57 protein-coding genes, 5 riboswitches and 1 other annotated feature (2 of these 63 running past the window's edge) are annotated in these 56,184 nt (G+C 46.2%); of the genes, 21 read left to right on the plus strand and 36 right to left on the minus strand.

Annotated features, from left to right (window positions below; all coding sequences use genetic code 11):
* Positions 1 to 373, minus strand: the 5' end (the start) of a protein-coding gene (locus tag SB24_RS02975) for a YkvI family membrane protein (RefSeq protein ID WP_020953988.1). 665 nt of this gene lie to the left of the window's left edge; only the first 373 of its 1,038 coding nucleotides appear in the window; the start codon lies at positions 371 to 373; its stop codon lies off the left edge, out of view.
* Positions 374 to 774: 401 nt separating this feature from the next.
* Here SB24_RS02975 and clpE point away from each other — a divergent pair, with 401 nt between their 5' ends.
* The 3 genes from clpE to motB all read left to right on the plus strand — a co-directional run bounded on the left by clpE (position 775) and on the right by motB (position 4,613).
* Positions 775 to 2,871, plus strand: coding sequence for an ATP-dependent protease ATP-binding subunit ClpE (gene clpE, locus SB24_RS02985; protein WP_039251659.1), 2,097 nt, complete (start codon positions 775 to 777; stop codon positions 2,869 to 2,871).
* 169 nt (positions 2,872 to 3,040) lie between these two features.
* The gene (motA, locus tag SB24_RS02990) at positions 3,041 to 3,856 is read left to right on the plus strand and encodes a flagellar motor stator protein MotA (protein WP_007408461.1); all 816 of its coding nucleotides are present in this window, start codon (positions 3,041 to 3,043) and stop codon (positions 3,854 to 3,856) included.
* Positions 3,828 to 4,613, plus strand: coding sequence for a flagellar motor protein MotB (gene motB / locus SB24_RS02995; RefSeq protein WP_003154685.1), 786 nt, complete (start codon positions 3,828 to 3,830; stop codon positions 4,611 to 4,613). The genes motA and motB overlap by 29 nt, the downstream gene beginning before the upstream one ends.
* Before the next feature lie 36 nt (positions 4,614 to 4,649).
* On the opposite strand, the gene SB24_RS03000 is transcribed toward motB, so the two are convergent.
* A complete protein-coding gene (locus tag SB24_RS03000) occupies positions 4,650 to 5,096 on the minus strand; it encodes a MarR family transcriptional regulator MhqR (RefSeq protein ID WP_015417342.1) in 447 nt (148 codons plus the stop codon).
* Between the two features lie 198 nt (positions 5,097 to 5,294).
* Between SB24_RS03000 and SB24_RS03005 the strand changes: the two genes are divergently transcribed.
* Complete coding sequence (locus SB24_RS03005) at positions 5,295 to 6,812, plus strand: sporulation kinase KinD (RefSeq protein WP_046559543.1); 1,518 nt, start codon at positions 5,295 to 5,297, stop codon at positions 6,810 to 6,812.
* Between the two features lie 209 nt (positions 6,813 to 7,021).
* Here the strand turns inward: SB24_RS03005 and SB24_RS03010 are convergent, their stop codons facing one another.
* The 6 genes from SB24_RS03010 to SB24_RS03035 form a co-directional block, all read right to left on the minus strand.
* Positions 7,022 to 7,282, minus strand: coding sequence for an aspartyl-phosphate phosphatase Spo0E (locus tag SB24_RS03010; protein ID WP_003154690.1), 261 nt, complete (start codon positions 7,280 to 7,282; stop codon positions 7,022 to 7,024).
* Between the two features lie 279 nt (positions 7,283 to 7,561).
* On the minus strand, positions 7,562 to 8,098 hold the full coding sequence (locus SB24_RS03015; RefSeq protein WP_007408465.1) for a 1,2-dihydroxy-3-keto-5-methylthiopentene dioxygenase: 537 nt from the start codon (positions 8,096 to 8,098) through the stop codon (positions 7,562 to 7,564).
* A gap of 15 nt (positions 8,099 to 8,113) precedes the next feature.
* Positions 8,114 to 8,743 carry a methylthioribulose 1-phosphate dehydratase gene (locus SB24_RS03020; RefSeq protein ID WP_031378783.1) on the minus strand — a complete coding sequence of 210 codons (630 nt, stop codon included), beginning with the start codon at positions 8,741 to 8,743 and terminating at the stop codon, positions 8,114 to 8,116.
* Entirely contained in the window at positions 8,701 to 9,405 is a 705-nt protein-coding gene (gene mtnX, locus SB24_RS03025) for a 2-hydroxy-3-keto-5-methylthiopentenyl-1-phosphate phosphatase (RefSeq protein ID WP_015417340.1), read from the minus strand. The genes SB24_RS03020 and mtnX overlap by 43 nt, the downstream gene beginning before the upstream one ends.
* Positions 9,402 to 10,616: a 2,3-diketo-5-methylthiopentyl-1-phosphate enolase gene (mtnW, locus tag SB24_RS03030; RefSeq protein WP_015239734.1), complete on the minus strand. Its 1,215-nt coding sequence runs from the start codon at positions 10,614 to 10,616 to the stop codon at positions 9,402 to 9,404. The genes mtnX and mtnW overlap by 4 nt, the downstream gene beginning before the upstream one ends.
* 81 nt (positions 10,617 to 10,697) lie before the next feature.
* Positions 10,698 to 10,797: riboswitch (SAM riboswitch) on the minus strand.
* A 36-nt stretch (positions 10,798 to 10,833) separates the two neighbouring features.
* Entirely contained in the window at positions 10,834 to 12,030 is a 1,197-nt protein-coding gene (locus tag SB24_RS03035) for a pyridoxal phosphate-dependent aminotransferase (RefSeq protein WP_015417339.1), read from the minus strand.
* A gap of 91 nt (positions 12,031 to 12,121) precedes the next feature.
* On the opposite strand from SB24_RS03035, the gene SB24_RS03040 reads away from it, so the two are divergent.
* The 3 genes from SB24_RS03040 to mtnA all read left to right on the plus strand — a co-directional run bounded on the left by SB24_RS03040 (position 12,122) and on the right by mtnA (position 15,510).
* Positions 12,122 to 12,901: a carbon-nitrogen family hydrolase gene (locus tag SB24_RS03040; protein ID WP_003154702.1), complete on the plus strand. Its 780-nt coding sequence runs from the start codon at positions 12,122 to 12,124 to the stop codon at positions 12,899 to 12,901.
* Between the two features lie 92 nt (positions 12,902 to 12,993).
* A riboswitch (SAM riboswitch) is annotated at positions 12,994 to 13,148 on the plus strand.
* Between the two features lie 109 nt (positions 13,149 to 13,257).
* Positions 13,258 to 14,442 carry an S-methyl-5-thioribose kinase gene (gene mtnK / locus SB24_RS03045; RefSeq protein WP_039251664.1) on the plus strand — a complete coding sequence of 395 codons (1,185 nt, stop codon included), beginning with the start codon at positions 13,258 to 13,260 and terminating at the stop codon, positions 14,440 to 14,442.
* Positions 14,443 to 14,448: 6 nt separating this feature from the next.
* Positions 14,449 to 15,510 (plus strand): S-methyl-5-thioribose-1-phosphate isomerase, encoded by a 1,062-nt coding sequence (gene mtnA / locus SB24_RS03050; protein WP_039251667.1) that lies wholly within the window; start codon positions 14,449 to 14,451, stop codon positions 15,508 to 15,510.
* A gap of 241 nt (positions 15,511 to 15,751) precedes the next feature.
* Here the strand turns inward: mtnA and SB24_RS03055 are convergent, their stop codons facing one another.
* Positions 15,752 to 16,249 carry a methylated-DNA--[protein]-cysteine S-methyltransferase gene (locus SB24_RS03055; RefSeq protein WP_015417335.1) on the minus strand — a complete coding sequence of 166 codons (498 nt, stop codon included), beginning with the start codon at positions 16,247 to 16,249 and terminating at the stop codon, positions 15,752 to 15,754.
* Positions 16,246 to 18,465, minus strand: coding sequence for a PAS domain-containing sensor histidine kinase (locus SB24_RS03060; RefSeq protein WP_015417334.1), 2,220 nt, complete (start codon positions 18,463 to 18,465; stop codon positions 16,246 to 16,248). Before SB24_RS03060 ends, SB24_RS03055 begins: the two co-directional genes overlap by 4 nt.
* Before the next feature lie 255 nt (positions 18,466 to 18,720).
* Here SB24_RS03060 and SB24_RS03065 point away from each other — a divergent pair, with 255 nt between their 5' ends.
* Positions 18,721 to 19,743 carry an acyltransferase family protein gene (locus SB24_RS03065; RefSeq protein WP_020955723.1) on the plus strand — a complete coding sequence of 341 codons (1,023 nt, stop codon included), beginning with the start codon at positions 18,721 to 18,723 and terminating at the stop codon, positions 19,741 to 19,743.
* A 41-nt stretch (positions 19,744 to 19,784) separates the two neighbouring features.
* Here SB24_RS03065 and SB24_RS19890 read toward each other — a convergent pair whose 3' ends face one another.
* From SB24_RS19890 to htpX, 4 genes are all read right to left on the minus strand, one after another.
* Positions 19,785 to 19,955, minus strand: a complete 171-nt coding sequence (locus SB24_RS19890) for a hypothetical protein (protein ID WP_007610936.1) — start codon at positions 19,953 to 19,955, stop codon at positions 19,785 to 19,787.
* A gap of 1 nt (position 19,956) precedes the next feature.
* The gene (locus tag SB24_RS03070; RefSeq protein WP_015417333.1) at positions 19,957 to 20,631 is read right to left on the minus strand and encodes a DUF421 domain-containing protein; all 675 of its coding nucleotides are present in this window, start codon (positions 20,629 to 20,631) and stop codon (positions 19,957 to 19,959) included.
* A 94-nt stretch (positions 20,632 to 20,725) separates the two neighbouring features.
* Positions 20,726 to 22,078, minus strand: a complete 1,353-nt coding sequence (locus SB24_RS03075; protein WP_015417332.1) for a TrkH family potassium uptake protein — start codon at positions 22,076 to 22,078, stop codon at positions 20,726 to 20,728.
* A 158-nt stretch (positions 22,079 to 22,236) separates the two neighbouring features.
* Entirely contained in the window at positions 22,237 to 23,130 is an 894-nt protein-coding gene (gene htpX / locus SB24_RS03080) for a protease HtpX (protein WP_007407207.1), read from the minus strand.
* Between the two features lie 147 nt (positions 23,131 to 23,277).
* On the opposite strand from htpX, the gene SB24_RS03085 reads away from it, so the two are divergent.
* Together SB24_RS03085 and SB24_RS03090 are read left to right on the plus strand one after the other, a co-directional pair.
* Complete coding sequence (locus SB24_RS03085) at positions 23,278 to 23,979, plus strand: DUF1836 domain-containing protein (protein WP_015417331.1); 702 nt, start codon at positions 23,278 to 23,280, stop codon at positions 23,977 to 23,979.
* A gap of 135 nt (positions 23,980 to 24,114) precedes the next feature.
* Positions 24,115 to 24,309: an alpha/beta-type small acid-soluble spore protein gene (locus tag SB24_RS03090; protein WP_039251672.1), complete on the plus strand. Its 195-nt coding sequence runs from the start codon at positions 24,115 to 24,117 to the stop codon at positions 24,307 to 24,309.
* A 6-nt stretch (positions 24,310 to 24,315) separates the two neighbouring features.
* Here the strand turns inward: SB24_RS03090 and SB24_RS03095 are convergent, their stop codons facing one another.
* From SB24_RS03095 to SB24_RS03110, 4 genes are all read right to left on the minus strand, one after another.
* Entirely contained in the window at positions 24,316 to 25,485 is a 1,170-nt protein-coding gene (locus SB24_RS03095) for an anti-sigma factor domain-containing protein (RefSeq protein WP_007407209.1), read from the minus strand.
* Positions 25,482 to 26,237, minus strand: a complete 756-nt coding sequence (sigI, locus tag SB24_RS03100; RefSeq protein WP_003154719.1) for an RNA polymerase sigma factor SigI — start codon at positions 26,235 to 26,237, stop codon at positions 25,482 to 25,484. Before sigI ends, SB24_RS03095 begins: the two co-directional genes overlap by 4 nt.
* Positions 26,238 to 26,513: 276 nt before the next feature.
* Positions 26,514 to 27,296, minus strand: coding sequence for a TerC family protein (locus SB24_RS03105; RefSeq protein WP_039251676.1), 783 nt, complete (start codon positions 27,294 to 27,296; stop codon positions 26,514 to 26,516).
* 245 nt (positions 27,297 to 27,541) lie between these two features.
* The gene (locus SB24_RS03110; protein ID WP_172437942.1) at positions 27,542 to 28,177 is read right to left on the minus strand and encodes a DedA family protein; all 636 of its coding nucleotides are present in this window, start codon (positions 28,175 to 28,177) and stop codon (positions 27,542 to 27,544) included.
* A 533-nt stretch (positions 28,178 to 28,710) separates the two neighbouring features.
* Here SB24_RS03110 and ku point away from each other — a divergent pair.
* Both ku and SB24_RS03120 read left to right on the plus strand, forming a co-directional pair.
* On the plus strand, positions 28,711 to 29,592 hold the full coding sequence (ku, locus tag SB24_RS03115; protein WP_007610913.1) for a non-homologous end joining protein Ku: 882 nt from the start codon (positions 28,711 to 28,713) through the stop codon (positions 29,590 to 29,592).
* Between the two features lie 2 nt (positions 29,593 to 29,594).
* Positions 29,595 to 31,430, plus strand: a complete 1,836-nt coding sequence (locus tag SB24_RS03120) for a DNA ligase D (RefSeq protein WP_039251679.1) — start codon at positions 29,595 to 29,597, stop codon at positions 31,428 to 31,430.
* A gap of 9 nt (positions 31,431 to 31,439) precedes the next feature.
* Here the strand turns inward: SB24_RS03120 and SB24_RS03125 are convergent, their stop codons facing one another.
* From SB24_RS03125 to SB24_RS19895, 4 genes are all read right to left on the minus strand, one after another.
* Entirely contained in the window at positions 31,440 to 31,994 is a 555-nt protein-coding gene (locus SB24_RS03125; RefSeq protein WP_007407215.1) for a YkoP family protein, read from the minus strand.
* A gap of 179 nt (positions 31,995 to 32,173) precedes the next feature.
* The gene (locus SB24_RS03130; RefSeq protein ID WP_007610911.1) at positions 32,174 to 32,638 is read right to left on the minus strand and encodes a MarR family winged helix-turn-helix transcriptional regulator; all 465 of its coding nucleotides are present in this window, start codon (positions 32,636 to 32,638) and stop codon (positions 32,174 to 32,176) included.
* A 142-nt stretch (positions 32,639 to 32,780) separates the two neighbouring features.
* Positions 32,781 to 32,963 (minus strand): Fur-regulated basic protein FbpA, encoded by a 183-nt coding sequence (locus tag SB24_RS03135; RefSeq protein ID WP_003154731.1) that lies wholly within the window; start codon positions 32,961 to 32,963, stop codon positions 32,781 to 32,783.
* Positions 32,964 to 33,051: 88 nt separating this feature from the next.
* Positions 33,052 to 33,207 carry a hypothetical protein gene (locus SB24_RS19895; RefSeq protein ID WP_003154733.1) on the minus strand — a complete coding sequence of 52 codons (156 nt, stop codon included), beginning with the start codon at positions 33,205 to 33,207 and terminating at the stop codon, positions 33,052 to 33,054.
* 193 nt (positions 33,208 to 33,400) lie between these two features.
* On the opposite strand from SB24_RS19895, the gene tnrA reads away from it, so the two are divergent.
* Complete coding sequence (gene tnrA / locus SB24_RS03140) at positions 33,401 to 33,733, plus strand: MerR family transcriptional regulator (RefSeq protein WP_003154734.1); 333 nt, start codon at positions 33,401 to 33,403, stop codon at positions 33,731 to 33,733.
* Positions 33,734 to 33,768: 35 nt separating this feature from the next.
* On the opposite strand, the gene mgtE is transcribed toward tnrA, so the two are convergent.
* From mgtE to SB24_RS03150, 3 genes are all read right to left on the minus strand, one after another.
* Positions 33,769 to 35,124 (minus strand): magnesium transporter, encoded by a 1,356-nt coding sequence (gene mgtE, locus SB24_RS03145; RefSeq protein ID WP_012117400.1) that lies wholly within the window; start codon positions 35,122 to 35,124, stop codon positions 33,769 to 33,771.
* Positions 35,125 to 35,358: 234 nt separating this feature from the next.
* Positions 35,359 to 35,524, minus strand: a riboswitch (M-box (ykoK) riboswitch).
* 114 nt (positions 35,525 to 35,638) lie between these two features.
* Positions 35,639 to 35,776, minus strand: a complete 138-nt coding sequence (locus SB24_RS19900; RefSeq protein WP_003154740.1) for a transcriptional regulator SplA domain-containing protein — start codon at positions 35,774 to 35,776, stop codon at positions 35,639 to 35,641.
* Between the two features lie 88 nt (positions 35,777 to 35,864).
* On the minus strand, positions 35,865 to 37,127 hold the full coding sequence (locus tag SB24_RS03150; RefSeq protein ID WP_039251683.1) for a glycoside hydrolase family 18 protein: 1,263 nt from the start codon (positions 37,125 to 37,127) through the stop codon (positions 35,865 to 35,867).
* A gap of 148 nt (positions 37,128 to 37,275) precedes the next feature.
* Positions 37,276 to 37,389: riboswitch (TPP riboswitch) on the plus strand.
* Positions 37,390 to 37,568: 179 nt separating this feature from the next.
* Here SB24_RS03150 and SB24_RS03160 point away from each other — a divergent pair.
* The 3 genes from SB24_RS03160 to SB24_RS03170 are packed head-to-tail and all read left to right on the plus strand — an operon-like array spanning position 37,569 to position 40,528.
* Positions 37,569 to 38,168 carry an ECF transporter S component gene (locus SB24_RS03160; protein WP_039251684.1) on the plus strand — a complete coding sequence of 200 codons (600 nt, stop codon included), beginning with the start codon at positions 37,569 to 37,571 and terminating at the stop codon, positions 38,166 to 38,168.
* Positions 38,155 to 39,792, plus strand: a complete 1,638-nt coding sequence (locus SB24_RS03165) for an ABC transporter ATP-binding protein (protein WP_039251686.1) — start codon at positions 38,155 to 38,157, stop codon at positions 39,790 to 39,792. The genes SB24_RS03160 and SB24_RS03165 overlap by 14 nt, the downstream gene beginning before the upstream one ends.
* On the plus strand, positions 39,767 to 40,528 hold the full coding sequence (locus SB24_RS03170; RefSeq protein WP_022553447.1) for an energy-coupling factor transporter transmembrane component T family protein: 762 nt from the start codon (positions 39,767 to 39,769) through the stop codon (positions 40,526 to 40,528). The genes SB24_RS03165 and SB24_RS03170 overlap by 26 nt, the downstream gene beginning before the upstream one ends.
* A gap of 45 nt (positions 40,529 to 40,573) precedes the next feature.
* Here SB24_RS03170 and SB24_RS03175 read toward each other — a convergent pair whose 3' ends face one another.
* Positions 40,574 to 41,407: an STAS domain-containing protein gene (locus SB24_RS03175; protein ID WP_039251693.1), complete on the minus strand. Its 834-nt coding sequence runs from the start codon at positions 41,405 to 41,407 to the stop codon at positions 40,574 to 40,576.
* A gap of 219 nt (positions 41,408 to 41,626) precedes the next feature.
* Between SB24_RS03175 and SB24_RS03180 the strand changes: the two genes are divergently transcribed.
* Both SB24_RS03180 and metE read left to right on the plus strand, forming a co-directional pair.
* Positions 41,627 to 42,586, plus strand: coding sequence for a S8 family peptidase (locus SB24_RS03180; protein ID WP_031378790.1), 960 nt, complete (start codon positions 41,627 to 41,629; stop codon positions 42,584 to 42,586).
* A gap of 139 nt (positions 42,587 to 42,725) precedes the next feature.
* A riboswitch (SAM riboswitch) is annotated at positions 42,726 to 42,880 on the plus strand.
* An 83-nt stretch (positions 42,881 to 42,963) separates the two neighbouring features.
* Positions 42,964 to 45,252 (plus strand): 5-methyltetrahydropteroyltriglutamate--homocysteine S-methyltransferase, encoded by a 2,289-nt coding sequence (metE, locus tag SB24_RS03185; protein WP_015417322.1) that lies wholly within the window; start codon positions 42,964 to 42,966, stop codon positions 45,250 to 45,252.
* Positions 45,253 to 45,302: 50 nt separating this feature from the next.
* Here metE and yeiL read toward each other — a convergent pair whose 3' ends face one another.
* Positions 45,303 to 45,974: a transcriptional regulator YeiL gene (gene yeiL / locus SB24_RS03190; RefSeq protein WP_039251696.1), complete on the minus strand. Its 672-nt coding sequence runs from the start codon at positions 45,972 to 45,974 to the stop codon at positions 45,303 to 45,305.
* A gap of 81 nt (positions 45,975 to 46,055) precedes the next feature.
* Between yeiL and SB24_RS03195 the strand changes: the two genes are divergently transcribed.
* Together SB24_RS03195 and SB24_RS03200 are read left to right on the plus strand one after the other, a co-directional pair.
* Complete coding sequence (locus SB24_RS03195) at positions 46,056 to 47,240, plus strand: MFS transporter (protein WP_039251699.1); 1,185 nt, start codon at positions 46,056 to 46,058, stop codon at positions 47,238 to 47,240.
* A gap of 271 nt (positions 47,241 to 47,511) precedes the next feature.
* The gene (locus tag SB24_RS03200; RefSeq protein WP_039251701.1) at positions 47,512 to 48,537 is read left to right on the plus strand and encodes a BclA C-terminal domain-containing protein; all 1,026 of its coding nucleotides are present in this window, start codon (positions 47,512 to 47,514) and stop codon (positions 48,535 to 48,537) included.
* 19 nt (positions 48,538 to 48,556) lie between these two features.
* On the opposite strand, the gene SB24_RS03205 is transcribed toward SB24_RS03200, so the two are convergent.
* The 4 genes from SB24_RS03205 to SB24_RS03220 all read right to left on the minus strand — a co-directional run bounded on the left by SB24_RS03205 (position 48,557) and on the right by SB24_RS03220 (position 51,307).
* The gene (locus SB24_RS03205) at positions 48,557 to 49,684 is read right to left on the minus strand and encodes a glycosyltransferase (protein ID WP_039251705.1); all 1,128 of its coding nucleotides are present in this window, start codon (positions 49,682 to 49,684) and stop codon (positions 48,557 to 48,559) included.
* 4 nt (positions 49,685 to 49,688) lie between these two features.
* Positions 49,689 to 50,150: a hypothetical protein gene (locus tag SB24_RS03210; RefSeq protein WP_039251708.1), complete on the minus strand. Its 462-nt coding sequence runs from the start codon at positions 50,148 to 50,150 to the stop codon at positions 49,689 to 49,691.
* A 21-nt stretch (positions 50,151 to 50,171) separates the two neighbouring features.
* Positions 50,172 to 50,756, minus strand: a complete 585-nt coding sequence (locus SB24_RS20310; RefSeq protein WP_039251710.1) for an alpha-helical endospore appendage domain-containing protein — start codon at positions 50,754 to 50,756, stop codon at positions 50,172 to 50,174.
* Between the two features lie 140 nt (positions 50,757 to 50,896).
* On the minus strand, positions 50,897 to 51,307 hold the full coding sequence (locus tag SB24_RS03220) for an organic hydroperoxide resistance protein OhrB (protein ID WP_015417315.1): 411 nt from the start codon (positions 51,305 to 51,307) through the stop codon (positions 50,897 to 50,899).
* A 75-nt stretch (positions 51,308 to 51,382) separates the two neighbouring features.
* Here SB24_RS03220 and SB24_RS03225 point away from each other — a divergent pair, with 75 nt between their 5' ends.
* Positions 51,383 to 51,892 carry a MarR family winged helix-turn-helix transcriptional regulator gene (locus SB24_RS03225; protein WP_015417314.1) on the plus strand — a complete coding sequence of 170 codons (510 nt, stop codon included), beginning with the start codon at positions 51,383 to 51,385 and terminating at the stop codon, positions 51,890 to 51,892.
* Positions 51,893 to 51,919: 27 nt separating this feature from the next.
* Here the strand turns inward: SB24_RS03225 and SB24_RS03230 are convergent, their stop codons facing one another.
* The 5 genes from SB24_RS03230 to SB24_RS03250 form a co-directional block, all read right to left on the minus strand.
* Positions 51,920 to 52,345, minus strand: coding sequence for an organic hydroperoxide resistance protein (locus SB24_RS03230; protein WP_039251715.1), 426 nt, complete (start codon positions 52,343 to 52,345; stop codon positions 51,920 to 51,922).
* Positions 52,346 to 52,458: 113 nt separating this feature from the next.
* Positions 52,459 to 53,706, minus strand: coding sequence for a glutamate-5-semialdehyde dehydrogenase (gene proA / locus SB24_RS03235; RefSeq protein ID WP_039251718.1), 1,248 nt, complete (start codon positions 53,704 to 53,706; stop codon positions 52,459 to 52,461).
* Entirely contained in the window at positions 53,703 to 54,815 is a 1,113-nt protein-coding gene (proB, locus tag SB24_RS03240; protein WP_015417312.1) for a glutamate 5-kinase, read from the minus strand. The genes proA and proB overlap by 4 nt, the downstream gene beginning before the upstream one ends.
* Positions 54,816 to 54,884: 69 nt before the next feature.
* Positions 54,885 to 55,098: a binding site (T-box leader), on the minus strand.
* 86 nt (positions 55,099 to 55,184) lie between these two features.
* Positions 55,185 to 56,087, minus strand: a complete 903-nt coding sequence (gene purU, locus SB24_RS03245) for a formyltetrahydrofolate deformylase (protein WP_007407234.1) — start codon at positions 56,085 to 56,087, stop codon at positions 55,185 to 55,187.
* 73 nt (positions 56,088 to 56,160) lie between these two features.
* Positions 56,161 to 56,184: the 3' portion of a DMT family transporter gene (locus tag SB24_RS03250; RefSeq protein ID WP_007407235.1), read on the minus strand. Its footprint extends 291 nt past the window's final position; the window shows 24 of its 315 coding nt (coding positions 292-315); its start codon lies beyond the right edge, outside the window — the gene reads right to left on this strand; its stop codon occupies positions 56,161 to 56,163.

Below are 56,184 nucleotides of genomic sequence, written 5' to 3' on the forward strand. Positions count from 1 at the left end.
TCAGAAGGATCCCCGCTTGTGCGGACCAGCCAAGCTGTTCATGAAACAGCGCTCCCGCTCCGGACAGCATGACAGAGGTCACTCCCAGCAATATAAACATCATAAACATGTTCACGGCGCGGCCGATGGACTGGCCGAATAAATATGTGTTCAATTCCTGATAAGATGCTGCATGAATCCGTTTGGAAATGATCATGATTTTGGCGCCTAAATATGTAAACATCAGACCGCTTACCACGATACCGAACAGACCGATCCAGCCAAACTTCAGAAAAAACTCAACGATTTCCCGTCCCGTGGCAAAACCGGCTCCTACAACCGTGCCTACGTATACAAATGCAAGCTGACTTGCAGAACCTTTTGTTTGTCCCATTTCACCCTCCGGCTAAGCGCAGATTTGTCCTGGCCTTTATATATGCTTATGAGACAAGTCGCCCGAAAAGACGAACAAATCGTCCTTCCCCGGAGAAAACAGATTCAGCTCTCTCCTCTAAGCAAAAATATTGAAAGAAAAAAAGGGCCGGCGTATACTCTTCATCAAGAAAGGTCAAAACATTTCATTTCCTTTCTGACTATATTGGTCAAAAATAATCAAACCTCACAAATATCACTTATCATGCTGTAAACATTTATTTTTCAGGGTTTGAAACAAAACACTTGAAAGTCAAAGAAGGTCAGAGTATACTATTAATCAAAGAAGGTCAAAGTTAAGACCTTATTTTCTAATTCATTTGGTCAAAGATGATCAAACATTTTTCGAGGAGGTTTTGGCAAATGCGTTGTCAACATTGTCAGAAAAACGAGGCGACGATTCGCCTGAACATGCAAGTCAATTCCATTCAAAAACAATTCGTTTTATGTGAAACATGTTATACAGAATTAACCCGAAAACCGTCTATGAGCATGGGGCCGCAATCATTCGGATTCCCGTTTGAGCAAGGTTTCGCTCCCAATCAAAATAAACAGCAGGCCTGCTCTGAAAAAGGCCTGCTCGACGAGCTCGCTCAAAACGTCACAAACGGCGCAAAAGCAGGTCTGATTGACCCTGTGATCGGCCGCGATCATGAAGTGGCGCGCGTAATTGAAATTTTGAACCGCCGGAATAAAAACAATCCGGTGCTGATCGGTGAGCCGGGCGTCGGTAAAACGGCTATTGCAGAAGGCCTCGCGCTTAAAATCGCTGAAGGCGATGTGCCGAACAAATTGAAAAACAAAGAGCTTTACCTGCTTGACGTCGCTTCTCTCGTCGCCAATACAGGGATCAGAGGCCAGTTTGAAGAAAGAATGAAACAATTAATGAACGAATTAAAAGAACGGAAAAACGTCATCTTGTTCATTGACGAGATTCACCTTCTTGTAGGCGCCGGCTCTGCCGAGGGATCAATGGATGCCGGGAACATCCTGAAACCGGCGCTTGCCAGAGGCGAGCTGCAGGTCATCGGGGCGACAACGCTGAAAGAGTACCGCCAGATTGAAAAAGATGCGGCGCTTGAAAGACGCTTCCAGCCTGTCATGGTTCACGAGCCTACAATAGAACAAGCCATCAGCATTCTGGAAGGCATTAAAGATAAATACGAGAAATACCACGGCGTCACATTCAGCAATGAAGCGATAAACGCCTGTGTTACGCTTTCATCCCGTTACATTCAGGACCGCCACCTGCCGGATAAAGCGATCGACTTATTAGATGAAGCCGGCTCTAAGGCGAACCTGGAGCTTGATACCGTAAATGAAGAAGATGCGGCTGAGAGACTCAAAGCAATTGACGCGGAGAAAACAAAAGCGCTTCATGAAGAAAATTATGAGCTTGCCGCGAAACTGCGTGATGAAGAAGCGGCGTTGGAAAAGCAGCTGGCGCATGAAACACCGGCCTCTTCACCTGAAATCGGGGCGGAGCATATTCAAGCCATCATTGAACAGAAAACAGGCATTCCGGTCGGAAAACTCCAGGCTGATGAACAAGTCAAAATGAAGGAACTTGAAGAGCATCTTCATCAGCGCGTCATCGGTCAGGAAAAAGCCGTGAAAAAAGTGGCGAAAGCGGTCAGACGAAGCCGCGCCGGCTTAAAATCCAAAAACAGACCTGTCGGCTCCTTCCTCTTTGTCGGACCGACCGGAGTCGGAAAAACCGAGTTATCAAAGACACTCGCAGATGAACTGTTCGGTACAAAAGATTCCATTATCCGTCTCGATATGAGTGAATACATGGAAAAACACGCCGTATCAAAAATCATCGGTTCACCGCCGGGATATGTCGGACACGATGAAGCCGGTCAATTAACGGAAAAAGTGCGCCGCAATCCGTACAGCATCGTGCTGCTCGATGAGATTGAAAAAGCCCACCCTGATGTCCAGCATATGTTTCTGCAGATTATGGAGGACGGCCGTCTGACAGACAGCCAGGGCAGAACGGTCAGCTTCAAAGATACCGTTTTGATTATGACAAGCAACGCTGGAACCGGCGAAAAACAGGTGAAAGTCGGATTCCAATCTGAAGAGAGCGTCCTGGAGGAACAAACGCTGATTGATTCACTGAGCGCGTTCTTCAAACCGGAGTTTTTAAACCGGTTTGACAGCATCATTGAATTCCAATCCCTGAAAAAAGAACATCTCGTGAAAATCGTCAGCCTGCTTCTCACAGAGCTTGAAGACACATTAAAAGAGCGCGGCATCAGCCTGAGCGTAACGGACGAAGCGAAAGAAAAAATCGCTGAAATCGGCTACCACCCAGCTTTCGGAGCACGCCCGCTCAGAAGAACCATCCAAGAATTGATCGAGGACGAAATGACAGATCTCTTATTGGATGACAACGAAATAAAAGCCTTCCATGTCGTAATGGAAGAGGACGGCATCAAAGTCCGGGCACAATAAGAAAAAAGCGGTTCCCTCCTCGCGGGGAGCCGCTTTTTTGTTTCTTTCTCCATGCCGAAAGGGAGAAACTGTGAAGAATTCGGGAACAATTTCTCAATCACCCTAAAGTTCCATGCACTGCCACCGATATTAACCATAGAAAGCTAGTATAAAGGATTTGGTGAAAACTATGGATAAAACATCGATTATCGGTATCATCCTCGCCTTGATTGCTTTAAGCGTGGGCATGGTGCTGAAAGGGGTCAGCTTAAGCGCACTCGCTAACCCGGCAGCTATTCTGATTATTTTGTTCGGTACGATTTCTGCGGTGATCATCGCATTCCCCGGAAAAGAAATCAAAAAAGTGCCTGCCCTTTTTAAAGTGCTGTTTAAAGAAAACAAACAGCTGACAATTGCGCAATTAATTCCTATGTTCTCTCAATGGGCGCAAATCGCCAGACGTGAAGGTCTGCTCGCATTGGAAGCAAGCATTGAAGACGTGGATGACGCATTTTTGAAAAACGGCCTGAGTATGGCGGTTGACGGACAAAGCGCAGAATTTATCAGAGATATTATGACTGAGGAAGTTGAAGCGATGGAAGACAGACACCAGGCCGGCGCAGCCATCTTTACACAAGCCGGCACATATGCGCCGACACTCGGCGTTTTGGGTGCGGTCATCGGCCTTATCGCGGCTCTTTCCAACATGAACAATACCGAGGCGCTCGGACATGCCATCAGTGCGGCTTTTGTCGCCACCCTTCTCGGGATTTTCACAGGATATGTACTATGGCATCCCTTCGCCAACAAACTGAAACGCAAATCAAAGCAGGAAGTCAAACTGCGTGAAATCATGATCGAAGGCGTTCTGTCAGTGCTTGAAGGACAGGCCCCGAAAGTGATCGAACAAAAACTTCTCATGTATCTTCCTGCGAATGAACGCGCAAAAGTCGCTGAACAAGAAGGAGAGGCAAACAATGGCGAGAAAAAAGAAGAAGAAGCATGATGACGAGCATGTGGATGAGTCTTGGCTGATCCCGTACGCGGATTTGCTCACCCTTCTTTTGGCTCTGTTCATTGTATTGTTCGCCATGAGCTCGGTCGATGCGGCGAAATTCCAAATGCTGTCTAAATCATTTAACGCCGTGTTTACCGGAGGCACGGGTGTTCTTGAATATTCAAGCGTCACCCCTCCTGAAAACGAAAAAGACGGCGTTGATCAGTTAAAAAAAGACAAGGAAAAAGATAAAGAACAGAAAAAGAAAGAAAGAGAAGCAGCCGACCGCGAAGAACTTGAAGGCGTGCAAAAGCAAGTCAATCAATTTATAAAAAATAAAAAGCTTGAAACTCAGCTGGAAACAAAGCTGACTAAAGAAGGACTCTTAATTACCATTAAAGACAGTATCTTTTTTGATTCCGGACGGGCGGATATCCGTCAGGAAGATATTCCGCTTGCCAAGGAAATCTCGAATCTCCTTGTGCTGAATCCGCCAAGGAACATTATTATCAGCGGACATACGGACAATGTACCGATTAAAAACTCACAATATCAATCTAACTGGCATTTAAGCGTCATGCGGGCCGTCAACTTCATGGCTATTCTGACAGAAAACCCGAAACTTGACGCAAAAGTATTCAGCGCCAAAGGTTTCGGAGAGTATAAACCGGCCGTGTCGAACAAAACCGCCGAAGGGCGCAGCAAAAACAGGCGCGTCGAGGTATTGATACAGCCTAGAAACGCCGCGACCGACCAAAATCAGTAATATAAAAAAGGAAGCCTTTCAGAATGGCTTCCTTTTTTATTTCTGATGAAAATGTTTAGCGTTTAACCCCACTCTTTTCAGCATTTCCGTACACATTTCTATCTCTTCATCACTCAGCACACTGATCATTTCTTTAATTTCGTCAGCATGATCAGGGAAAATATCGTCCAAAAGACGGATTCCCTTTTCGGAAATCTGTGCGAAAGTCACTCTTCTGTCAGTCGGCGAGGCTTTTCTGATGAGAAGTTCTTTTTTCTCTAATTTGTCAACAACGTATGTAATACTTCCGCTCGCTAATAAAATTTTGTCGCCGATCTGCTGAAGCGGCTGTTTGCCTTTGTGGTACAGCAGCTCAAGCACCGCAAATTCCGTCGGGTTCAGGCCGTGCTTATGAATATGTTTATTCATATGGTCGTTAATAGATCGGTACGCACGTGACAGTACAATAAATAATTTCAATGAGTTTTCTGTTTTATCCGTCATACATTCAATCATCCTTTTACAAAAGAAACCGTTACAGAGAAACATTAATAAACAAAATGAAAAATGTCAACAAAAATGTTTCCAAAATTTCTCTTCTTTTTGTCAGACCTTAATAAAATAATTTGTTTTTCTATCATTTTGGTTATTTTTTCTTATTAAAGAAGTATAAAAATGATATAATACCTCTATTCAAGTGTAATGTTGGAGCGATGCAGAGTGAATACATTTAAAGGTGCCCGGGGAAAGATCAAGCTTTATCTCATATTGGTGATCATCCCGGCACTTATTATCAGCTTTTTCATTTATGAAAAAGAAAAGCAGAAAATAGCCGATAAACACATACAGGAAGCCAGTATGATGCTCAACCTTCACCGCAATAAGCTCAATTATTTAATCGGTGAAACAAAAGCCCGGATGACAACACTTGCGATCGCTGTCGATAAGCCTGTCAATGAAGAAAAGATCATTGACATTCTCGATCAGGCTTTTGAGGATGAACCCAGATTCAGCGGACTGTATATGCTGAATTCCAAAGGTGATGTCATCGCAAGCACGACTGATCTGAAATCAAAGGTGAATTTGGCCGACAGACCGTATTTTACGAAGGCGAAAAAGACGAAAAAAACGGTCATCACAAATGACTACTCCAGCAGAATTACAGGCCAGCGCATCTTCACGATCTGCGTGCCGGTGTTAGACGCAAAACGGGAAGTCACGGATTATTTAGTAGCCGCCATACAAGTCGATTATTTGAGAAATATGATCAATATGCTGAGCCCTGACGTTTATGTCAAGGCAACCAATCAGAATAAAGTGATATTTGCCAGCGGACGGGCTGATCAATCAGAAGGTGTGAAACCGGTCAGCGGCTATCTGGATGATATTAATTGGAATATCAATGTTTATCCGAAACCGGTTGAGCTGAACGAGCTGACCAAAAGCGTGCTGCTGCCGATGTCCAGTATTGCCGTGCTGCTGAATATTCTGTTCATCCTCGTTCAATATTATCTGCTTAAGCGCAAGACCCAGCTGGAGCGCGCTCAAAATGAAGCGCAGAAATTGGAGCTGATCGGAACGCTTGCCGCCAGCACCGCCCATGAAATCCGCAACCCGCTTACAGGGATCAGCGGCTTCATTCAGCTTTTGCAGAAAAAATACAAATCGGAGGAAGATCAGCTGTATTTCTCAATTATTGAGCAGGAGATTAAACGAATCAATCAGATTGTCAGTGAGTTTTTAGTGCTTGGAAAACCCACTGCCGAACGGTTGGAAGTGAACTCGCTGCAGGATATTCTTGATGAGATTATGCCGATTATTTATTCTGAAGGGAATCTATACAATGTGGAAGTGAATGTGGAGATACTCGTCAATCGGCCGCTCAAGGTCAACTGCACGAAAGACCATATTAAACAGGTGATTTTAAATGTCGCGAAAAACGCGCTGGAATCCATGCAGGAAGGCGGCCGGCTGTCCATCTATTTAGAAGCCCGCGATCATAAAGCAGTCATTAAGGTGGCCGACAACGGAATGGGCATTTCTGAAGATATGCTTGAACACATTTTTCTTCCGTTTGTAACGTCAAAGGAAAAAGGCACCGGCCTCGGCCTTGTCGTATGTAAACGAATCATGCTGATGTACGGCGGTTCGATTGACATTCAAAGCGAAGTCGATAAGGGCACAGAGGTCACCATTACCCTTCCTGCCGCTTCTCGATGAAAAAAACACCCTGATCGGGGTGTTTTTTATTTAAAGAAGAGTATGTGTAAGAGGATATACCAGAGGAACGGCATCATAGCCGGCAGATAGTACGAGGCGCTTCGTGAGCCGTGCCAGCGGAAAAATGTGCTGACTGTACGCGGTCATCTTTCGGATGCGGCGCTTGATCAGGAAGCGCATTCAGTCTTCGTTATCTGTTTTATCATCAATCATTTGTTTGCTTCATATGCAGGCATGACGTCACCGCGGGAGAACAAGCCTATTTTCTTCACAAGGCCCTGTATTCCTTGGTGATGTGTACGATCACGGTTTACCAGCTGCTGATACGCGTTCATCAGACAGTCCAGTTCCTGGCTGTGCCTGATCGTGTCATATCCTGTAAACCCTTGCCTGTTAGCCGCATCTATCATCATTTTTCTTTTTTTATCAATAGATACAAGCAATTTTTCTTGTTCAGAATAACTGCCCATTCACTTCACCCCTCACCGCTAAAAGAATAGGAAACAAGTTTGATTGGGTTATTGAGCATTATTACAGATTATACTTTATTTGTAAACATTTTTTTACTAAATAACTTATTTTTTCATTTCATATTGGAATCTTTAGCATGAATACGAGAATAATACCCATTCGGGTAATGATATAAACAGAATGCGGCATATTCAAGATTTAAAAAACAGCCACAGCTGACTTTATATTACAATAAAAAACCTCTCATGCCGGCGGTGCATGAGAGGTTCGGGCGTCTATCAGTTTTGCACACTTTCATTTTCGTAAATCGGCACCCAGCCCTCAGTCGTCACGAAGATTCGGATTGCGACGACCCGGCGGTCTTCCTGAAGCGTAAAGTAGTGGCGGATGTTCTCCGGAACTGAAATCAAATCTCCCGGATTTAAACGGACGTCGAAAAATGTGCCGTCTTTGCCTTGAATGACGAAGATGCCGTGTCCGCTGACGATAAAGCGGACTTCATCATCCGTGTGGTGATGTTCTCTTTGGAAGTTTTTTAATAATTCATCAAGATTCGGCGTGGTGTCTGATAAAGAAATGACATCCTGAGACTGATATCCGCGCCGGGCTGAAATGTCCTGAATCTCCGTGTCAAACGCCGCGAGAATCCGTTCTTTTTCATCTTCGGTTAGGTCGTATTTTTCCGAAAGCTCAGACGGAAGTTTTTCAATGTTCCACTGCTCATAGATCACCTCTTGTTCGTCTAAGAAGCGCGCTACTTCTTCCTGATGTTCAATGAGCGTATTTTTTTCGTCATGAATTCTGATGGTCGCCATTTTCTATTCCTCCTTTTATTTTACCAGCTGCGGCCGAAGTGACAGAAGCTTGAGGTGACAGCTGAATAAAAATTCATAGGCTTCCAGCACCCTTTTCGCTTCAAATGCGGTCCGCCCCCATGCCGTAATGCCGTGATTGCGGATTAACACCGCGCCTGATCCGGCGTCCGCATGGTGCGCGAAGTTTTCGGCCAATGCCGGGATGTGCGCCGGATTGTCAATGATCGGAACGGTCACGGACGCGTTTTCCTCCCATAATCCGAGCGCCTTAATTATCTCCTGCCCCTGAAAAGTGATTTGTTTTTCATCCCCGTAAAGCTCTGAGATGACATTATTATTGACGGTATGGACATGCAGACAGCAGCCCGCGTCTGTCTTTTGGTATAAGTAAGTATGGAGAAGCGTTTCCGCTGAAGGTTTTAAAGAATGGCCGGTCTCAGCGGGCTTCCCGTACTCATCGATTAAGAGAAAATCTTCGTCTGTTTCTTTTCGTTTGTCTTTTCCGCTCGCCGTAACGAGAAAAGTCAGCGGCCCGTCGGATACTTTGATGGAAAGATTCCCGCTCGTTGCCGGGAACCAGTCTCTTTCGGCCAGCTCGCGTTTTACCTCGGCAAGTTCGCGCCAGCGTTCTTCTTTTGCAGCCATGCCTGCACCTCCCCGATGTTTTCAATGCCTGTTTTCACCTCATAAAAATCTTGAAAAGGCAGATGCCGGAGGCCGAGTTCTTTGCATTCAGTCAAAAGATAATCTCTCGCAAAGCACATATCGGACAACTTTGCAGCCTCGACATCCGTGACCGAATCACCGATCATAATGAGAAATTTCTGCTGATCGGATAGCTTACGGATGACTGACGGTTTGCAGCAGCCGCATTGATTGGTACAGTCTCCGTCACAGGCGTGCGGCCAGTCTATATGAATATATTCATTGTCAAAGGATGCATGATTGCAGAAAATCCGCTCCTTTTCTACGATCCCTTCCAAAAGCGGATGCACAAAAAAGTCCATTCCCCCGCTTACGATATAAAACGGGAGGCCGTTTGACCGGACAAACGAGACAAAATCCAAAAAGCCGTCCCGTATTTTCGCATCCTTCAGAATAAAGCCGGTCAGTTCTTCTTTTAAGCTGCTCGGCAGCAGTCCGAACATCCGTCCGACTCCTTCTTGGATTGATATGCTTTTAGACAGAACACCGTCTTTTAATTCAAGCCACTCAGGAGGCGCGAATTGTTTCATCATGCTGACAATGTTGTCGTTCATGGTGACCGTTCCGTCGAAATCACAAATAATCAGCGGTGTGCGGGTCATACGGCTTCCACCCTTCCCCATTTGTCTAATGCGAGCTGAAGATCTTTGCACGACGCGGCTTTTTCTTCAATCGGCTGCGCTTCAAGCACCGCATCAATGATGGCGCGGAACGCTTTTCCCCCGCCCTCGGCTCCTTTCGGATGGCCGTGAATGCCTCCGCCGGCATTGATGATGTGATCGATGCCGAAATCGCGCATCAACAATGGCACCATACCGGGGTGAATGCCTGCTGATGGGACGGCAAACGACGGATGAAAGACATCGTCTTTTACACATTCATCATGGATTGCAAGCGCGGACTCCTTCGGAAGAGCAACGGATCCGTAAGGTGACGGAAATAAACTGAAATCAGCGCCGCAATAGCGGTTCAGCTTGCCGAGCAAAAGCGCATGCGACAAGCCGTAAACGGGAGATGATGTGAACGCGCCGCTGACTGCCGGATGCGCCATGATCGGAAGCGGGATTTCCCTGTCTTCAGCAAGGCTCTGCATCACATCTAAACCGTAAGCGAACACATTCAATAAAAGCGCGTCCGCCCCGAGTTCTGCCGCGCGCCTCGCTTTATCCCGCAATTCAGCGGTCCTTCCCGTAAGGTTTACGGCATACAGCGTTTTATGCCCCGTCTCCTCCCGGGTTTCCTTCAGGACTTGTTTTCCTTCGATAATGCGGGTTTCAAACGGAGCCAGTTCATTTTCAAAGAAAATTTCGTCATCTTTAATAAGATCCACGCCGCCGAGCGCCTGCTGTCTGAGCTGTTCTTTAATGTCGGCGAGATCCCGTCCGATCACGCCTTTAAATATGCTCATCAGAAGCGGTCTTTCAAATTCGCCCAGCAGTTTGCGGATGCCGTATATACCGAATTTCGGCCCGGGAAGGGAGCGTTTAAACCCTTCGGAAAATTCAAGATCAGTCAATTTTATTTTTCCGTCCAGTGACAGCTTTCCGAATACCGTCGTCAGGACGGCCGGAATATCTCTTGAAAAGTTCGCCTCGGGATAGGCGATGGTGATGACGGATTGTGTTTCGTTTTCTGAGGTTCCTTCTTTCTCCTCAACTTTTACGACCCGCCCTTTATGTTTTCTGAGCTGTTCCTGCTTCACCAGGGGCAGGTCAGTCCAGGAGCCTACCGTCAGCCCCGCCGCAATCTGTTCCGCCCGCTTTTCACTGTCCGTTGTGTCTGTCAGAAGATATGTTGCCAATACTTCGCTCATGCGTGAACGCCTCTCTTTCTTTCGCAAAACATAAAAAAACCTCTTCCGTATGAGCAGAAAGAGGCTTCGTGTTATGTCCGAATCTTATCTCTCAGCTCCTGCTGCAAGAATTAGCACCGTGCTTTATCAGTCGGTTGCCGGGCTTCATCGGGCTCGTCCCTCTGCCTGCTCTTGATAAGAATAATGATTTTATAAAGTATTTTGAATTATCGCATTGTTATTCTGATATGTCAATGCTTTTTCGGGTGAAAAGATTCAGTTTCCCGATCCGTTCCGCAGCTTCTTTAAGTCTTTCTTCACTTGTCAGAAGACCGACTCTTATATAGCCTTCCCCCCATTTTCCGAACCCGTTTCCGGCAGCGACCGCGACATCCGCTTTCTCGAGCAGCAGGTCTGAAAACGACTGTGACGTATAACCGTCAGGCACAGGGAGCCATGCAAAAAAAGAGCCCGCCGGAGCCGTTACATCCCAGCCGATATCGCGGCAGGCTTTAATCCATGCATTGCGTCTCGATTCATATCTGTCATTTTGCGCCGCGACGCATGCCTGATCCGCTAAAAGTGCGGCTGCCGCCGCCTGCTGCGCCGCGGGAAACAGGCTGACAAACATATGATCCTGATAAAGGTTGATCGCTTCGATGACAGAAGCGTTTCCGACAGCAAATCCGACCCGCCAGCCCGCCATATTATACGTTTTGGACAAGGTATAGATTTCGATTCCCGTCTCTTTTGCGCCTTCGGTCTGCAAAAAGCTCAGCGGTTTATGCCCGTCAAAGCCGACGGCTCCGTACGCGAAATCATGAACGACACAAATGCCGTTTTGCTCCGCAAAACCGACCGTCTCCTCAAAAAACGCCTCTGTCGCCACAGCGCCGGTCGGATTATTCGGATAATTGAGATACAGCAGCTTCGCCTCGCTCCGCACCTTTTCAGGAATTACGCTGTAATCAGGGAGAAACCCTCTTTCTTCCGTCAGCGGCATCATTTCCATTTTCGCTTTTGCAAGGGCGACGCCTGACCAGTAATCAGGATATCCGGGATCAGGCACCAGAATGGTATCTCCCGGGTTTAAAAGACATTGCGGAAGCTCAACAAGTCCCGCCTTGCCTCCGAACAGCACGGCGACTTCCGTTTCCGGATCAAGCGTGACCCCGTACTCCCTTTCATAAAATGCAGCGGCTGCTTTTTTGAAGCTGTAAGCGCCCCGGAATGATGAGTATTTATGATTTTCCGGCCTTTCGACGGCGCGCTTCATTTCTTCAACGATATGCTGAGGCGTCGGCTGATCAGGGTTTCCCTGCCCTAAATTGATGACGTCTCTGCCTTCTTTCAGCTTTTGATTCACTTTTTGCACCAATGATGCGAAAAATTGTTCCGGCAGCTGTTTGAGTACATCTGAGATTTCAAAGTTCATATTTTCACCTTCTAAAAATGTCTTGAAATGATAGTCCATCATCATATATGGTTAAATAAAAAAAGTAAAGAGAAACTTGAGGTGTTAAAAAATGAAATGGACCGTTTCCTGTTTGCAATTTGATATTTCATACGGAAATCCTTCAGAAAACTTTAAAAAAGCAGAATCTTTGATTGAGCAAGAAAGCCGCCATGCGGATGTAATCGTGCTTCCTGAGCTGTGGACGACCGGCTATGATCTCACACGGCTAGACCAGCTGGCGGATGAAAACGGCAAAGTTTCGGAACAATGGCTTAAAGAAACGGCAAAAACATACAACGTACACCTCGTTGCCGGATCTTTTGCGGTCAAAGAAGGCGAAAATGTCTATAACACCATGTACATCGCCGATAACAGCGGACAGATCGTGAAGCGGTATCAGAAAGCCCATCTGTTTCAGCTGATGGATGAACACCTTTACTTGTCAGCAGGAAACAGCGACGGTTCCTTTGAGCTTGACGGTGTCAAGTGCGCCGGGCTTATCTGCTATGATATCCGTTTCCCCGAATGGATCAGAAAGCATACGTCCCAGGGCGCGAATGTCCTGTTTATCTCTGCGGAATGGCCTCTGCCCCGCCTTGATCATTGGCGAAGCCTGCTTATCGCCAGAGCAATTGAAAACCAATGTTTTGTCGCAGCCTCTAACTGCACGGGGTCCAATCCCGATAATGAATTTGCCGGCCACAGCCTGATTATTGACCCGTGGGGCCGGATTTTAGCCGAAGGAGACCGGACGGAAGGCGCAGTCCGAGCGGAAATCGATGTGTCAGAAAGCGCGGCCGTTCGCGGAACCATTCCGGTTTTCCAAGACTTACGGCGTGATTTATATTAATTTTCAAAAAAACGTTGACAAGAATATCCGGCACCTGCTAATATTTTCATCAACTGATTAATCCGAATTGTGATACAAATCAATATATTTTTCTCTTATCGAGAGTTGGGCGAGGGATTGGCCTTTTGACCCCAACAGCAACCGACCGTAATTCCATTGTGAAATGGGGCGCGTACATTTTGCGCCGAGACGATTGTCTCATAAGGCACGGTGCTAATTCCATCAGATGTTATCTGAGAGATAAGAGGCGGACTGCACTGTTTCAGCCTCCTTCTCTTTCAGAGAAGGAGGCTTTTTTTCGGGCGTATTCTCCGTCACGATCTCTTACTGCCACTACATAATTGGAGGGTAAATCCATGTCAGCAACTAAAACAAGTCTTTATGAACAATTAACAGAAAGCTCCGCCGCCGCGTTAGCCGTCAAGCTCGGCTTATTCCAAAACAAAAGCACTCTGACATGCCGTGAAATCGGCGACGGCAATTTAAATTACGTCTTTCATGTTTACGATAAAGAAAACAAAAAAGGACTGATTATCAAACAGGCGATTCCTTACGCGAAAGTCGTCGGTGAAAGCTGGCCGCTTACCATTGACCGGGCGAGAATCGAAAGCAGCGCCCTCATCCGCCAGGGCGAACACGTGCCGCACCTCGTTCCGGCCGTTTACTATTCCGATACTGAAATGGCCGTCACGGTAATGGAAGACCTCTCCCATTTGCGGATTTCAAGAAAAGGGCTGCTGGAAGGGCAGCATTATCCGAACTTATCGGTTCATATCGGTGAATTTTTAGGGAAAACGCTGTTTTACTCATCTGATTATGCGCTTGATGCGAAAGTAAAGCAGCAGCTCGCAAAGCAGTTTACAAATCCTGAGCTTTGCAATATTACGGAAAGGCTTGTGTTTACAGAACCGTTTCTCGACCATGAGACAAACGATTTTGAAAAGGAGCTGCGCCCATACGCAGAAAAAGTTTGGAACAATTCCCGGCTGAAAGAAGGCGCTGACGAATTGAAAGCCATCTTTCTGAATTCCGCGGAAACATTGGTTCACGGCGATCTGCACACGGGAAGCATTTTCGCCGATGAACATGAAACAAAGGTGATTGATCCCGAGTTTGCTTTCTTCGGACCGATCGGGTTTGACATCGGCCAATTTATCGCCAATCTGCTGTTAAACGCCCTCAGCCGCGACGGTGACGACAGACAGCCGTTATATGATCATACTGCCGCCGTATGGGATACATTTGTGAAAACATTCAGTGAAGCATGGGAGAAAGACTGCTTGCCTTCCCGCAGACACCTGCTGGAAGACACACTGAAAAACGCGTTTGAGGAAGCGGTCGGTTTTGCGGGATGCGAATTGATCCGGCGCACGATCGGACTCGCCCATGTGGCTGACTTAGATGAAATCACTCCGTTTGACAAACGAATCGAACGGAAGAAGCTGGCGCTTGACATCGGCGCCTATTATATCGAAAACAGAAAAAAACTGAAGCATATCACCGAGGTTCTGGACCAATTTAAGCTCCGTGTAAAGGAATGATGCAGCATGACCAATGAATTTGCCATCCCCCGTTCTGTAGAATGGAAAGAAACCTACATCCGCATTTTAAATCAGCAAAAGCTTCCCGACGTCACTGAATATGCGGAACTTGAAACAAAGGAAGATGTATTCGACGCGATTGTCACGCTGAAAGTAAGGGGCGCCCCGGCCATCGGTATAACCGCGGCGTTCGGACTCGCGCTCTCCGCCAAGTCGTTTGAAGCCCGCGACCTTTCAGATTTCCGACGTCAGTTCGCGGATGTCAAAGCGTATTTAAACAGTTCGAGGCCCACTGCCGTCAACCTCGCGTGGGCGCTTGACAGACTGACGGATTCCATCAGGGATGCGATCTCAATCAATGAAGCGAAGACAACGCTCGTTCATGAAGCCATTCAAATTCAGATTGAGGATGAAGAAACATGCCGAATGATCGGCCAGAATGCGCTGCACCTTTTTAAAAAAGGCGACCAGATCATGACCATCTGCAATGCGGGCTCGATTGCCACAAGCCGATACGGTACGGCGCTTGCTCCCTTTTACTTAGCGAAACAAAAAGATCTCGGCCTTCATATCTACGCATGTGAAACAAGACCCGTTCTCCAAGGATCACGGCTGACGGCGTGGGAGCTGATGCAGGGCGGAATTGATGTCACGCTCATTACGGACAGCATGGCCGCCCATACAATGAAGGAAAAACATATTTCTGCGGTCATTGTCGGCGCTGACAGAATTGCAAAAAACGGTGATACGGCCAACAAAATCGGAACGTACGGCCTCGCTATTTTGGCAAACGCCTTTCAAATTCCGTTTTTTGTGGCCGCACCGCTTTCGACATTTGACTTGCAGATTGAAAACGGCGATCAGATTCCGATTGAAGAGAGAGATCCGAATGAAGTCAGACAGATCTCCGGCATACGCACCGCTCCCGAAGATGTGCCGGTCTTCAATCCGGCCTTTGACATCACGCCGGGCAGCCTGATTTCCGGCATTATAACCGAGAAAGGAATTGTGACCGGCTCTTACACGGAAGAAATTGAACAATTATTCGCTGACTGCCAGCTGAGCTGAAAAACCGCTGATGATATTGCCTCAGGCAATGTCAGCGGTTTTTTTGTCTGCACAATGTAATCACTTTATCTTTTTGGACGGCTGTAATGAGATGCATTTTAAAAAACAGCTCTGCATAACCGGCTATCTTTTGCGGACGGCTCATTTTCATCAGGCTTCGTCCTCCTTTTTCATCAGACCAACTTTTTTCACTTAATAAAATGATATGTCGGACGTGAAAAAACGGAACGTGCCATACGCTTTATTTTTCATTATAGGATATTTGTTCGATGTTCAGCAGCACCGCTTTTACATCCGTCTTCGTGCCCGCGTATCCCGTTAAGGCGCTGTTTTTGCCGATTACCCGATGGCAAGGGATCAAAATCGGCAGCCGGTTTCGTTTATTGGCTTGTCCGATGGCGCGCACCGCTTTCGGTTTTCCGATCGCTTCAGCCATATCGCCGTAGCTTCGGGATTCCCCGTAAGGAATCATCGTCAGCGCGTTCCATACCCTTTCCTGAAAGGGTGTGCCTTTTTGTCTCAGAGGCAGAGAGAATTGCTTTCTTTCTCCTGAAAAATATGATGCCAGCTGCTGTTTCGCCTCCGACAGCAAAGCGGTTTCGCACGGCTTTACGCCGGGCGCGTCTTTCCGCCATTCCTCAAAATCTTCCCCGGTGAGAAACAGGCCGGTAATAAAGCTCTCTTCCTCTGTTATGATGACGGTTCCAAACGGCGCTCTCACACTTGTAAAACAGATCATTCCCCGCTCCTTCTTTCTTCGGTATTCTGCCGGATCGGAAGCGTCAAATGAAAAACGGTGCCCTTCCCTTCTTCACTTTCCACATGAATGCGTCCCTGATGCTCTTCGATGATTTTATAGCTGACCATGAGACCGAGACCCGTTCCCCTGTCTTTTGTCGTGTAAAATGGTTCACCCAGACGTTTTAATTTGTCTTCGGAAATGCCTGTTCCTTCATCTTGAATAGAAATCAAAATGTGGTCTTGATCAGAAGACTGAATGGTCACGTAGATATTGCCGCCGCCCGGCATGACTTCAATGGCGTTTTTTAAAATATTGATAAACACCTGTTTTAATTGATTCGGTTCACAGTAAATCGGCGGGATGTTTCCGGTCAGGTTCAGATGGATCTGCACATTGACAAGATTGGCCTGGGCATTCAGAAGATCAGCCGTGTCTTTCATAATCTGCGTCACGTCTTTTTCTTCATATAATATCGCCTGGGGTTTCGCTAAAATTAAAAATTCAGTGATGATAGACTCGATGCGTTTTAATTCTGAGGTAATGACGTTAAAGTACAGAGAATATTCGCCTTCAATGCTTCCTTGAAGAAGCTGAATGAACCCTTTCAGCGCCGTCATCGGGTTTCTGATTTCGTGGGCGATGCCCGCCGCCAGCTCCCCTACAACATGAAGAGTATCGGATTTCCGCAGCCTCTCTTCAAGCTCTTTGGCCTCTGTGACATCTTTAAAGATGGCCAGATTCATATTTTGAATGATATTTCTTTTGAAGGAGAATTCCAGTTTGCGGCTGTCGCTGCTGCTTAACAGGAAGGGGATTTCATTATCCATTCCTTCTAAATCAATCTTTCTGGCGGGAACACCCGCGTTTTCAATATCAAATAAAGAAAGAATATCCGGAACGGTGTACGCTCTCAGCTCCTCATCCGGCATACCGAGTATACGGCTTGCGAGAGGATTCGCGTCAATAATGCGGAATTGGTTGTCAAATAAGACCTTGCCGTCCATTGAGCCGTTGAATACTTTTCTGAATTTCAGCTCGCTTTCCCGCAATTCTTTTTCCATCCGCTTACGATCGCTGACATTTCTTAAAATGGTTAAATGCTGACCTTCAAGTATGGTTCGTTTTGATGTGAATTCCAGCTCTTTAAATTGGCCGTTTGCCATCTGAAACAGCATTTCTTCACGGATTTCCCCGTATTTTTCATATTTTTTCTTAATCTGCTTATATTTTTTCTGCGGATCAACGATAAACGTACATAAATTCGTCTCCACCAGCTTATCCATCGGCAGTTCGAAAATGCGGCACGCCGATTCGTTTGCTTTGGCAATCTTTCCGTCATCAGACCAAATGACAATCGCGTCCATGGCGTTTTCAAAAATTTCGCGGAATCGCTCTTCGCTTTTAAAAAGTTTCAATTCCATCAACCGTTTCTCTGTTATGTCCCTCATAATGGACATGTAGAACCCGCTGATTAAGTTGGACGTAATCGTAAATTCAAACAGCTTCTCTTCGCCCGACCGAAGCTTGACGGGCAGTTCTCCTTTGGCGTTTCCTTTTCTGCGGAGGGTTTCCCAGATTTCTTTCAGATGCTTTTTGTTTTCTCCGTCGGTAAAATGGCGGAGCGACAGATGGGACAATTCATTCTGGCCGATCTCAAAGCTTTTGCAAAAAGAGAGGTTCGCATCAATAAACCCGCCGTCCTTATCAAACAGCACGATGCCGTCGACAGCCCTGTCAAACAAATCTTTAAACAGCTGCTCGTTCATGGAGAATTCGCGCTCTAATATTTTTTTAGAGGAGATATCCCTCATCACCACAAAAAAATAATCCTCCCCAATTCCGTCTCTGGCGAGGAATTCAATGTATTTCGTCGCGCCGCTGTCAAGCTTAATCGGCACCTCTTTCCACAGATGGCCTTTTTTTAAAAACTTTTTCACGGCCTTATTCAGTTCTTCCTGAGGCACGGAATATAAAAAATCCAGGACGGAGCGGTTAATGAGGTTCTCTGCCTCAATCTGCATCATCCGGGCCGCAGCCTCGTTCGCCTGGACGATTTTCATTTCCTTACGGCATATAAAAATGGCATCAAGCGTGTTATTCATAATCACGTGATACCGGTTCAAATCACTCTTCAGGCGGTCATTTTCCTCTTTCATCCGCTTCAGCTGCTCTTTCAGCGACTCTTTTGTTTGCAAATCCAGAGTTTCAGCCATTCAGTACACTCCTTCTTCAAAAACCTATCCTTCAATATTTCTACAAAATACCTCATCTTCCTTCATTCGCCCTATACATTTCAGAAAATTTCAATGATATGACAAGTTAAAGTCTTTTTCTACGATCCTTACCTCCCCATTACATCATCCTAACAATCACTTTTGTCCTCCTTCAATTTTTTGTTTTTTATTTTAAAATGAACACCAACAGGAAATAATCATGCAGTGGATGATTTTTGAAGAGAAGGTGATGCTATGACAAAATCGCGAGACAGTTACTTTGACAACGCCAAGTTTATCTTGATTTTTCTGGTGGTGTTCGGCCATATCCTCCGGTCATTTATTAACGGAAATGAGTTTATGCTCCATCTCTACAAATTCATTTATACTTTTCATATGCCGGCCTTTATCCTGGTTTCCGGCTATTTCGCAAAAAACTTTAAGCGGAAAGGTTATGTGAAGAAGCTGGCTGTGAAGCTGATTATTCCGTACTTGATTTTTCAGGGCATTTACTCAGTTTTTTACTATTTGATTCAGGATGAAAGCATGGCAAGCGTCAATCCGATTGATCCGCAGTGGTCTCTCTGGTTTTTAGTCAGCTTATTCTTTTGGAATCTGCTGCTTTACCCCTTTACGAAGCTGCCGAAAATGTGGGCGCTTGGGGCGAGCTGCGGGCTTGCCGTCATGATCGGGTATCTTGATTTTATCAGCAGCACGCTGAGTCTTTCACGGACGTTTGTTTTTCTACCGATGTTTCTTGTCGGGTTTTATTTAAAGAAACAGCACTTTGATTTGCTTCGGGCTAAAAGAGGCAGGCAGATTGCCGCGGGCGTACTGGGGATTGTTTTCCTCTTATGCTGGTGTATTGATTTTGATTACTCGTGGCTGTTCGGTTCGGAGCCTTATTCTACATTCGGCACAGTGTCGCTGTTGAGCGGTCTGTCGCGCATCGGCTGGTATGTTTTGGCCTTTGCCGCCACTTTCAGCTTTTTGGCGCTCGTTCCGCAAAAGCGTTATTTCTTTACGAAATGGGGTACGAGAACGTTTTACGTGTATCTGCTGCATGGATTCATTATAAAAACGCTGCGGCAGATCGGGCTTGAAGATCACTTGTCTGATTATCAGAATTTAGTCATGCTCTTAATGTTAACGGCCGCTCTTACGTCCATTCTCTCCAGCAATGCGGTGAAAACGGCCGCACAGCCGTTTATTGAGCTGCGGATCACCGGCTGGCTTGAAGCGGTGAAAGGAACAAGAAACGGTGCTTATTCGAAATAATGCAAAATACCTCTTAAGCGTTATCGCCTAAGAGGTATTTTTTATTGTTTGCCGTCTTCTTTTTTCTTTGGCTTCGTCTGTTCAAGCGTTTCAATCCATTTTCCGGCGTTATAATCACCGAGCTCGCTTGCAAACTCTTCTTCAAGCAATTTAGGGTCCATCGGCTTTTTATGGTTTTGCATGTCTTTGCTGTGGCGGTTTTTTTTCGTCATGTTACTCGCCTCCTTGTTTGCCGTGTTTTGATTTGCGGTTTGCGCCTCTCAGTCCGGGATCACCGTCATATTGTGTTTTGTATGCATCTTTGTCCATGCTCTCAGTCGGTGTGTTGTTGTTGGTCAAAGCTTCATTCTTTGCTGCTTTGCGTTTCATTTGATTTCCTCCTTCTGTCAGCAAATCTGTTTTGAATTCATCAAGCATTTTTTTCAAGTCGCGCACTGTCACGTTTTTGGCCTCATCAATGAGTTCATAGCCGATCTGTCCGTTCGGCTCAAGCAGCACATATTTAAAATCTTGAATGTTTCCGAGGCCTTCCTGCCTGATCCTCATTGACAGCTGAGCTTCGGTAAAACGCATTTTTTTTAAGTTTTCCGGGATGATTTTTCCGTTTCTGACAACGGCGACGGTTTTTCCTGAAAATAAAAACTCAAAAAAGCTTGATTTGATTTCTAAATATTCCATCAGGATTAATACCGCAATAAAAATCGCCGCCGCGAAAATAGTTTCCCATAAATTATGTTCAATAAACGGCTGAATAATAATCGAGCCGATCGAAATCATGATGACTGTCTGGGTCACCGACAGCTGGCTGATTGATTTCCGTCCGGCAATCCGCAATAAAAAGGTACCGACCGCTATCATAACTACCGACTTCCAAAATACGGCAAACAATGACGTCACCTCTTTACAAGTAGAATCTCCAAAGAAACTGTTTCCACTCATCCATTTTACGGCAATAAAAAACACCGCTTTCTGAAAAGCGGTGTCAGCCGATAATTATTCTTTCCTTCGGATAGTGATAATTTGCTTCGATTTCTTTTCGGCCGATCAGATAAAGGAACGTCAAAATGCCGATCCGGCCGATAAACATGACAATCATGATGACGCATTTTCCGATGTCGCTTAAATGCGGAGTAATCCCAAGCGACAGGCCGGTCGTTCCGAATGCGGAACACACTTCAAACAGCAGTCCGAGCAGCGTCTGATTTGTCTCCGTCACGGCCAGAATCAGCGTCGATCCGAACACGAGCAGAATCGCCATCATCGTAACGACCAGCGACTTCATGACATCAGCCTGGTGAAGCTCGCGTTTAAAGACCTTGACCGCTTTATTCCCCCGGGCAAAATGAAACAGGGCAAGAAGGTTAAGCGCAAACGTCGTCGTACGGATTCCGCCGCCGACCGAGCTCGGTGATGCGCCGATGAACATGAGGGCGCAGATGAAAAATAATGTCGGCGCCGACAGCTGGCTGATGTCAATTGTCGCAAGCCCGCCGCTTCGCGTAGCGGTTGATTGAAAGAGACATAAAAATAAAACATCATGCCAGCTTTTCCCCTTCATGACATGGCTTGCTTCAAGCGCGTAAATGCCCACGGCTCCGAACAAAACGAGCATTCCGAACGTAACGGTCGTAATTTTCGTAAACAGCGTGAATGAGTATCTGCGCTGTTTTGAAAACAAAAAGTCCTTTACTTCTACGAGCACCGGAAAACCGATCGCACCGAAAATAATCAGAATCATCGTAATAAACTGCACGAAATAGTCATGTCTGAACGGGACGAGTGAATTTCCCGTAATATCAAAACCGCCGTTTGTCGTGGCGCTGACGCTCGCAAAGAATCCGTGCAAGTACGCCTGTTCAAACGAATCATAATACGTTAAAAAATATGTTCCTAAGATGATGCCGCCTAAAAACTCGATTAATAAAATCAAAAACAGTACTTGCTTCATCAGGTTGACGATACCGGAAAACTGCGATTGATTCTGATCCACCATGATGAGCTTCCGTTCCCGCAGACCGATCCGTTTGCCCATAATGAGCCAGACGAATGTTCCGAGCGTCATGATGCCGATTCCGCCGAATTGAAGCACGAAAGCCAAAATGACAATCCCGGCCGTGCTGAATGTATCAGCCGTGTTGACGACCGTTAAACCGGTGACACTGACTGAGCTGACAGCCGTAAACAGCGCGTCTATAAACGACCAGCTGGCCCCTTGTTTGTGGGCGGCCGGCAGACTTAGCAAAATAAATGCCACCGTCACAGCAAGAAAATAATATAATGCAATCAGCTGTGCAGGCGACAAGATCTGTATGAATTTCTTCAGTGTTAATTTCATAAGATAGTTCCTTCTGCCTCTCAAATGTAGTACGTAATTATTCTAATGATATTGGGAGTATTTTTAAAGGGCTTTTTAGAAAGATTTTTCATTACCTTATGTAATTTGCCGATCTTTAAACAAAAAACCTCTGAAACGATTGTCAGAGGTTTTGTTGATTATTTTGCTTCCAGCCTGCGGATGCGCTCATCGAGATCAGGGTGTGTGGAGAACAGTGACGAATGCTTTTTGCCGTTAATTTTTAACGTCTGCACCGCCGTCTGGTCCTCTTCATTCACATGTCCTGTATAAGACTTCAGCGTACGCAGGGCGTGAATCATTTTATCCTTGCCGGCAAGGTCTGCACCGCCGCGGTCAGCGTGAAACTCTCTGTGGCGCGAGTAGGCGAAGACGACAAGACTGCCGAGAATGGAAAAGATAATCTGAAACACGATCATCGCGATAAAATGAACGACCGGCGCGAGGTCTTCTTTGACAAAGCGGCTTGCAACCCATGCCGCGATTCGGGAAAGGAATACGACGAACGTATTGACGATTCCCTGCAGCAGCGTCATCGTGACCATATCACCGTTTGTGATGTGTGCGACTTCATGGGCAAGGACCCCTTCCACCGCAGCATCATCCATCTGCTGCAATAAACCTGAAGAAACCGCGACAAGCGAACGGCGCTTAGAAGGTCCGGTCGCAAAAGCATTGACCTCCGGGGAATGATAAATGCCGACTTCAGGCATTTTCGTCATCCCTGCGGCACGGGACAATCTGTGCACACGGTCAACCAATTGCTGTTCTTCATAGCTGAGCGACTGTTTCTTCGGATTTAACACCCGGACGCCCATCATCGTTTTGGCCATCCATCTGGACATTCCGAGAGAAATAAAAGAACCGACAAAACCGACGACAAGACTGAACACGAGCAATGCCATCAGATCAATGCGGCCATTTTGTATATACGAGCCGACACCGGTAACGCTTGTAATAATCGTAAGCACAATTCCGATTGTCGTAATGACCAAAAGGTTCGTTAAAATAAACAGAAATATTCTTTTCGCCATAATTACCTCCGTCTTTTTTAAGATCAAAAGAACTTATTTACTTAAATTATAAATGATCTGTTTGAAAATGCAACAATTTCGACGTATGATGTTAATGTAATTCCCATTGATATTAGAAAGTAACACGTAATCAATCAGAGGTGAACCATGAACACGTTTAAACTGACCCGAACTGATATGGTCCGGCTTCTTTACGCGCTAAAAGGCCAAGGAGACGCAACCCCTCTCCAAATCTTATTGCAATCAGCGGATATGACCTTGGATGAAGCGGAAAGCCGTCTGCATATCCCTGAATTTCTGACGAGATTCGAACGAAAAAAAGAGAAAAAGGAATACGGGCTTTCAACTAACGAGATTGTCGAGCTGGGAAATCTGTGCGAGCTGACGTCTTTAAAATCAACCGCCGTCCAAAACTGGGTGAAGCGCGATATTAAAGATTTAATCGGCCACCCCTTACTCGGCAAAAAATATACAATTGAACAAGCTGTCATCCTTCTCATTGTACGTGATTTAAAATCAATTTATGACTTCGAACATATACGCGGCATATTAAAAATCGCTTTTAACACGATCACAGACAGATCAGACGACGTCATCAGCCCGATCAGCTACTATGAAAGCTGCGCCCAAGTGATTGATTATCTTCATCATAAGGCAAACCCGCCGATGAAGGAAACGAGCCTGCAGGAGCTCGTCGAAGAGCAGACGGACAAGCTCAAAAGCTGCTTTAAAGAACTCGGAGGCAGACAATGGAACAATATCAGATCCATAATCGCCGTCACGGTGCTCTCCGTTTTGACTTTCCATATTCAAGCCTCAGCCTACAAAATGACCAGCCATTTATTATAATTCATAACGCTTCTTCGCCCCGGTGTCTGCGCCGGGGTTTTTTTGCTGTACAACAATTGCCAGCATAATCAATACCGTTCCGTTTGAAACTAAAATGCGAAAACACATCTTGCCAGAGAAAAGGAGATGAAAAAGATGGCGAGCAGAAATAAACTCTTAGTTCCAGGGGCTGAGCAGGCACTTGACCAATTTAAATACGAAGTGGCTCAAGAATTCGGCGTGAACCTTAGCTCTGATACAGCAGCACGCGCAAACGGCTCTGTAGGCGGGGAAATGACAAAACGTCTTGTACAGCAGGCTCAATCACAATTAAACGGGAAACATCAATAATGCAGCTTATTCGCCGGGACTTCTCGGCGAATTTTGATATTTATCGGCATTCTCCTTTCCGTGCCGGTAGCCGTTCGGATTCCTTCGGTCTGATGAATCTTCATGATGCCGATAGGATTCCCAATGTTCATTGCGATCATGATTCCAGTAATGATTGTAATACTTTTGCTTAGGCTCTTTGTCATTTCCGTTTTCCTGAGGATTTTGTGTTGGGGGCTGCTCTGTTTCCCCATCTTGTTCCTTCTGTGTGTTTTCCTCTGATCCGGAAGCTGCATTTTTTTCGGTTTGCTGATTGCCGTCCTGACTGTCCGGCTTCGCTTCTTCCGTACCGGGCGTTGTTTCATTGTTTCCCGGCTTCTCTGCTGCCTTTTCTTCATCAGGAGCTGTCTTTTCATCAGCCGCCGGCTTTTCTGTGTCCGGCTGCTCGCTTTGATCAGCGTCTGTTTCGGTATCTTTTTGATCTGTTTCATTGCCGTCGGTTTGCTTTTCAGGCTGTTTTTCTTCTGTTTTCTTTTCGTTTCTTCTTATGTAGCTGCCTGTTGACATCCCTTCCTGTTTTGCTTTTTCTCTTGTTTCCATATCAGATTCAAGCGATTGGACCTGGTAGGTGCCCTTATATTTTTCAGTCATGTCGGCCAGCTGTTTTTTAACGCCTTTTTTATATGTATTGTCATCCGTATTTTCATAAACCGTGGAAATTAAAATCTCTTTTGATTCCTTTACATATCCATGCTTGCTGCAATCGGTAATAATATTACTGATGACTTCTTTAAAATCGCTGCTTTTCCAATCTCCGATGTCACTGATGACCTGTTTGGCGTCATGGTTCAGCGGTGTCAGTTCAATGACTTCATATTTGCTGTTTAAAGCCATTTCAATGCTGGGATTAATGTCAAGCGTCATATACGCGTAAGCTTTGTTATCAGAAAAAACCGGGAGCAAAATTAAAATAAACAAAATAATAGCAGTCATCGTAAACACTCCCAATTTAAAAGGGCGCAGTTTCAGAAAATCAAAAAAGCTGGCCCTTCTTCCCATACGCGTTTCGCCTTCGAACGTAATTTCCTCTCCGATTTCACAAGTGCGGTGATCATTTTTTGTTTTTAAAAATTGTCCGTCAGGGGTTAGCAACGTGACGAATTTTTTATTTTTCTCTACTATGATCCCTCTTCTCATGAGTGCAACACCCCTTTAAGATAATCTTTTAAATAAATATAATCACCGGTAATAATAATACTCATGGCGATGATATATTTTCGGTTCCGTTCGATCGTTTTTCTGCTGACCGACACGAGCTGCTCCAGCTGTTTGACAGGAAGCTGTTTTTTCTGGTGCAAAATGGACGCCAGCTCTTCATTTTCAACAAGCGTGTAGGCTACCTTAATCGCATTCTGCCTCGCATCTGTATGCTTCGGCGATTGTTCCAGCAGCTCTTTAAAAGACAGGCCGTATTCTTTCAGCTGCTTCTGAAAAAAAAGAATTTCTTCCCGGCGCTGTTCCTGTTCTATCTGTTTGCGGTATTCATCAATGGAAAGCTCCGCTTCAATAAGGCTCTGCGAAGATTCCTGGTCGTCGCCTTCCTGCACATCCATATTGATATGCTGAGCGGTTCTTGCTTCTTTTCTGATATAGTCTATCACTTTTCTTTTTATAATCAGCTCTGCAAATGCAAGCAGCGAATTACCTTTTTCAGCCGAATATTTTTCAATGGCTTCGTTAAACGCGATCAGCCCGATGCTGAATTCGTCGTCTTTTTCATCTATATATCGTTTACAAACGGATGAAACCGTCTTCGCGATAAAAGGCTTATATTGCTGTATTAAATCGTTCTGCAGATCTTTGTCGCCTTTTTGTATTTTTTCAACAGATGTTTCAAGCGTTTGCTTCTTTTTTCCCAATTTAAACAAAAGGCTAAGCACTGGTTTCACCTCAGTTCCTCCCTATAACTACTCATAATCATAGCTAATTTAGTAGGGATTCGCAAAGGAAGAAAAAGAGAAATCGATTTCATTTGTCTCAATTATGACAAGCCAATAAGACGTACTATACATGATTTCGTGCCCCCATGCAGAATTAAGGGGGTTTTCTCTGTGTTTTTTGTAACAATGCTGTTATAAAATTGTTATCATATGTCTTAAATGTAAGCGTTTCAAACAAAAAAGGGAACCTGCTTTTTAAAAAGCCAGACTCCCTTTTTGATCATTTTACGCGTGTTCTCTTTTTTCCGATTCCGCGTCAGACTCTATTTGTTTTGCTCCTGACATAAACCATCCGCAAACCGCAATGGCAGCCAGAACCGCCCAGAAAATGATTTTCCAGGCCGCCGAATGGATGACATCTGCCGGAATGATACCGAGTTCCTCATGAGCCAATGTATAAAGAGCGAGCTTCACGCCTACCCATCCGACAATCACAAATGCCGCCGTTTCAAGGCCCGGCCTGGTTTTCAGTAAGGATACGAACATTGATGCCGCAAAACGCATAATGATTAAACCGATTACGCCGCCGGCTAAAATAACGAGAAACTGACCGCCGTCCAAGCCGCCGATGGCAGGAAGCTGAGTTCCCGGGAGCGTTACGGCAAGCGCGACCGCCGCTAAAATGGAGTCAACGGCAAAAGCGATGTCCGCGAGCTCCACTTTCAAGACAGTCTGCCAAAACCCGCTTTCTTTCTGCATTTTCTGCCCGCCGTTATCTTTAAATACATACCGCTTCAGCAAATGGCTGACCGCAATGTAAAACAGATATAAAGCGCCGACGGCCTGGACCTGCCAGACATTCACCAGAAAAGAAATAGCGAACAGCGACCCGAAACGCAAAATAAATGCGCCCGCCAATCCGTAAAATAAAGCCTTCTTCCTTTGTTTTTCAGGAAGATGCTTCACCATCACAGCCATCACCAGCGCGTTATCCGCCGCCAAAATCCCTTCCAGCCCGATTAAAACGAGAAGAACCCATCCATACTCCAATAATAATGCAAAGTCCAATCCATTCCCTCCGTTTCTTTTTTCTATCATCCGAGCTTATACCGGCGGTTTTTTACGCAAAAAAGACCTTTGCCGATATAAGGCAAAGGTCTTGCTAGACATGAATGATTGGCATGCCAACAAAGCCGATGGATATGATCCATGAATTGACGACTTTGTTTCCGGAATATCCGGACGCTACTCCCCTTTGGGATTTCAAGAAATATTTGTTTATACGCTCATGATAAAGCCTGTTTCATCATTTGTCAACGCTTAACTTTTTTAACAAATTGAGAAATTTTTTCTGTTTTGGCCCGCTGTTTTCTTCTCTTTAAAAACATCCAAAGAATGAGAAGCAACACAATGAATATACCGAGCGGCAGCATATATTGATCGAGAATGGAACCGACGCTTTTCCAATTTTCCCCGAGTTTCATTCCGAGGTATACGTAAGCAAATGTAATCGGCAGCATCGCTGCATATGTATATAGAGAGAACACCCAGACATTCATCTTCGCAATGCCGCACGGCAAAGAAATCAGCGTCCTGACCCCCGGTATAAAACGGCCGCTGAACGCGACCAAACCTCCGTGCTTCTGAAAGAAATCATCTGATTTCTGCAGGGATTCGGGTTTTATCCATATATACTTTCCATATTTCAGCAAAAACGGCCGACCGCCCAGCCTGCCGATTCCATATAAGACAAGCGGACCTGAAACACCGCCGAGCGAACCGGCAAACACGGTCCCGGCAAGTGTCATATCCCCTTTTGAGACCCAATAGCCCGCTAGCGGAAGAACAATTTCCGCCGGGATGAATTCTATACTGAGCGCCAAAAAAATCCCGGCGTAAGATAAGCTTTTAAACGCCTCTATTATTGATATGATGAATTCTTCGATGATCTATCACTCCCGGCTTACGTCTATATTCCGAAACTTAAGAATGATTTTAACACAAAACCTTGAGGCTGAAATATCTTTTAGACATGCCCGTTATAAATGTGAGTTGTTTCAGATCGGTATAGCGGGAGGGAATGACATGCGCAATACAACGTCACGCCTGTCTCCTGATTGCTTGTCTGGCGGCGTTTACATCACTTAAGATCTCCGGAAAAGTAAGCGGCGGCTGACCGCGAATTCAGTTCATATGGGAGCGGGAAATTTTCTCAGTCACCACATGGGAATGCGTGGGCATTTCCCGGGGAATGATTTTGTATAATCTTTTTGATTACCGCTGATGATTTTCAGGGACTTCAGCGCTTTAAAGAACTTACCGATTCACTGATTGTAAATAAAGAATTCATTTGCTTTTCAGCCGACCATTTCCGCCTGAGGAAATGGAACAGCCGCTCCATGAAGCGCCGCAACACCCATAAGTTGCTACACATGGAACGGACCCGTTTATCCACAATAAAGACAAAAAGGAGTTTTTATTCATGCACACGATGTGGAAGGGTTCGATCAGTTTCGGCCTCGTCAATATCCCGGTCAAGCTCTTTGCGGCCACTGAAGATAAAGATATAAAATTCCGCAGTCTTCATAAAGAAGACCATGCGCCGATTAAATACGAAAAAATCTGCACCGGATGTGAAAAAAGTCTGGAGCCTGATGAAATCGTGAAAGGCTATGAGTATGTAAAAGGGAAATACGTCATTATGACAGACGAAGACTTGAAAGACGTAAAACAGGAACATGAAGAAAAAGCGGTTGAGATTGTTGACTTTGTCCAGCTGCAGGAAATTGATCCGATTTATTTTAACCGGTCATATTATGTCGGGCCGGGAGATAACGGCACAAAAGCCTATACACTTCTGCGGGAAGCGCTGAGGACGACGGGTAAAATCGGGATTGCCTCCATTACGATCCGCTCTAAACAGCAGCTTGCGATTCTTCGCGTGTATGACAACTGTATCGTGATGGAATCCATTCATTATCCGGATGAAGTCAGAAATGCCGGACATGTGCCGGGCGTTCCCGAGCAGACAGCCGTTAATGAAAAAGAGCTGCAGACGGCGATTACGTTAATTAATGAGCTGACAACCGAGTTTGACCCGGAACAATACGAAGATACGTACCGGAAAGCCCTTCTCGCTAAAATTAACGATAAGCTCGAACATGAGGAAGCGGGCGTGACACCGGCTGCTGCCGGCCCGCGCGAAGATGTCATCGATCTTGTCAGCGCGCTTCAGGCAAGCATTGACCGGACGAAGCGGCCGGATCGCGAACAGGCTGCGCCGGCGCGGACAAAAGACGCCGCGTCAGCAGGCGGCGGAGGCAAAAAGCAGAAAACGACCAGACAAAAAGCCGGAACGTCTTAATCATGGTGCTGACGATGCAGCCGATTTTGACCTCTGTACCGCCTGAAGGCAGTGAGTGGCGCTATGAGGTAAAGTATGACGGGTTCCGCTGTCTTCTCCGCATAGACGAAAGCGGCGTGACATTAACCAGCAGAAACGGACAGACGCTGACGAGTCAATTTCCGGAAATCACAGCTTTTGCGGCTCGGTGTTTTCAGCACATGAAAGACAGGTTCCCCATTACGCTTGACGGAGAGCTTGTCTATTTAATCAATCCGTACAGAGCGGACTTTGAGCATCTTCAAATCCGCGGACGTTTAAAACGGACGGAAGCAATTGAAAGCAACGCTGATAGACGGCCGTGCCGCTTTCTGGCATTTGATCTCCTCGTTCTGGAAGGCGCCGGCACCGTCTCATTACCGTATGTGAAACGGAAGCGCGCCCTTTCCAAACTGTTTAAAGAAGCAAATCTTCCCGCCTGCCCTCATCACTTAGCGGAAGAAGCGATTCAATACATTCCGGAACACACTGACTTTGATGCGCTTTGGGACAAGGTCGTCCGCCATGACGGAGAAGGTATCGTAGCAAAAAGGGCTTCCAGCGGCTGGGCGGAAAATAAACGCTCCCCCGACTGGCAAAAGTATAAACATATGAAAACGGCACATGTGCTATTAACCGGGTTTAATCCGAAAAACGGGTATGTAACGGCCTCTGTTTTAAAAGACGGCATCGCCGTCCCGATCGCGTCCGTTTCCCACGGCATGCAGGCGGAAGAAAAAAACGCCGTCAGAACCATTATGGAGACCCACGGAAAAAAACAAAAAAGCGGCGAGTATACACTTGAGCCTTCTATCTGCATGACCGTGCAGTATTTAACCATATTGCAGGACACGCTGCGTGAAGTATCTTTTGTGTCTTTTCAGTTTGAAATGGATTGGACGGAATGCACGTATCAACAGCTTATCCTTCACTCTAAAACGCTGCCGCCGAAGCTGCAGTTCACAAGTCTGGATAAGATTGTTTTTAAAAAACGTGAAAAAACGAAAGCAGATTTCCTTAGTTATATGGTGAAAATGAGCGATTTTCTGATGCCCTTTCTTAAAGATCGTGCCGTCACGGTGATCCGTTATCCGCACGGCGCGCCTGGCGAATCTTTTTTTCAAAAAAACAAACCGGACTACACGCCGGACTTTGTCTCAAGCGTGTTTGACGGGAGCCACGAGCACATCGTATGCAGCAGCATACCGTCACTTTTATGGCTGGCTAATCAGCTGGCGCTTGAATTTCACGTTCCGTTTCAGACAGTGTATTCTGAAAGGCCCGCAGAGATTGTCATTGATCTTGATCCTCCGTCAAGGAATGATTTTCCTATGGCAGTGGAGGCTGCGCATGTGCTGAAACAGCTGTTTGACTCATTCAGCATTACGTCATTCCCGAAGCTCTCCGGAAATAAAGGCATTCAGCTCTACATCCCGCTTTCACCGGAAGCATTCACCTATGAAGAAACCCGTGCGTTCACAATGCTCATCGCCGATTATTGCGTCAGGACGCGGCCGGATCTTTTTACGACAGAGCGGTTTATCAAAAACCGAAACGGCAGACTCTACCTAGATTATTTGCAGCATGCCGAAGGGAAAACCATTATCGCCCCCTATTCGACCCGGGGCAACGAATTGGGAACGGTTGCGGCTCCCCTTTATTGGAGCGAAGTCAACTCCTCTTTAACACCTGATGATTATACGATCGATACAGTAGTGAACCGCGTCAGGACAGAGGGAGATCCGTTTTATGATTTTTACCGGAATCCGCAGGACGGCCCGCTTTCAATCGTGCTTGAGCAAATCAAGAGAAAGAGCTGACGCTTTTTGTCAGCTCTTTTCAGTCTGATACGTGCACATCAATTTTTCTTTGGAAATAAATAAATAGCAGGAGTAAGGAATGTTTTTGAGGGTGAGCTGTTTTGCAGTAAAGTATAAAATGGGAATATGGGCCGCTTTCTTAAACAGCCTGTAGCAGCCGCTGGACGGTTTTATCACATCAAAACCGAGTCTCGCAGCTCCTTTATGAAGCATTGTAATGCCGACGACTCCCTTAATCTCGTCTTTCCGTTTATGCTGGTTAATATAATCCGCTAAATGAGGCATGGATTGATATACCTTCTGATATAGCATAATCCCCCTTCTGACCGCGCTTTCAATAGGCTGCAGCTCTTTCAGGAGTTTGACATTATGAAGATGAATCTTAACTAACACGTCGTTTTTTTTAATTCTGGTTCCGTCGCTCAGGATGACTTCTTTTCCTTTATATCTAGTCAAACGGACGCGGAATACATTCGATTGCCGTTTATCAATCAGCGTCAGCCGGGTAAAGAAGAAATAAAGCGGATCAAGTAAGTACCATATAGACAGCAGACAGCTTCTCACATGTTCACCTTCTTTATAATCAAAGCACCCTCATATTTTGGCATGGGGCGTGTCACATTATGATTGGTAAATAATGATGCCGACCTGTATCAGCTTATGCAAAAACCGCTTCAGGCTCTACTGTCCGGAACAGAAAAAAAACACTCTTCGTGAAGAAGAGTGTCTGTATCCGCTTTCTTTTAACGGAAAAGCAAATGCTGGCTGTGAATTCCCGCTTTTTTCAGTAAGGCTATCAGCTGTTCCTGTTCCTCAGGCATAAGTCCTGAAAACGCTCTCGCAATTCTCAATGAATGAATCGGATAAATTTTATCCAAATACTCGTTTCCTTTATCAGTTAAATGGGCGTAAACAGACCGTTTGTCCTTCGGGTCTTGTTCTCTGACCAAAAACCCGTTTCTTTCAAGCTTGTCGATGACATAGGTGACATTCCCGCTGACAAGCAAAAGACGCGACCCGATTTGCTGAAGCTTTTGCGGTCCTCTCGTATAAAGCAGCTCCAAAACGGCAAATTCAGTCGGATTAAAACCGTGTTCTTTACTGTCGCGGATGCTGTGTTCAGACACACTCTTGAAAGCCCTTGCAAAAACTTTGTACAAATTCATCGAACGCATCACTTCTTCTTCGTTAAATGATAATCTCATCATATCTACCCCGTATTTAAGATTTTTATAAAAAAATAATGTAAACCCTTACAATTCATAAGAGTCGATCTTTGTTTTATATTCTATTCGTGCCGTTTTTCAGAATTCCTTCTTTTTTATATAAAAAAATACCCTTATACATCATTTAATTTGTATAAGGGTTCCGTTCTTTATAGGGAATGTTCCGAAAAAAATACGCGTATTCCTTTCTCAGCTCCGTAATTGTCATGGAATTGAGTATTTCTTTCGTATAGACTCCGATCTGCAGAAGCTTTTTGGAATAATGGTTTCTCTCTTTGTCCAATGCATTTTGAAGCAAACGACTCATGGCGGCCTCCTTTGTTTTCCGTTATTCTATGATCAGAATAACGCTTTTATATCAAAGACGTATAAAGCCATTGTAAAACTTCTGTAGATTATGATGTTTTTCGGTAAAGTCCGTTCTGGACGGCTCTGAGCAGCGGAAAAGCGTGTTCCCCGGCAAGCTGCATGAACGCCTCCAGCATTTCATCGCGTTTCATATCTAATTCAATGATTTCTTTTGCCAGCGAAACCGCTTTTTCTTTCTCCATTCCTATCCTTCCTCCTCATTGTGTCTGTATAGTAAGCATAAAACGGGGCACAGGACCATGCATTAACCTTGTCAATTTTTCTGCCGCTTTTTTTCTAAAATTTTCTATTCCGCGTCAGAAAACCTGACAAGCGTCAGGTTTTTTCTCTTTTTTTCTTATATAATATGAGTAAAAGACATCCAGGGGTGGAAAAATGACGACAGACGAACAATCTTACAAAGATAAAAAAGTAATCTCGATCGGCATTGTAAGCGAATTAACCGGATTGTCAGTCAGACAGATCAGATACTATGAAGAACGGAAATTAATCTACCCGCAGCGTTCATCACGGGGAACGAGAAAGTATTCCTTCGCGGACGTTGAGCGGCTGATGGATATTGCCAACAAGCGGGAAGACGGCGTGCAGACGGCTGAGATTTTAAAAGACATGCGAAAAAAAGAACAGGCTCTCAAAAACGACCCGCAGCTCCGCAAAAAAATGCTGGAAGGCCAGCTTAATGCTCATTTTAAGTATAAAAACCGCTGATCAAAAAAGTCCGCCTCCTGTGAGACGGACTTTTTTTATAAAGCATGAAGAAATGCAGTTGCAATGCCGAAATAAATTAATAAGGACAAAATATCGTTCAGCGTCGTAATCAGCGGACCTGATGCAATCGCCGGGTCAATGTTCAATTTATGAAGAATAATAGGGACGATCGTTCCGGCCATCGTACCGATAATCAACGTTGCAAGCAGCGATGAACCGACGACAAAACCGAGCGTTAAGTCTTTCTGCCAGACGGTTGCGACAATCGTAATCGCGATCGCACAGACGATGCCGATATAGATACCGGTTCTTAATTCACGGAAAATCAGTTTAAAGATGGTTTTTTTATTCATTTCTTCTTTAGCCAGTCCTCTGATGACGACGGCGAGTGACTGTGTGCCTGTATTACCCGTCGTTCCCGCGATCATCGGCATGAAAAACGCGAGGGCGACGACTTTTTGCAATGTATCTTCAAAATAATTCAGAATGCTTCCGGAAATCAATCCGATAAACAAAAGCAGAATGAGCCACGGCAAACGGCGGTACGCCGCAACGTACGCTTTCGTATCAAATGTAATCGCCTTACCGGAGGCTGCGAATTTTTCGTAATCTTCATCGGCTTCTTTAATCACGACGTCAATAATATCATCGACAGTGACAATACCGACAAGCACATGATTTTCTTCCACGATCGGAATGGCTAAAAAGTCATACCGCTGGATCAGCCGGGCGACTTCTTCCTGGTCTTGGAGCACCCCGGCCGAGATGACACGTGTAAACATGAGATCCTGCACTTTATCCTCAGGCTCGCCAAGAATTAAATCTCTGTAAGAGAGCACTCCGACAAGCTGCTTGCTGTCATTAATCACGTACAAATAATTTATTGATTCTGCGATTTCTGCAAAGCTTTTCAGCTTCACGACCGCATCTTTTACTGTATAATGCTGCGGAATCCAGACGAAGCGGTTCGTCATCATCCGGCCCGCCGATTCTTGCGGGTAGTTCATCAAAAGCTGTACGGCCTTTGATTCCTCAGCCTCCATGCTGGATAAAAGCTGTTCTTTCAGTTCTTCATCCATCTCTTCCAGCAATGCGGCGAGATCGTCGTTATCCATTTTATTCATTGCGAGAGTGGCTTTCGTTTTACCGACTTTATGCAAAACGGCAAGCTGAAATTCCCGCTCCAGCTCTCCGATCATGTCGGTGATGTCATCAACCGTCATATATGACAGATAGCGGGCCCGGTGCTTTTCCGGCATTTCTTTAAACAAAAATGCCATGTCATAGGGCTGAAGCTCATCTATCATGTTTCGGAATTCTTTTATTTTTCCGTCCCGCAATAAAATGATAATGCGTAATATGAGTTCGTCATAGGTCATGTTTTGGACCATCGGGACTCGTACCTCCTTTACGGAGACGCGCCGTCCGTCAAGGGAAGTGCGGCGGTTTGTCTCCTCATCATGTCGTCACTGGTTATCTGGCTGTATATGGGTACTTCTTCTGACATACTCGAATGGGGAGAATCCATACTCCGCACCTCCTTATCATGCTCAGTCGTGTACGTTTTGAGGCATAAAAAAAACCTTCTGATATGAAGGCGAAAACAAGCACGGCAAATAAACGTGCGGGGCCTCCAATCGTAGAGCTTTAGCACTGTATGGCATAGGACAGCCATCCAGCTGCGTTAAGAATCACCTTATGTCGATGATTCCTGTTGACCCATTGGCGTCTTTGGACATTTTTGGGCAGCAGCGTATCTCCATACAGGAGCCTCACCTAACGAAGTTCTTATTTGAATTGACACACTGAGATTACAGAAAAAAAAGGAATGTGTCAACCTTAAATTTGTGATTTCAGCACATGCCTATAAAATAAACGGAATAAAGGAATAAAGGCATAAAGCCCTTATTCCGGCAAATCGCTTTCATCCTCTTCTGAAAGGAAATGATAGGATTCATGCAGCATGAGCGCGTACTCCCCTTCTTTTGTCGGATGCGGTACATACTCAGCCTCGTTGATATACTGCTCTTCCCTTTTCTTCATATGACAGACCTCCTGTTCAATTTTAGATTGTCCAAAAGAAGATCCGTTATCATAGGAAAAAAAATTACTTGCGGAGCGGGACATGCAGCTATATTTTTCGGATCGTGAAAAAGTTCCTAAGCAGCCACGGGCCCGGTTTGAAACCGAGCGTTAATTGCCACGCGCCGATCGCCTGCAGTCCGAACTCCCGAACGAGAACCATTTTTTCACTCATGCTCCGCACATCCTCAAACCACACTTCATGCGTTCTTCCATTTTCATCAGTATACCGGAAGTAAGGGGAACGCTCCTGCTGGGAATAACGGATCACTGATTGATGCTTCATGGCCGTTTCCATGGCGCGCTGATTGGAGATGGCGGATCCGATCGTTCCGGGACGGTACGGAATCACCCAATCATACCCGTACAGCGGAACACCGAGAATCACTTTTCTTCTCGGCACCCTGCTGATGGCAAAATTGATCGTTTGCCTGACCTCTGTCAAAGGCGCCACAGGTCCCGGCTCACTGCCGGCGTGGTGCCAGTCGTACGCCATAATGAACATATAATCGACGACGGCTCCAATTCCGCCGTAATCATATCCCCTCAGCCACGGCACTGCATCACTTGTTTTCGCCGGAACCGATATCGTTAACGCGAGCTGATGCTCTGAAAGCCGGGTTTTTAACTGCCGGAGAAATCCTGTGAAGAGGTCCCTGTCAGCTTCTCTGACCCGTTCAAAATCGATATTTACACCGCCGTATCCCTTTCTTACGGTTAAGGAGACGATATTGCTGACGAGATTCGTTCTTGCCGTCGGATTTTGCAGCACTTGATGGGCTAATTCCGGACTGAATCCCCCTTCTGTCAGATTCGTAATGACGGCAAGCGGGCGCACTCTGTTCTGCCATGTGGTTTCTATTGCGGTTCTGTCGTTTAAATCGTTAATGATATCTCCATTCGGGCCAAAATGATATTCAAACAAAGAAATCGCCGAAGAATACGGCGCAAAATCATTAATTAGCTCTCTATCCGCTTCAGGCGTCCGAATGACATAAAATTGCAGGGTTCCCGCAAGATAGTTAGAGATATCAGGAATCTTCACTTTCATACCCGCCCGCAGCCGGTTCGGCGGAATATCCGGGTTTGCCTGCATCAGCTGCATCTGCGGCACATAAGCCTTACCTGCGATAACGGCATACGTATCATTCGGCTGAACCGTATATTCATTAAGAGGGATTAAAAGCGCCTGCCCCGGAACGATATTCGTTTCCTCAAGCCCGTTGACACTTCTGATGCTGTCAACAGGGTATCCGTACTTTCTGCTGATGGAAAATAACGAGTCACCAGACTGCACTGTATGAACAAACATAGATGTCCTCCGTTTCCTTTTGATCAAAAGGGCTCTACTTATCTTTATGAATGATCATCCGGTCCGATTCCAAACTCTGTTTGGAGAAAGGCTGTTTACAAATCAGACATGATCAACTATGATGATGTCATCATAAAAAACTGTATAGGAAACGCACTAGGGGTGCTGTTATCGGCTGAGATAAAACATGCGGCAGGCGTGTTTTGATCCCTTATAACCCGATCTGGATAATACCAGCGTGGGGAAGTGCAGATTGACCGGAGCGCAGGGTTTTTCCCCATGCGTTTTCGTTCTGCTGCTGCATATTCCCTCGGATATGCAGTTTTTTATTTTTCATTAAAAAACGGGGGAGGACACCGCAATATGAAACTGAATATGAACCGCCTGTAAAATCATCTCTTTCATACATACGACTATCCGATAAGAAAGCAGGAGATCACAATGAAAATTTGGAAAATGAGAGAAATTGTCGTCATGTCCGTCATCAGTGTTGTATTTGCTGTCATTTATTTAGTATCAACTCATGCAAGCAATATAGCGGCAGGGTTTTTCGGCCGGATGAGCTATGAACCGATTTACGGTATCTGGTTTATCGTCTCGGTGATTGCCGCGTACATTATTCAAAAACCGGGAGCGGCTCTTGTTTCTGAAATCATCGCCGCGTTTGTGGAGTGCTTACTCGGAAATCCGTCAGGACCGATGGTGATCCTGATCGGGATCGCACAGGGAATCGGTGCGGAAGCGGTCTTTTTTGCGACACGCTGGCGGGTGTATACCCTGCCCGTGCTTCTTTTATCCGGTATAGGGTCTTCTGTGACGAGCTTCATTTATGACTTGGTCGTTTCCGGATACTCTGTTTTGAATCCGGGTTTATTAGCCGTCATGCTTCTCATCCGTCTGGTCTCAGGTGCGCTTCTTGCCGGCCTTCTCGGCAAAGCAATCAGTGATGCGCTGGCTTACACAGGGGTGCTGAACGGCATGGCGCTCGGAAAACAATTCAAGAAGAAAAAGAAACAGGTGAACCAAGATGCAGGCATCTGAGCCCCTTCTATCGGCCGGCCGTCTTACCTTTTCTTATGATCAGGATGAAAAGCCGATTCTTCAAAACGTGTCCTTTCAGCTCCGCAAAGGAGAGCGGGCTTTATTGCTCGGGCCGAGCGGATGCGGCAAAAGCTCGCTCGCTCTCTGTTTAAACGGTCTGTACCCGGAAGCATGCGATGGGGTTCAATCGGGAACCGTTTCTTTATACGGAACACCTCTTTCACATCTGACAGAGCCCGCCGCCAGATCCATCGGCGTCGTGTTTCAAGATCCGGACCAGCAGTTTTGCATGCTGACGGTTGAAGATGAAATCGCCTTCGGCCTGGAAAATTTGCAATATACAAAAGAAGATATGGACGCAATCATCGATGATGTTTTGGCAAAATTGGAGATCACTCATCTGAAAATGCGAACGATCGCTTCGCTGTCAGGCGGTTCAAAACAAAAAGTGGCGCTTGCCTGTATCATTGCGATGGAACCGGAACTCATTATTTTGGACGAACCGACGGCACAGCTTGATCCATATTCCGCACGTGAATTAGTGCGGCTGATCAAAGATCTTCAAGCAAAAAAAGGCTTCGGCCTTCTCGTTATCGAACATCAGCTTGATCATTGGGCGCCGTGGATGGACAGGACGATTGTCCTTGACGAAACGGGTCAGAAGGTGATGGACGGAGAGACGGACGTTATCTTTGAAACAAAGATTGAAGAGCTGATGCAGCTCGGCATTCCGATTCCGCGTGTGATCTCATTGCAGGAGCACGTCAGCATTCCTTTTACATTGTGTAAAGAAAAGCTGTTTCAAGAATCTGTACCGTCTCTGCCCGAACCCCGGCCCGCCGCGCTTTCGGCAGAAGACGCGCTGAGCGTTCACGGGCTGTCATTCTCAAGAGGAGCAGACGTCATTTTTCAGGATGTGAGCTTTTCCGTAAAAAAAGGTTCAATCACCGCGATTGCCGGCCCTAACGGAACAGGAAAAACAACGCTCCTTTCTGCCGCGGCCAAGCTCATCCGTCCGCTGGGCGGAGACATCAAAATAGACGGCAGACCGATTGATTCCTATTCTGAAAAAGAGCTGCGGCGGCTGATCGGATATGTTTTCCAAAATCCTGAACACCAATTTGTCACAGATTCCGCCATTCAAGAGCTGATGTTCGGTTTTGAAAGCAGCAGAGCCGCAAAGGAGAAAGCTCTTCAGCTGTTAACCCGATTCGGCCTGAGACGCCATGCCTCACAGCATCCGTTTTCTTTAAGCCAAGGACAAAAACGCAGGCTCAGCGTCGCGACGATGCTTATGCACAATGTGAACGTTTTGATGCTTGATGAACCGACTTTCGGACAGGATGCCAAAACGGCGCGGGAGTGTATGCAAATGCTCCGTGAGATTCAAAAGGAAGGAACGGCTGTTTTGATGGTGACACACGATATGGAACTCGTCTCAGATTATGCCGACACGATCCTTGTGCTCTGCGGCACGAAACTGGTATTCCGGGGAACTCCCGACGCTTTATTTTCTGATAACACCGGGATCGCCGAGCAGGCGCATTTGGCTTTACCGCTGCGGTATGAATGGATGAAACACGACAGGAGGCGGAGAAATGAACTTGCGGCTGGAGGCTGTTAACCCGTCAATAAAGGCGGCGGCTGTATTGTTATGCGTCATTATGCTGTCGTTTATTTATAATCCGTACACCCCTGCTTTGTTTTATATCATCATTGCGGGAGGCGTCCTCTCGGCGGGGCGTGTGCCGCTGAAAAAATGGCTGCTGTTCACGATTCCGTTTGTCATTCTGGCCTTCGGTTCTTTATGGACAGCCGCCGTATTCGGAAACGTCCCGACAACCGGAAGCAACCTGCTGTTTAAGCTCGGGCCGATTGCCGTCAACAGTGATAACGCGGCGCTCGGGATTTCTATCGCGTTTCGTATTTTATGTTTTTCCGCTTTGTCGATGATGTTTCTTTTCACAACCGATCCGATTCTGTTCATGCTCAGTCTGATTCAGCAGTGTAAGCTGCCGCCCAAGCTTGCATACGGCGTTATCGCGGGGTTCCGGTTTCTCCCTCTTCTGAAAGATGAAATCCTGATCATCCGGCAGGCGCACAGAATCAGGGGCGCGGCGTCTGATTCCGGGCTGAAAGGAAAGCTCTCCGCCTTCAGGCGCTTCACCATTCCGCTATTGGCAGGCGCAATCAGAAAGGCGGAACGCACGGCGATCGCGATGGAATCTAAAGGCTTTACGGGGAGCCGAAACCGCACGTTTTACAGAACTGTTACCGTGCGCCGCGCCGACTGGTGCTTTTTCCTGCTCGTGCTTCTGTTATTCGGGGCAAGCTGGCTCATTTCATTGTTGTTTGTATAAAAACAGGCCGCCGGAGTGATTCGGCAGCCTGTTTTGTTATGTATGTTATTGATGATAATTGAGAGCCTGAGCGAGATTGGACTTGACCGTAATATCTGAGAAATTAATGCCGAGCTGTACGGCGGTTTGAGCGATTTCCGGCCTGATTCCGGATAAAGTGGACGTGACGCCGATCAATTTCAGCGCCTCAATTAATTTAAAAATCTGATGCGCCACCATCGTATCGACAACCACTACACCCGACAGGTCAATTAGCAGATGTTCAATCAGCCGTTTTGCACATGTGCTCAGCGTATTTTCAAGAATGAATTTGGCGCGCTCCGTGTCAATATCGCCGACAAGCGGCAGCAGCGCCGTCCGTTTGCTCAGCGTGATAACCGGCGAGCTTAACTCCAAAATCATTTCTCTTTGCGCATTCAGCTGCATTTTTGAGTTATGCTCGGCATGATCGACAAACGTGTAAATCGTAAAATCAAATACTTGTACAATTAAATTCTCCCATTTCTTCCTTTCCCCCTGTGCAAACGAAGATTCATGTTTATCGGCAAACGCATTATAATAACTGACGTATAGTCTCCGGTTTCTCATGAATTCACGGACCACATACTGGACGGGAGTATCCAGATGCTTCTGGTCTTTCGCAAGCTCAATCACCCACCGCTCGAACTCTTCTAAAAATTCTTTTTCCGGCATGATATACATTTTATTAATATGCCGGTAAAATTCTTTATCCTGCTCCGTCAGTTCTTCTGTGATGACGGGATTTGTCAAAGAATAAATCGAATTCGGATCCGAATCTTCCATCGTTTCGATCCACTCTTTCGCAATTTGATCCACTTGTTCTGAAAAATAGTTGTACAATGCTTCACTTATCTTCATATCTCTTCTCCTTTCCCATTTCCAATTATAGCGTCAGCGGATCATGAATGAAAATAAAAGCTGTTAAACTATCCATTTATTTGAAATTTTTTAGTACGATAGATTACGCCTTTTTTATGAAAATGCTTCAAATGACTCTTTCCGGCCGGCATGCTCTGCCATAAAATAGTAGCAACACCCTTGTATCCACTCGCAAGCATAAAAAAGGAGGGCTTTTTTATGAATGGTGAAATGCATTTGATTCCTTATGTCACGGATGAACAGATCATGGAGGTAAACGAGCTTCCAGAGGGTATTAAAGTGATTAAGGCGCCAGAGTTGTGGGCAAAAGGGTTTAAAGGCAAGGATATTAAAATCGCGGTGCTTGACACAGGCTGCGACATCAATCATCCTGATTTGAAAGACCGGATTGTCGGCGGGAAAAACTTCACCGATGATGACGAAGGCAAAGAAGACGCGATTTCCGATTATAACGGACACGGGACACACGTTTCCGGAACGATTGCCGCCAATGATTCAAACGGCGGAATTTCGGGTGTCGCGCCGGAAGCAAGCCTTTTAATCGTTAAAGTTCTCGGCGGTCAAAACGGCAGCGGCAAATACGAATGGATCATTAACGGCATCAACTACGCCGTTGAACAAAAGGCCGATATCATTTCCATGTCACTCGGCGGGCCAAGCGATGTGCCTGAATTGAAAGAAGCCGTCACAAATGCGGTAAAAAGCGGTGTTCTGGTCGTTTGCGCGGCAGGAAACGAAGGCGACGGAGACGAGCGTACAGAGGAACTGTCGTATCCGGCCGCTTACAACGAAGTGATCGCAGTCGGATCAGTCTCAATCGCCCGTAAATCGTCTGAATTTTCAAACGCCAACAAAGAGATTGACCTGGTGGCTCCGGGAGAAAATATTCTCTCCACCCTTCCCAACCATAAATACGGGAAACTGACGGGCACTTCAATGGCCGCCCCGCATGTGAGCGGAGCGCTTGCCTTAATAAAAGGGCTTGAACAGGACGCGTTTCAGCGGACGCTTTCTGAGACTGAAGTCTACGCCCAGCTCGTGCGGCGGACCCTTCCTTTGGACATCGCCAAAACATTGGCCGGGAACGGATTCCTGTATTTAGACGCGCCTGAAGTGCTGATGGAAAGAGCCGAACAGGCACAGCTGCTGTCTTTCTGATATTTTTCTCATATAATGATTGATCAGCTTGTCACATCACTAATTTTTAAAATGTGAGATTTTCTATTGACAGTGATCTGAATAAGCTGATAAGATAACCAACAAATGATGTAACTTTTCAAAAAAATTGAAATATTTTCTCTTATCGAGAGTTGGGCGAGGGATTGGCCTTTTGACCCCAACAGCAACCGACCGTAATTCCATTGTGAAATGGGGCGCGTGATTTTTGCGCCGAGACGAATGTCTCATAAGGCACGGTGCTAATTCCATCAGACGTGATCTGAGAGATAAGAGAGGCTTGCATTTTGAAGTTAAAGCCTCTTTCTCTCATGAGAAAGAGGCTTTTTTGTTACATCTCACTTAAAGGAGGAAACTTAATGACAACAATCAAAACTTCGAACCTCGGTTTTCCGAGAATCGGCTTGAACAGAGAATGGAAAAAAGCGCTTGAGGCTTATTGGAAAGGTAAAACTGATAAAGAAACGTTTCTTAAAGAGCTTGACGGTTTATTCTTATCAGCTGTCAAAACACAGCTTGACCAACATGTCGATATCGTGCCGGTCTCTGATTTCACCCATTATGACCATGTGCTTGATACCGCCGTCAGCTTTAACTGGATTCCGGAAAGATTCCGCAGCATCACGGATCCCGTTGATACATACTTTGCGATTGCCCGCGGTGTAAAAGACGCCGTTTCCAGTGAAATGACGAAATGGTTTAATACCAACTACCATTACATCGTCCCTGAATATGACGAAAGCATTGAATTCCGTCTGACGAGAAACAAACAGCTTGACGACTACCGCCGGATCAAAGAAGAATTCGGAGCGGAAACAAAACCTGTCATCGTCGGTCCGTACACATTCGTCACACTTGCGAAAGGATACGAAGAATCAGAAGCGAAAGCGATTCAAAAACGCCTTGTTCCTCTTTATGTGCAGCTGCTGAAAGAACTTGAAGCTGAAGGCGTAAAATGGGTTCAGATCGATGAGCCGGCCCTTGTGACAGCTTCTTCTGAAGACGTCCGTGCCGCAAAAGAACTCTATGAAGCGATCACAAAAGAGCTTTCAGGACTGAATGTCCTCCTGCAGACATACTTCGATTCGGTTGATGCATATGAAGAACTCGTTTCTTATCCCGTACAGGGAATCGGGCTTGACTTCGTGCATGATAAAGGCAGAAACCTTGATCAGCTGAAAAAGCACGGCTTCCCGAAAGATAAAGTGCTGGCAGCCGGTGTGATCGACGGCCGCAACATTTGGAAAATCGATGTTGAAGAACGCCTGGACGCGGCTCTGGATATCCTCAGCCACGCTGATGTTGAGGAGTTATGGATTCAGCCTTCAAGCAGCCTTCTGCACGTGCCGGTGGCGAAACACCCTGACGAGCATCTTGAAAAGGATTTGCTGAACGGCCTGTCATACGCTAAAGAAAAACTGGCTGAACTCGGCGTCTTAAAAGAAGGGCTTCTGTCCGGCAAAGCGGCCGTCAGTGAGCAGATCGAAGAATCAAAAGCGGCACTTAAGGCTTTAAAAGCATTCGCAACAGGAGCGAACTCAGCTCAAAAAGAAGAGCTGAATCAGCTGACGGAAAAAGATTTCTCCCGTCCGGCAAGCTTTGAAGAACGATTGGCGCTGCAGAATGAATCACTCGGTCTTCCCCTTCTGCCGACGACGACAATCGGAAGCTTCCCTCAATCTGCAGAGGTGCGGAGCGCACGGCAAAAATGGCGGAAAAAAGATTGGACGGATGAACAGTACCAAGCCTTTATTAATGCGGAAACGAAGCGCTGGGTTGACATTCAGGAAGAAATCGGCTTAGACGTGCTCGTTCACGGAGAATTCGAGCGGACGGACATGGTCGAATACTTCGGTGAAAAACTGGCCGGATTCGCCTTTACGAAATATGCATGGGTGCAGTCTTACGGTTCACGCTGCGTACGTCCGCCTGTCATTTTCGGAGATGTCGAATTTATCGAACCGATGACGGTAAAAGATACGGTCTACGCCCAATCGCTGACGGAAAAACACATGAAAGGCATGCTGACGGGACCTGTCACCATCTTAAACTGGTCATTCCCGCGTGTGGATATTTCAAGAAAAGAAATCGCCTTCCAGATCGGGCTTGCCCTCAGAAAAGAAGTAAAAGCGCTTGAAGATGCCGGTATTCAGATTATCCAGGTAGATGAACCCGCGCTCCGCGAAGGACTGCCGTTAAAAACGCAGGATTGGGATGAATATTTAACTTGGGCCGCAGAAGCATTCCGGTTAACGACGTCTTCTGTGCAAAATGAGACGCAGATTCATACGCATATGTGTTACAGCAACTTTGAAGATATCGTAGATACGATCAATGATCTTGACGCGGATGTCATTACAATCGAACACAGCAGAAGCCACGGAGGATTTTTAGAATACTTGAAAGAACATCCTTACGTGAAAGGCCTCGGACTCGGTGTTTACGACATTCACAGCCCGCGTGTGCCGGCAACTGAAGAAATCTATCAAATTATTGATGACGCGCTTGAAGTGTGTCCGACTGACCGCTTCTGGGTAAACCCGGACTGCGGACTGAAAACAAGACAGCAGGAAGAAACCGTTGCGGCATTAAAAAATATGGTCGACGCCGCGAAACAGGCACGAAAAAAACAAGCCCAGCTTGTATAAAAAAAGAACAGCCATCCGCAAATCGCGGGTGGCTGTTTTTTCTGGGCGTGCTATTTATTCTTCAGCGCCTTCGCAAGTTCACTTAGTGAATCATGCTGCTTAATTTGATAGCCCCGCCCTTCTTTTTGCAAATACCCTTTTTGGCAGAATTGCGTCAGCACATGCAAGAGATGACGGTAAGATACACCCAAATAATCACAGACCGTTACGTGCTTCTCTTTATAAACCCCTTCATAAGCCGTCTGCAAAATAAAATCAGCCAGCCGGTATTCAAGCGGGAACGCCAGACTTTGTGAATATTTCGAAGCCATAAGCGTTGCCTTAGCACTTAGAAACTTAGCCAACTCACGCAGGAATTTCGCATCCTGCAGCAATTGCGCGCGGCAGCGGTAAATAGGCAGAGCAAAACAAACAGTCTTCGCTGAGGCTTGAATTCCTTTTGTGTAATACACTTCATGTAATAGTTCCATCTCTCCGATGTAATCATTTTTGTTGATAAAATTAATTAAAGAAACTTTCCCGTTTTGGTGGGTTACATATATTTTCGCTTTTCCTTCAATCACGTAAAACAGGAAGTCAGGCCTCCTGCCCTCTTGAATAATCCATTCGTCCCGCTCATATTCGCGCACTTCCATAAACTCTTCAGCGGGGAAAGAGAATAAATGCGCGATTGAATGTTTTTTTAACTGATGCCGCTTTTTCTCGCCTTTATAAATTTCCATCGTCCACCCCAAAAATATGAGATATCTCATATTGTCTTTATGTCTTTACATGATAACATGCCAATTAAAGGAGGAACGGGAATGAAAGCATATCGCTGGATGAGTCTGCATTTTTTTAGTTTTTTTATGACATGGGGTGTTTTTCTGCCCTATTGGACGGGATGGATGGTGCATATAAAAGGGGTTTCCGTATCCGAAGCCAGTTTCATTATGAGCTTGGGCTTGGCGGCAAGAGGGATTTCCACATTATTTTTCTTCCCTTATTTATCAGGAAAATTCAGCAGCAAAGCCTTATTAAACGGCGCCAGAATCGGGACGCTTCTCGCACTTTTATGTTATATTCCCGCTGATTCTTTTCAAAGCCTGCTTCTTGTCACATTAGTGCTGCATGTGTTTTATCCTGCTTTAATGCCTGCTTTAGACAGCGCTTGCGGCGTCCTTGTACAGCATAACGAATTAAAGGCCTATGGGACAAGCCGACAGTGGGGGTCCGCGGGTTTTGTTTCAGCCGGCGTCATCCTGTCCGTCTTTACAGGTATATTCGGAGATCAAGCGATTTTATGGGCACTGCTTTTGGGCACCCTGATATTCGCATGCCTCAGCTTTATGCATGCGCCAGCTGTTCTTTCAAAACGGCCGGAAACAGACCGCGCAAGAAAAGAGGGCATGTTTGCCTTATTCCGCATCAAATATTTCGGTCTGGTGCTCGCAATCGTTATCTTACTGCAGGCGGCACATGCATCTTACTACAATTACGGTTATCTCTTTTTGCAGGAAATCGATGCCCCCGCATATGCCATCGGAATCATCATCAACATCGCCGTTATCGCGGAGATTATCTTCTTTGCAATCGCTGACCGATACTTTCATCAATTTACGGCAGGCTCTTTGCTCGCCTTGGCGGCGCTTGGTGCTACCGTACGCTGGATACTCGTATTTGCCTTTCCGCATGTCATCATTTTCTGTATTGCGCAGACGCTGCATGCCTGTTCATTCGCGATGGGACACTATGCATTTATGAAATACTTAATTAAAAATATTTCACCCGCGCAAATCCCGAAAGCCCAAGGCATATATTCAGCGCTTGCTCTCAGCTGGAGCACTGCGGTATTTACTATTTTCGGAGGTTTTTTATATGAAATTGAACCCCGGTATGCCTTTATCGGAATGATTGTTTGTACGATCCCATCCATGCTTCTCGCCCTTTTATACAGAAAACTTGAAATGAAAAAGAGAGTTTTTGCAGGAAACGCACAAGATATATAGCCATCGCTTTATAGACGATCACATGTCCCGCTGTCATTTTGACCGATTTGCGAATGCTGTGCGATGTATTTTCTCTATATTTAAAGTATTTCCTTCATATATGATGAAATCAAAAACAGCGGTATAACCCGCTCAATTGGTTTATAAAGGGAATCCATTCAGAAACTTGGACAGAATCCGTGAATATACTGATACAGTACTGCTTACGCTCATTTCGGGGAACTTTGTTCGTAATAAAATGATTTTCAGCCAACTCATAAGGAGGGACATTGTGTCACAGCCTAATTTGCCCAATATTACCCCTGTCGTTACACTTTCCAGAGACGATACCATTAACCTTGTTCTTTCGTCAATTGCTATGGAAGAGCTGGGAATGGCACATATTCTGAATGCGGAAGGTGAAAAAATCCAATACGCGCTCGGAGCGATTCCCGGATTAACAGGGCCCCCGTCAAGTCTTGCGGATATTCTTAACCTGAATGAGAGCGTCCGGGATACGCTTGACAGCTTAATGAAACAGGAGCTTCTTCTCGGTTCAAAATTGGACAGTATCTCAAATATCCCTACACTGGCGGGACCGACTGGTGCTACGGGGCCGACGGGACCTACGGGAGCAATCGGACCGGCCGGAGCGACGGGGCCAACCGGATCGATCGGACCTACGGGGGTCACCGGTGCGGGTCTTCAAGGGATTGTTGCTTTTAATCCGCTGATTGCCCCCACTTACACAACCGGACAGGTTGTCTTGTATAACGGAAGCTCTTACGTCGCAAACGTAAACAGCCCGGCGGGAACCCCTGGAGCCTCAGCTGACTATACTCTTTTAGCTGCGGCGGGAATCACCGGCGCTACTGGCGGCACGGGACCAACCGGAAGCACCGGAACAAGTCTGACAGCAACTTCCGGCTATGCGAGCAATACGGGCGGCGGTGTTGTCGCAGTTATTGTCGGCGGCACGACCATTTCCTTACCGAATGAACAAAACCTTTCGGCAGATATTACGGCTAATGCCGCAAATACCATATTTACCGTTGCTCCGGCGGGACGGTACTATATTTCCTACCATATTAATTTAACGGCCGGCTTGCTTGTAAGTTCGCGTATTTTAATCAACGGCACTCCTCCTGCAAGTTCGATTATCGCCCCGGTCGCGTCTTTGGCAAACTTTAATAACTCCTTTATTGTGACTTTGCCAGCAGGCAGCACCATCCAGCTTCAGCTGTTCGGATTATTGGGTGCGGCCACATTGCTAGGAGGAAGCGTCGGTGCAGCTTTAAACATTATTCGATTATCTTAATGGAACATGCAAAAAAGGATCAGGCGTTTGTCCGCTGATCCTTTTTTAATTGAGACAGAAGTTCTTTCGCGGGTTTAAATTGAGGATTGAACTTCACGGATTTTTTGGCGTAAGCGATGGCCGTCATATCATGGTTTAATGCAGCATGGCATTTCGCCATATAATAAAAGGCTCTGAAATCGGCGGCACCTTTTAAAATGAAGTGATCAGCGTTTTCTCCTTCAACCTGCGTTCCGTTATCAAATGCTTTGATTGCCGCTCTGTACTTTTCCAAATGATATAATACAAGGCCTTTATAATAATGAAGATTGCTGTAATCAGGATATAGCTTGAGCACTTTTTCAATCCCTTGTTCGGCTTCTTCATACCGTTTGAGCTCAAGCAATATTGTATATTTCAAATAATACAGGAGAGACGGAGGCATTCGTTTTTCGCTTAAAAATTGAAAAATTGAGCCGTTGACAAGATGTAATGCTTTTTCATAGTCTTTGATTCTGTAGCATTCACTTGCCAAATGATAGACAAGCCACGGATCAGGATTTTCCTCTGAAAGCTCTTCATTTAAAATGCTGATATTCCGTTTATGTTTTTGCTTGATCTTTTCTTCCTGCTCCAAGTAGCCGTAGTGATGAATCACACATGGGAGCGTGAAAAAAGCATTGTTTTCTTCCTCATTGGAAGCCGAGATATTCTCGTGAATTCTGCCTTGATACAGAAGGCCTTTATGATTGCGGAACAGTCTCGGCTGCATGCTTTCAAACGCTTCGTTTTCATCGAGCTGCTTCCCCGTATAATTGATGATTTTCAAAAGGCCCCGGCTCGGTAATCCTTCATGAAGCAGCGAAGTTAAAAAACGGCCCGTCTCCTGATCGAGCTCTTCATCCGCGTCAAGCACTAAAATCCAATCTCCTTCGGCATGCTGCAGGGCGTAATTTCTGGCCTTTGCGAAATCATTCTCCCATTCGAAATCAAACACTCTTGCCTGAAAGCTTTTGCAGATATCTTTCGTATTATCTTGTGATCCGGTGTCTGCGATGACGATCTCATCAGCGATGTCTTGTACACTTGATAAACAACGGGAGATGTATCTCTCCTCGTTTTTCACAATCATGCAAAGAGTCAGTTTACATTCAGCATTTCCGCTCATTTTCTCACCTTTCCCGATGTTGGAGTTGTTGATTGAACCAAGGCCGTTCAGGAGTGCCGTTCATCGTGATGATGACAGGCCGCACCCATCTGACGGCAGGTTCGGCAGTTTCCGTATTCCATTCCTGAAGCTGCCTGACAGCCCGCTTCGTAATCGGATGCGCCCGGAATTCGCGCGGGCTGTCAGAAATGAATTTTTTCGTTCGTTCCGTAACTGTCTTCATTTCAAGAAAGTGCCGCTCATACATCTGCTTCTGCTCTTCTTCCAAGCTGATCATTAAAAACAGACGGCCGCCTGTTTCCATCTGCCAGCGGCACAAAGCGGAGAACAGCCTGATTTCTTCTTTGTAATTTGAACCCCTTCTTTTATCCACGGTCACAGATAATATATGTAACAGCGCAATCGTGAGACAATGCATGGCTTCAAAAGATGCCTGTTTCGCTTTTGAGATGCTTGAATACGGCATATGCTTCACCCGTCTCTTTTTTTATGAACGCTCCCCGCCTTTTTTCTTCCAACCGCAGTCCTCACAATCCCCGCACTCACAGCAGCCAATGCGCCCGTAAAACAGGCCGTCACACGGATCTTCCGGATCACTGGGATCGTCTGGATTCCACGGGTCATCAGGATCGCCCGGATCACTCGGATTACTTGGGTCGTCCGGATTCCACGGGTCATCAGGATCGTCTGGATCACTCGGATTACTTGGGTCGTCCGGATTCCACGGGTCATCAGGATCGCCCGGATCACTCGGATTGCTCGGGTCGTCCGGATCCATACAGACTTCAGAATCCTGTAAGAAGATAATGTCCTCAAGCTTCGTCTGCAAAAGGAGTTGTGATTTCATGACGGTGCGCAGGAGCCGTTCAGTGCTTCTATTGATTGATGACAATTCCTCCAAGGAGGGATCGCCGGAAGCGCCGAGAAACATTTGAATCCTTTCCGCTTCCGCCTGCAGAATATGGGATAGTCCGATTTCTTCCATAGCCACGGATGAAAGAAGGAGGTTCAGGGTCTCACATCTGGAGAGTGTAATGTCGGGGGTGATGTTCGGTATGTTTGGAAGAGACATCGATTTCTCCCTCTTTTCTCTTGGTGTCATTATGCAAAAGTGCTATATCGTATTCATATTCCGGGAGAGAAGAGATCATTACTGATGTTTTCGTTAATAAAATATCCCGGATATAAAATCCGGGATATTCGTTCGTTGAATTATTTTAATTCAAGTTTGACGTCTACATTTCCTCTTGTTGCTTTTGAATACGGACAGAACTCGTGAGCGGCGTGCACTAGCTTCTCCGCCGTTTCTTTGTCAAGATCTTTTGTATCAATGACGAGCGTTACGCCGATTTTGTAACCTCCGTCACTCTCATCTTTTAAAAGGCTGACCTGTCCTTCAATTTCAGAGGTCATGTCGATTTTTTGTTTTTGGGCGGCGAGCTCAAGCGCTCCCCCGAAGCAGGCAGCATATCCTGCCGCAAAGAGCTGTTCAGGGTTTGTGCCGGTTTCTCCGTCTTTTTTTGCATTCGGCATGATGATGTCAAAATCCAGCACCCCGTCTTCGGATTTAATATGTCCTGCTCGTCCGCCGACTGCGGTCGCTTTTGCAGTAAATAATGCCATTATTATCAGCCTCCTCATTGTACTTACTGTATATATTGCCCCTGCTCATATTTTTAAACATGATTGGAATAGGAAATGGGCCGTTTTTCGGCTACAATAGGGGTAACGTTAACAAACAAAGAGTTGGTGAAAGAAGTAATGGCAGAAAAAGATTTTGAACATATGAAACTGGAGAATCAGCTTTGTTTTTTGCTGTACGCAAGCTCAAGGGAAATGACGAAACGGTACAAACCGCTGCTTGATAAGCTCAACGTAACTTATCCCCAGTATTTGGCGCTGCTTTTATTATGGGAGCACGAAGAACTGAATGTGAAACGGATGGGTGAGCTTTTGTACCTGGATTCCGGAACGCTGACACCGATGCTGAAACGGATGGAGCAGCACGGAATCATCATGAGAAAGCGGTCGGCTGAAGACGAGCGATCCGTGACGATCAGGCTCACAGATGAAGGACGGGCCTTGCAGAAAACAGCGGCGGATATCCCCATTGCCATGCTGGAACAGACGGGACGGTCAAAAGAGGAATTAAAGCAGTTAAAGCAGTCGCTTTATGAGGTTTTGAATACGCTGCACGGCAAAAAATAAGGATGCCCCGAATGGGCATCCTTATTTTTATTCTGCTGCCAGAAGCTTCACTTCAATATTTCCCGCTGTCGCTTTTGAATACGGACAGACACCGTGCGCTTTTTGGATAAGGGCTTCAAGCTCCTGTTTATCAATGCCGGATGCTTTGACCTCAAGCGTAACGCCTAGTTTATATCCTTGGTCTGCTTCATCTTTCAGCAGACTGACATGCGCAGTGACCTCTGTTTCAATACTCAGACGCTCTTTTCTCGCTACGAGCTGAAGAGCGCTGTCAAAGCAGGCTGAATATCCTGCGGCAAACAGCTGTTCAGGGTTTGTAGCATGTTCGAGCTTTTTTGCTCTTGGCGTTCCCGGCATGGCAACATCAAGATTCAGCACTCCGTCAGAAGACGTAACTTTCCCTTCACGTCCGCCGGCAGCTGATACGGTTGCAGTAAATAATGGATTTGTCATGTGAATTCACCTCTGTTATATTGTGTACAATTTAATTTTATACAATATAATAGAAACCGTCAATCTTTCCGCATAAAAAAAGCCTACCCTTTTTGAAGGATAAGCTTAAAAGATTATACGCGGATTTGTCCGTTTCCTTTGATGATGATTTTTGTAGATGTTAACGCCGGAAGCCCCATCGGCCCTCTCGCGTGAAGCTTTTGCGTGCTGATGCCGATTTCGGCTCCGTATCCGAATTCAAAACCGTCCGTAAACCGGGTTGAAGCATTATGATACACGGCGGCGGCGTCAACGGCGGTCTGGAAGTAAGCCGCATGCTCGGCGTTCTCCGTCAGAATGGCTTCTGAATGGTTTGTGCCGTACTGCTGAATGTGGCGGACCGCCTCCTGTACGTCCTGCACCGTTTTCACACTGAGAATCGGCGCCAGGTACTCCGCTCTCCAATCGGCTTCTTCTGCTTGTTTCGCTTGAGGCTCCAGTCCGCAAATCACCTGGTCTCCTCGGAGCTCCACCCCTTTTTCTGTCAGCTGATTCAGCAGCTTTCGTCCGTGTTCTTCGGCCCATTTTTCATGAATCAAAAGAGATTCAATCGCGTTGCAGACCGAAGGACGCTGTGTTTTGGCATTGATGACGACCTCGCTTGCCATTTGAGGATCTGCTGACTCATCTATGTACACGTGGCAATTGCCCGCTCCGGTTTCTAAAACGGGTACGGTTGATTCCCTGACCACAAGATCAATTAAATTTTTACCGCCGCGCGGGATCAATACATCCAGCCCGTCATTTAATGTAAAGAGCTGTTTGGCGGTTTCTTTGCTTGTATCTTCTATAAGCTGAACGGCATCAATCGGAAGCTTTGACAGCCCCAGAGCGCGTTTCATCACACTGACAAGCGCTATGTTGCTGTGGATGGCGGAAGAACTTCCTCTGAGCACAACCGCGTTTCCGGTTTTCAGGCAGAGTGTGGCCGCGTCTACGGTAACGTTCGGTCTGGCCTCATAGATCATGCCCACTACTCCAAGGGGCACGCGGATTTTTTCAATGGATAATCCATTCTCTTTTTGAATGGTCTCCAGCGATTCACCGACGGGATCTTCAAGACCGATCAGCAGTTCCACGGCGTCCGCGATATCGAGCAGGCGTTTTTCATCAAGAGTCAGCCTGTCAATAATGTCAGGTGTCAGTCCTCTGTTCCGTCCCGCTTCAATATCTTTCTGATTCTCTGTTAAAATCAGCCGGCGTTCATTTCTGAGTCCGTCTGCAATACATTGGAGCGCTTCGTTTTTTTCAGCCGTCGTTTTCATGACCATTTCGGCAGCCGCTTCTTTTGCCAAGGCTGCTTTTTGCAATACTTCACTCATTTGTGTTCCCCCTCGTCAAATAAATTCACCCAATCATCTCTGTGAATCACTTCCACCTGCTTCGTTCCTGAAAGCTGGTCGCTCCGCTTCCCTTTGGCTTCTAAAATTTCATCGGATGAGTACTGCGTCTGCCCTTTGCCGATCATGCCGCCGGGCCCTTTGACTTCCACTACGGCCCCTTTCGGAAAACTGCCGCAGACATCGGCGACACCGGCCGGGAGGAGACTTGACCCGTTATGGATCATCGCCTGCTCCGCTCCCCCATCAATGATGATTTCCCCTGATATCGGAGAATGAAACATGATCCATTGCCGTGTATTATTCACTGAGGACAGGTCTTTATCGCCGATATAAGTGCCGTCGCCTTTTCCGTCTAAAATCACCATCAGTTTTTCCCGTCCGGAGCCGGTTCCGATAAATACCTTCACCCCGAGCGACAATGCGGTCTGGGCGGCGAGAAGTTTTGACTTCATACCTCCGGTGCCGACCTTTGAGCCTGCTGATCCGGCATATCCGAGCAATTCTGGTGTGATGTCATTCAGATAGTCGAACCGCTTTGCGTCCGGGTTTTCATTCGGATTGGCATCGTACAGCCCGTTAATGTCTGTGAGAATCATTAATTGGTCTGCATGAATCAAACCGCTTACAAGCGCCGACAGCATGTCGTTATCACCGAACGTCAGCTCTTCGACTGATGTGGAATCATTCTCATTAATAATCGGCACGACTCCACGCTCCAACAGTTCCATTACAGTGGCATAGGCGTTTCTGTACCGCTCTCTTTTTGAGAAATCATTTCTTGTTAATAAAATTTGTGCCGGCGTCAGACCGTATCTTTTTAAATGGTCCATATATTGCTGCATTAAAAGCGTCTGGCCGACTGCGGCAGCTGCCTGCTTTCCTTTTATCGTAACGGGTCGCGACGGATAGCCGAGAGCGGAAAAACCCGCTGCCACCGCGCCTGAGGTAATGAGGATCACTTCATGCCCGTTTTCTTTTAATAAAGAAATGGCTTCCGTATGTTCCTTGATTTTTGCTTCATCAATACTTCCGTTACTGTTGGTGAGCGAGCTGCTCCCGATTTTCACAACAATTCTTTGTTTTTTCATCGTTTCTCCTCCGTGGCAATCAATCCAAACCGGCTCCCGTCAATAAAAAAAGCCCATTCCGTCCTGAAAAATAAGGACGAAATGGGCTTTCCGTGGTACCACCTTGTTTGAACGCGTTTTTCACGCGTCCCGCTTTCCTGTAACGCCAGGTTATCGCGCCTGAGTTTTCCCCTCAGGACTCCAAGGCAGGTTCGGCAGGTTTCATGCGGCAAAATGTTTCAGCGGGCCATTTTGCTCTCTGTCACAGAAAGTTCTGCGTACTGATCCTCTTCAACGCTCAATGATTTTTTTATATTATGCAAAGAAAACAGGTTCTTGTCAAGACATTTTCATCCATAAAAAACAGTCCGCCTCCCCGGCGGACCGCCATTAATTAAATACGATCGTTTTGTTTCCGTGAACGATGACGCGGTCTTCCAGATGCCATTTTACGGCTCTTGCCAACACGCTCCGCTCAATCGTTCTGCCGATATTCTTCAGATCCTCTGCGTGATCTCTGTGATCGACGCGTTCAATATCCTGTTCAATAATAGGCCCTTCGTCAAGATCGTCCGTCACATAGTGAGAGGTCGCGCCGATTAATTTCACTCCGCGCTCATAAGCCCGTTTATACGGATTAGCGCCGATAAAGGCCGGCAGAAATGAATGGTGGATGTTAATAATCCGATTCGGATGGGCAGATACAAAATCAGACGTCAAAATCTGCATGTAGCGGGCAAGAACGATCACATCAATCTTATACCGCTCCAGCAGCTCAAGCTGGCGCCGCTCCACTTCGGCGCGGATGTCTTTGTTAGCTTTCATGTAATGGAACGGAATATTCAGCGGTTCGACCACTTCTTTGGCCTCTTCGTGGTTGCTGATGACGACCGCAATTTCGGCCATCATATTGCCGCTTTGCCATTCCCAAATCAGTTCATGAAGGCAGTGCAGCTCCTTCGATACAAAGATCGCCACCCGCTTCAGCTCACTTGCCAGAGACAGGCTCCATGTCATGCCGAATGTCTGGGCGATTGAGGCGAACGCCTGCTGTAAGTCCTCTTTTTTCTCACGAATGCCCTTGCAGTCGAATTCGATCCTAAGAAAAAACCGTCCGCCTTCAGGGTCAGTCGTGTATTGATTTGATTCAATAATGTTTGCGCCATGTTCAAACAAAAACGCGGACACAGCCGATACAATTCCCGGCTGATCGGGGCAGCTGACAAGCAGGCGCCCTTTTTCCTCATTCCCGCGGCGGTATTCTTTCAGCCGCTGTGTCATATATGAATTCATCTGTTTTAATCCCTCGTATCTTCATAATTCGTAACTTATTATAGATTATACTGAAAATTTGATAAAAATCAATTTACGAAAGAATTTTCAGCCCTAC

Source organism: Bacillus sp. Pc3 (assembly GCF_000815145.1).
In the GTDB taxonomy this organism is placed as follows: Bacteria; Bacillota; Bacilli; order Bacillales; family Bacillaceae; genus Bacillus; species Bacillus velezensis.

Bases quoted from the DNA above. Each gene is read 5' to 3' on its own strand.
- clpE (WP_039251659.1), top strand. From the start codon at position 775: ATGCGTTGTCAACATTGTCAGAAAAACGAGGCGACGATTCGCCTGAAC.
- motA (WP_007408461.1), top strand. From the start codon at position 3,041: ATGGATAAAACATCGATTATCGGTATCATCCTCGCCTTGATTGCTTTA.
- motB (WP_003154685.1), top strand. From the start codon at position 3,828: ATGGCGAGAAAAAAGAAGAAGAAGCATGATGACGAGCATGTGGATGAG.
- SB24_RS03000 (WP_015417342.1), bottom strand. From the start codon at position 5,096: ATGACGGATAAAACAGAAAACTCATTGAAATTATTTATTGTACTGTCA.
- SB24_RS03005 (WP_046559543.1), top strand. From the start codon at position 5,295: ATGTTGGAGCGATGCAGAGTGAATACATTTAAAGGTGCCCGGGGAAAG.
- SB24_RS03010 (WP_003154690.1), bottom strand. From the start codon at position 7,282: ATGGGCAGTTATTCTGAACAAGAAAAATTGCTTGTATCTATTGATAAA.
- SB24_RS03015 (WP_007408465.1), bottom strand. From the start codon at position 8,098: ATGGCGACCATCAGAATTCATGACGAAAAAAATACGCTCATTGAACAT.
- SB24_RS03020 (WP_031378783.1), bottom strand. From the start codon at position 8,743: ATGGCTGCAAAAGAAGAACGCTGGCGCGAACTTGCCGAGGTAAAACGC.
- mtnX (WP_015417340.1), bottom strand. From the start codon at position 9,405: ATGACCCGCACACCGCTGATTATTTGTGATTTCGACGGAACGGTCACC.
- mtnW (WP_015239734.1), bottom strand. From the start codon at position 10,616: ATGAGCGAAGTATTGGCAACATATCTTCTGACAGACACAACGGACAGT.
- SB24_RS03035 (WP_015417339.1), bottom strand. From the start codon at position 12,030: ATGAACTTTGAAATCTCAGATGTACTCAAACAGCTGCCGGAACAATTT.
- SB24_RS03040 (WP_003154702.1), top strand. From the start codon at position 12,122: ATGAAATGGACCGTTTCCTGTTTGCAATTTGATATTTCATACGGAAAT.
- mtnK (WP_039251664.1), top strand. From the start codon at position 13,258: ATGTCAGCAACTAAAACAAGTCTTTATGAACAATTAACAGAAAGCTCC.
- mtnA (WP_039251667.1), top strand. From the start codon at position 14,449: ATGACCAATGAATTTGCCATCCCCCGTTCTGTAGAATGGAAAGAAACC.
- SB24_RS03055 (WP_015417335.1), bottom strand. From the start codon at position 16,249: ATGATCTGTTTTACAAGTGTGAGAGCGCCGTTTGGAACCGTCATCATA.
- SB24_RS03060 (WP_015417334.1), bottom strand. From the start codon at position 18,465: ATGGCTGAAACTCTGGATTTGCAAACAAAAGAGTCGCTGAAAGAGCAG.
- SB24_RS03065 (WP_020955723.1), top strand. From the start codon at position 18,721: ATGACAAAATCGCGAGACAGTTACTTTGACAACGCCAAGTTTATCTTG.
- SB24_RS19890 (WP_007610936.1), bottom strand. From the start codon at position 19,955: ATGACGAAAAAAAACCGCCACAGCAAAGACATGCAAAACCATAAAAAG.
- SB24_RS03075 (WP_015417332.1), bottom strand. From the start codon at position 22,078: ATGAAATTAACACTGAAGAAATTCATACAGATCTTGTCGCCTGCACAG.
- htpX (WP_007407207.1), bottom strand. From the start codon at position 23,130: ATGGCGAAAAGAATATTTCTGTTTATTTTAACGAACCTTTTGGTCATT.
- SB24_RS03085 (WP_015417331.1), top strand. From the start codon at position 23,278: ATGAACACGTTTAAACTGACCCGAACTGATATGGTCCGGCTTCTTTAC.
- SB24_RS03090 (WP_039251672.1), top strand. From the start codon at position 24,115: ATGGCGAGCAGAAATAAACTCTTAGTTCCAGGGGCTGAGCAGGCACTT.
- SB24_RS03095 (WP_007407209.1), bottom strand. From the start codon at position 25,485: ATGAGAAGAGGGATCATAGTAGAGAAAAATAAAAAATTCGTCACGTTG.
- ku (WP_007610913.1), top strand. From the start codon at position 28,711: ATGCACACGATGTGGAAGGGTTCGATCAGTTTCGGCCTCGTCAATATC.
- SB24_RS03120 (WP_039251679.1), top strand. From the start codon at position 29,595: ATGGTGCTGACGATGCAGCCGATTTTGACCTCTGTACCGCCTGAAGGC.
- SB24_RS03130 (WP_007610911.1), bottom strand. From the start codon at position 32,638: ATGATGAGATTATCATTTAACGAAGAAGAAGTGATGCGTTCGATGAAT.
- SB24_RS03135 (WP_003154731.1), bottom strand. From the start codon at position 32,963: ATGAGTCGTTTGCTTCAAAATGCATTGGACAAAGAGAGAAACCATTAT.
- SB24_RS19895 (WP_003154733.1), bottom strand. From the start codon at position 33,207: ATGGAGAAAGAAAAAGCGGTTTCGCTGGCAAAAGAAATCATTGAATTA.
- tnrA (WP_003154734.1), top strand. From the start codon at position 33,401: ATGACGACAGACGAACAATCTTACAAAGATAAAAAAGTAATCTCGATC.
- mgtE (WP_012117400.1), bottom strand. From the start codon at position 35,124: ATGGTCCAAAACATGACCTATGACGAACTCATATTACGCATTATCATT.
- SB24_RS19900 (WP_003154740.1), bottom strand. From the start codon at position 35,776: ATGAAGAAAAGGGAAGAGCAGTATATCAACGAGGCTGAGTATGTACCG.
- SB24_RS03150 (WP_039251683.1), bottom strand. From the start codon at position 37,127: ATGTTTGTTCATACAGTGCAGTCTGGTGACTCGTTATTTTCCATCAGC.
- SB24_RS03160 (WP_039251684.1), top strand. From the start codon at position 37,569: ATGAAAATTTGGAAAATGAGAGAAATTGTCGTCATGTCCGTCATCAGT.
- SB24_RS03165 (WP_039251686.1), top strand. From the start codon at position 38,155: ATGCAGGCATCTGAGCCCCTTCTATCGGCCGGCCGTCTTACCTTTTCT.
- SB24_RS03170 (WP_022553447.1), top strand. From the start codon at position 39,767: ATGAACTTGCGGCTGGAGGCTGTTAACCCGTCAATAAAGGCGGCGGCT.
- SB24_RS03175 (WP_039251693.1), bottom strand. From the start codon at position 41,407: ATGAAGATAAGTGAAGCATTGTACAACTATTTTTCAGAACAAGTGGAT.
- SB24_RS03180 (WP_031378790.1), top strand. From the start codon at position 41,627: ATGAATGGTGAAATGCATTTGATTCCTTATGTCACGGATGAACAGATC.
- metE (WP_015417322.1), top strand. From the start codon at position 42,964: ATGACAACAATCAAAACTTCGAACCTCGGTTTTCCGAGAATCGGCTTG.
- yeiL (WP_039251696.1), bottom strand. From the start codon at position 45,974: ATGGAAATTTATAAAGGCGAGAAAAAGCGGCATCAGTTAAAAAAACAT.
- SB24_RS03195 (WP_039251699.1), top strand. From the start codon at position 46,056: ATGAAAGCATATCGCTGGATGAGTCTGCATTTTTTTAGTTTTTTTATG.
- SB24_RS03205 (WP_039251705.1), bottom strand. From the start codon at position 49,684: ATGAGCGGAAATGCTGAATGTAAACTGACTCTTTGCATGATTGTGAAA.
- SB24_RS03210 (WP_039251708.1), bottom strand. From the start codon at position 50,150: ATGCCGTATTCAAGCATCTCAAAAGCGAAACAGGCATCTTTTGAAGCC.
- SB24_RS20310 (WP_039251710.1), bottom strand. From the start codon at position 50,756: ATGTCTCTTCCAAACATACCGAACATCACCCCCGACATTACACTCTCC.
- SB24_RS03220 (WP_015417315.1), bottom strand. From the start codon at position 51,307: ATGGCATTATTTACTGCAAAAGCGACCGCAGTCGGCGGACGAGCAGGA.
- SB24_RS03225 (WP_015417314.1), top strand. From the start codon at position 51,383: ATGGGCCGTTTTTCGGCTACAATAGGGGTAACGTTAACAAACAAAGAG.
- SB24_RS03230 (WP_039251715.1), bottom strand. From the start codon at position 52,345: ATGACAAATCCATTATTTACTGCAACCGTATCAGCTGCCGGCGGACGT.
- proA (WP_039251718.1), bottom strand. From the start codon at position 53,706: ATGAGTGAAGTATTGCAAAAAGCAGCCTTGGCAAAAGAAGCGGCTGCC.
- proB (WP_015417312.1), bottom strand. From the start codon at position 54,815: ATGAAAAAACAAAGAATTGTTGTGAAAATCGGGAGCAGCTCGCTCACC.
- purU (WP_007407234.1), bottom strand. From the start codon at position 56,087: ATGAATTCATATATGACACAGCGGCTGAAAGAATACCGCCGCGGGAAT.